This is a genomic window from Flavobacterium pisciphilum (genome assembly GCF_020905345.1).
Classification (GTDB): Bacteria; Bacteroidota; Bacteroidia; order Flavobacteriales; family Flavobacteriaceae; genus Flavobacterium; species Flavobacterium pisciphilum.
On record NZ_JAJJMO010000001.1, the window covers coordinates 4210020 to 4267690 of the forward strand.

Sequence of the window (57671 nt, forward strand, 5' to 3'; positions counted from 1 at the left end):
TTAATTAAAGCTTTGTTTTTAGGTAAACTTCTGTAAGCTCTTAATAATAAGAATCCACCATCTTTAGTGTTTCCTTCTTTTATTAATTTTTTAGCTTCTGCTAAGAAACCATTTGCCAATTGACGTTGTAAACTTACTAAGTTTTCAATTTTTGGTTTCAATTCATTAAATTCATGACGGTCACCTTGAGGAACTGGACCAGAAATGATAAGTGGTGTTCTTGCATCATCAATTAATACAGAATCGACCTCATCGACGATTGCATAATTGTGTTTTCTTTGTACCAAGTCATTTGGCGAATGCGCCATATTATCTCTTAGATAGTCAAATCCGAACTCATTATTTGTTCCGTAAGTAATATCAGCATCATATGCTTTCTTTCTTCCTTCTGAACTTGGTTGGTGATTATCAATACAATCAACAGTTAAACCATGGAACTCAAATAAAGGAGCTTTCCATGTACTATCACGTTTTGCTAAGTAATCATTCACCGTTACTAAGTGTACTCCGTTTCCAGTTAAGGCATTTAGATAAAGAGGTAAAGTTGCTACCAAGGTTTTACCCTCACCAGTTTGCATCTCTGCAACTTTTCCTTCGTGTAATACCATACCACCAATTAATTGAACATCGTAATGAACCATGTCCCATGTAATTTCTTTACCAGCAGCATTCCATTTATTAGCCCAAAGTGCTTTTTCTCCTTCTATTGTAATATAGCTTTTTGTAGCTGAAAATTCGCGGTCTTTTGCAGTAGCAGTAACTTCAATTTGAGAGTTATCTTTAAAACGACGAGCTGTTTCTTTTACAACAGAAAACGCTTCTGGAAGGATTTCCAGTAATGTTTTTTCTGAAATTTCGTAAGCTTCTTTTTCTAAAGTATCTATAGCTTCGTAAATGTCTTCTCTTTTGTCAATGTCTTCAATGCTTTCTACTTCTGCCTTAAGAGAAGCAATTTTTGCATCTTTTTCGGCTCTTGCGTCCTTTATTTTTTGCTTAAAAAATGCTGTCCTAGCCCTTAGTTCGTCATGAGACAAAGCGGTTAGGCTAGTTTCGAAAGTTTTAATTTTGTTTAAATAAGGTTGTAAAGCTTTGACATCTTTTTGTGATTTATCACCTACAAAGACTTTAATAATACTGTTAATGAAACTCATGATCTGTTGGTATTTCTATAATTTATCTAAATGTGTAAATTTAAACAAAAAAAAAGCCTCTTTTTTGAGACTTTTTCTTTGGGGTTACTTTTTAATATTCATCCTCATTCCAAAGATAATCTTCGTCTGTTGGATAATCCGGCCATATTTCTTCCATTGATTCATATATCTCACCCTCGTCTTCAATTGACTGTAGGTTTTCTACTACTTCTAATGGAGCACCTGCTCTAATAGCGTAGTCTATAAGTTCGTCTTTGTTAGCAGGCCACGGTGCATCACTTAAATATGATGCTAATTCTAATGTCCAATACATGTTTTGTCAATTTAGTTTGTGCAAAAATAATTTTTTTACTGAGAAAGACAAGTAAAAAACGATTTATTTTAGTAAAATTTAAGAACGTTCCTTTTAGTATTCAATTTTCTGTTACAGTTTACATTGCAAATACTAAAAACTGTAGCAGATTACTTTCTCGGAATCCATTTAACTTCCTCCGCTTTTAAGTCAGAAGACAACTTTCGTGCCAAGACAAAAAGGTAGTCAGAAAGTCGGTTTAAGTACTGTATTGCTATTTCTGGAACGGTCTCATTATGACTTAGATGCACTGCCAAGCGTTCGGCACGACGGCAAACACAGCGGGCAATGTGACAATATGACACAGTTTGATGACCTCCTGGTAATACAAAGTGGGTCATTTGCGGTAGCGTTTCTTCCATGGCATCAATTTCATTTTCAAGTAATTCGATGTCAGTTGGTACAATGCCTAGATTTTTAAGACGTAATTCTCCGTTTTTTAAGACTTCTTTCTCTACAGGAGTAGCTAGAATAGCTCCTACAGTAAATAATCGGTCTTGAATTTCGATCAAAATGTTCTTGTAGTGTAGATTCATTTCTTGATCTCGTATGAGTCCGATGTACGAATTTAGTTCGTCAACTGTTCCATAACTATCAATACGGATATGGTCTTTGGGAACGCGAGTACCGCCAAAAAGCGCAGTAGTTCCTTTGTCTCCTGTTTTGGTATATACTTTCATTTTTTTAAGATGCTAAGGTTTTGAGATATTAAGAATCTAAGTTTCTAGAATAAAGTGCAGACGTTTTTACGACTTGTAACCTTAAATTAGAAACCTGAAACTTTTTAAAATAGTTAATCTAAAATTCTTTTGTAGTTTTTGTGTCGCTTTCAATAAGTCCATCACGCAAACGAATAACACGATGCGCATAGGCAGCAATATCCTCTTCGTGTGTTACTAGAATTACAGTATTTCCATTGGCATGAATGTCACCAAATAACTTCATGATTTCGACAGAGGTCTTACTATCTAAATTTCCAGTTGGTTCATCGGCAAGAATTATCGATGGTTTGTTTACTAATGCTCTTGCAATTGCAACACGTTGGCGTTGTCCTCCTGAAAGTTGATTGGGCTGGTGATCCATTCTATCCTCAAGATTCACTTGCTTTAGTACTTCGGTAGCACGAACAATTCGCTCTGATTTAGAATGTCCCGCATAAATCATCGGTAAGGCTACGTTATCTAAGGCTGTGGTTCTAGGTAAAAGATTAAATGTTTGGAAAACAAAGCCTATTTCTTTATTTCTAATTCCTGCTAATTCATCGTCTTTCATCTGGCTTACATCTTTTCCATTTAAGATGTACGTTCCGGAAGTAGGGGTGTCTAAACATCCTAATAAATTCATTAATGTTGATTTTCCTGAACCTGATGGTCCCATTAAAGCAACATACTCTCCTTTATTTATTTCTAAATCAATTCCTTTTAAGACATAAACAATTTCGTTTCCAAGCACAAAATTTCGTTTAATATTAGTTATTTTAATTAATGGATTTGCCATTGGAGTTTATGATTGTTGATTTACAATTTTTAGATTTTAAAAGTACAAAACACTTTTGAATTAATCATAAGTAGTTAAAAATACATTTTTGTTACAATAATATATAGTATGCTGAGCAATAGGATTGTTTTTTGGAAGTCTACAGGAATATATTAATGTGTTTTATATAATTATATTTTAAATTTACATAATTGTCATATTTTTTAATTTTAAATGATTTTAATTTGTAAAAAAGCTTAATATTTTGCTAAATATTTATTTTTATTTAAAAATAGCCTTATATTTGAATTATAACATTAACAAATCGGAATTATGAAAAATACACAATTATTATTCGGACTAGCATTTGTTGCCATGGGATTTATCTCATGTAAAGATGAAAAAGCAGCAAAAGCTGAAAAAACTATTGATTCTTATGTAGTATATGTAGACTCAGTAAAAAATGTAACTGCAGAAAATGCGAAAACCAATTGGGAAGCAATTGAAAATGGATATGCAACACGAATGGGAAAAGCTGAAATGGCTTTGACTGATATTAAAGAGAATGCTAAAGTGAAAGAAAGATTTGAAGCAAGCAAAGCTAAATATGAAGTTTTTAAAGCTGAAATGACCGCTCTTAATACACCAAGTAAAATACAAAAAATGCGTGATGCTTTATTTGGAGAAGGAAAAATAGGGGAGGATATGAATTTTGATTGGGTAAACGCCAAAAATATTCATAGTGTTTATCAACAATTTGTGCGTACAGTTGAAAATAATAAAGAGAGCTATTCTCGTGAAGATTGGGATAAGATTAAAATGATGTACGAGGCACTCGATAGTCGTAAGAATACAGTAGAAAAAGAGGGGCTTACGCCTGAAGATAATAGAAAAATTGCTGGGTTGAAAATGAAATTTGCACCAATGTATACATTGAATAGAATGGGAGCAAAATCAGAAGAAACTGCAGAAGCTAAAAAGTAAGTTAATTGAGTATTTATATTAGGATTAGGTTAAATTTGAATTTTGAGCAAAAATGACAGTCAGTAATGGCTGTCATTTTTTTATGTCCTAATTGTAAAATGCTCTTTTTCTTGTTCGCGACGAAAGAATACGAATCCCCATTGAAAGGTGTCAATAGTGACTTTTACTTCTGGATGATTTTGTATTATCTCCCAAGCTTCTTCCATTTCAGATGACCAATGAATATCATCAAAAATCCAAACGGTATCGTTAGTAATTGTTGGAAGTAAAAGTTCAAAATAATCTAAAGTTGCTTTTTTAGAATGATTTCCATCAAAGTAGATGAAATCAAACTTTTGAGTGGCAGTTTTTAGCTCTCTCTGAAGCTCTTTGAAATAACTTCCAAATTCTGTTACAACCGATTCTACATTATCACAATTAAATTGTTGCAATCCTTTTTTAGCAACTGCGGCTGTTTCAGGACAACCTTCGAGTGTTGTGACTTTTGCTTTAGGATTTCCTAAGGCTAGGGCAGAAGTCGCCAGTCCTAATGATGTTCCGATTTCTAAGATACTATCTGGTTTGAAGTAAGCTGTAATCCGGAATAATAAGCGGGCTCTTTTTGGAGAAATCCCAGCTGTTTTAGCAATTTTAGCGATTTGTCTCGTGTTGCTTTTAAAGACCCTTGATCCTGCACCAAAATCAGTTACTTCGATTGTGTTCTTGTTTTGCAAAAATGACTTTCGATAAGCGCTTAAAATAGCGTATTCAGGCTTTGTTTTTCTGTCATAAAAACATTTCGTTAGTAAATTAAACACAAAGGGCGAATGCACAGCGTGTTCGTTTTTGGAGTTCCAAAGGAATTTTAGATATGATTTTATTTGAAATAACATAGTGACTTTTGCAAAGTAGGCGCGAAGATACAAAAAAGTCGAAAGGCATAAAGTCAAAAGTATTAAAGTAAAAGAGTAAGTATTTATGATTTTTGACTATGAATCTTTAAGACTCTAAAAAGACTATATTTGCGGGCTTTAAATAATACGTGTTTTTATGATGACGCAGGAAGAAATGGAAATTAAGAATACAATAACTTCGGAAGAAATAGACCGCTGTATTGCTGTTTTAGCACAATTAAACACTGATACGGATCAAATATTTGATATTCCTAAAGAGCAAAGAATTGCTTTGATTAAAGAAGCAGGTATGTTTTCTAGACCTGATAGAGGTGAGTTTTCTCGAAGAGTTAAAGACGGAAAAGAAGCTGCTAAACGTAAAAAGGAAAAGAAGGATAAAACAGCCCGTAAAGAAACTGGAATTCGTCATGCCCGTGAGGCAAGTATATTTGTTGCGCCAAAATTATTGGCTTATAACGATCTTGCTCACAAGGAACAATTAGAACTAGAAACACCTAGAAATTGTTACGTATGTAAAATGGGATTTACCAAGATGCATCATTTTTATGATACTATGTGTACTGATTGTGGTGATTTTAATTATGCCAAACGCTTTCAAACGGCTGATGTAAAAGGACAAGTGGCTGTTATAACTGGTTCTCGTTTAAAAATAGGATACCATATTACGTTAATGCTTTTGCGTGGCGGAGCTACAGTTATTGCAACTACTCGTTTCCCAGTTGATTCAGCTTTACGATTTTCTAAAGAAGAAGATTTTATGGAATGGGGACATCGTTTAAAAATTCACGGATTGGATTTAAGACATATTCCTAGTGTGGAGATTTTTTGCAATTTTATTGAGCAAAAGTATGAGCGATTGGATATTCTTATCAATAATGCTGCTCAAACAGTAAGACGACCTGCTGGATTTTATACCCATTTAATGGAAAATGAAGAGCGTGCAATAAGTACTTTACCTAAACAAGCTCAAGAACTATTATTGGATCATACGAATTGTTTGGATGAATTAAAGGTATTGACTTCAGGAGCTTCTTCTAATCAAAATATGCCAGTAACTTGGCATGGACCTGAGCCTGGAATTGGATTGCGTGCTTCGGCTAAATTATCTCAGATTCCTTATTCTTTTGATAATGCACTTGTAGCAAATGAGGTTTTTCCTGAAGGTGAACTCGATGCTGATTTGCAGCAAGTAGATTTAAGAAAAACAAACAGTTGGCGTTTGCGATTGGGACAGATAGAGACTACTGAAATGATTGAAGTTCAGTTGGTAAATTCTGTTGCACCTTTTGTATTGTGCAATCGTCTTTCGGAAGTAATGAAGAAGGATAATACGGGACAAAAACACATTATAAATGTTTCGGCTATGGAAGGTAAGTTTCATCGATTTTTTAAAGAAGATCGGCATCCGCATACCAATATGGCTAAAGCTGCTCTTAATATGCTAACACATACCTCATCAGGAACCTTAGCAAAACATGGTATTTTTATGAATGCTGTAGATACAGGTTGGGTAACCGACGAAGATCCTGCTGAATTAGCTAAAAAGAAACAAGAACTTGAAGATTTTCAGCCACCATTAGACATTGTTGATGGAGCTGCAAGGGTTATGGATCCTTTATTCGACGGAATTAACACTGGTAAACATTGGTGCGGTAAATTCTTAAAAGATTACAACCCGATTCCTTGGTAGTTTTTAGTCTCAGTTTATAGTATTCAATCACAGTTGTTTTTCTTTAGTTGTGAGAAGAAACATAGAATCCCCAACAAAATTAGATTTTGTTGGGGATTTTTTTTAAATAAAATGAGGTAATCTTGAGTAGTGTTGCCTATTTATTGGTTTCCAGTTTCATTTTTAATATTGGATAATCTTTTCCTTCATCATCCTTGTCTGCTCTGGCGTATGTCACAAAGCCAAATTTGGTGTAAAAGTTAGCTGCATTTTGGTTTTGTTCGTTTACATCAACTTTGTTTGCTCCAAGTTCATTGATAGCAAAATTGATTAGTGTTTTACCAAGGCCTTTTCCTATGCGTTCTGGTGCTAAGAATAGCATCTCGATTTTATTGTCTGCAATACCAATAAAGCCATGAAGTGTATCTACTTCAGTTAAACAAAATACTTGAAAAGAGTTAAAGTCGATAGCTGACACAATTTTTTTGTAATAATCAATATCTGAAGGGATAAGAAAATCATGTGTAGCACGAACAGAGCTTTCCCAAACCTGAATCATCTGTTCTTTAAATATATCATTGTAAGGTTGTATTTCAATTTTCATTTTGTGTTTTTTTGAGTTTTAGTTTCCTTTCCGCTAAAAAATAAAAGCCACAGCAGAATTAGATTTTGTTGTGGCTTTTTTATTTAATTAAACGGAACTTTTATAAAAAGTAAAGTTTTGTTGTTTATTCTAATTTACTGAAATTAATTTAATGTCAAAAATAAGCACTGAACCTCCAGGAATAGAGCTATAATCATTGTTACCGTATCCTAAATGGGCAGGGACTAAAAGAATTCCTGTGCCTCCTGTTTTGAAATATGGAATACCCTCTGTCCATCCTTTTATAACTTGATCTAAGCCAAAAGAAATTCCAGCACTGCTTTCGTCAAATACTTTTCCATCAATAAAAGAACCTTTGTAAGCAACGGTTACATTAGAAGATGGGGTTGGTTGTGTTCCTGTTCCAGGTTCGTTAATTACATAGTACAAACCTGAATCAGTTTTATGTGCATTTAGTTTATTTTTAGCTACATAGTCGATGATTTCTTGCTCGTTTTTGGCTACATAGTCAATAGTAGTATCAGTGTTTTCTGTTTTTTTACTTTTAGCGCAAGAGATAAAAAGTGTCAAAGCTAATAGTGCAGGTATAAGGTGTTTCATGAAAAAGTGTTTTTTTTAATGGCAAATATACTGAAATTTGATTATGTTATTTTTGGGCTTATTTGCAAATTATATATTCATAAAATGGTCTTGCTCCCATTGGTAGGATTGTAAATGTTCCTTTATTAGAAAGTATCATTGCAAAATCATTATTGTATTCGGCATTAACATCTGCATTATAAAAAGTGATTTTTCGTGTTTTTAATTTTTTTGATTCTATTTCTACATCTCCAATTTCATAATTTTTAAATTGGAATGGTTTATCTTTAAAATCCCAATAGGTAAATTCTTTTTTGCTAAAATCTAGATAAGATTCATTTTCCGTATCACAGAATTTTTGGTGTTTTGTGATGTAGTTTTCGATATCTTTTTTGGAATCAAAAGGAATGAAATCTATTTTTGGATTGCTATATATGTTGTCTTCGATGTAATCATAAGATAATCCTACGAGTTTTTTATTTTCTTTTGTTATCGAAAAATAGAAATTGTAAATTCGTTTTCCAGTCACATCCATTGCACGTGCTCTGTAATTACATTTTTCTTCTAAAATACTATGGGATTTAAAAACGGTATCTGAAAGATTTACATAATCATTATTAAAATCAGTGAGTTTGAATTTGTTTTCATACTTCTCATAAAAAAAGCCAGTTTTCTCAAATTGAGTATCTCCAAGATATATTGGGAATTTTTCGGAAGAAACGGTAGTATGAATTTTAGATTCAAACCATTCTATATATTCCATTTTATTAGTAAAAATTATTAGAGGATATGGACCATCGTAGACAAATTCGACTAAACCATCTTTTTTGTCAATGAACTTATTTATTTCTTTTTCTTTATTACTATTAAACGCTTTTATGAAATCTTGAAAAAAGAAATTTAATTCTGTTTCTGATATTTTTTCAGGAGCAAGAGTTGATTTTTCAGGTGTACTTGGTTGTATTGTATTTAGTATATCTTTTTTAGGTTGTTCAGTTTTAATTGAGAAAAATAGGGTAACAATTAGTACCAATACAAAAGCTATAATTAGGCTTAACTTTAAAATCTTATTCTTTGACTCCATTTTTTTTGCTTTACAGAATAGTTATTTTCTTTTTGCTAAAGTAGGAATTTACTATTGTAAATAATTGAGGGGATTTTTTATTTTTCAAGATAGTTTCTTGTTAATTTAAAATGTTTTTCACAAAAAAACACCTCTAACATTTTAGCATTAGCTAAGATATTAGAGGTGTAAATTGATTATAGTATTTGTTTTATTCTATGCTAAAAAAACTAAAAACTACCCTTCAATCTTTGCGCTTAGTTCAAACCAGCGTTCTTCCTTTTGGTCTATTTTATTAATGATGTTTTGCAACTCATTGGCTTTTTTCTCAATATCAGCATCGGCCACTTTTCCGTCAGAGAATAATTGCTCAATTTTAGTTTTGTCGATTTCTAAATCTTTGATTTCTCTTTCTAGTTTCTGATACTCTTTTTGCTCATTGAAAGTTAGGTTTCCAGTTGGATTGTTTTGTTTCCAGTCTTTCTTTTCTGCTTTGTTCTCTTCTTTTTGAGCTACATCGGCACTGTCTTCATAAGCTCTAAAATCAGAGTAGTTTCCAGGGAAGTCTTCAACAACTCCTTGTCCTCTAAAAATGAATAAGTGATCTACAATTTTATCCATAAAGTAACGGTCGTGTGAAACTACTAATAAGCATCCTGGGTAATCCAAAAGGAAGCTCTCTAATACGTTTAATGTTACGATATCCAAATCGTTTGTAGGCTCATCCAGAATAAGGAAGTTTGGATTCTGAATCAAAACAGTACATAAATACAAACGTTTTAATTCTCCACCGCTTAATCTGTCAACAAAGTCATATTGTTTTTTTGCATCAAAAAGGAAACGCTCTAATAATTGTGAAGCCGAAATAATTTTTCCTTTCATCAACGGAATGTATTCTCCGTATTCTTTTATAACATCGATTACACGTTGTCCTGGTTTTGGATTGATTCCGCTTTGAGTGTAATATCCAATTTTGATTGTTTCACCGACGATAACTTTTCCAGAATCTAGCGGAAGTGTCCCTGTCAATAAATTAAGGAAAGTTGATTTTCCAGTTCCGTTTTTACCAATAATTCCAATACGTTCTCCGCGTTGGAAATCGAAACTGAAATTATCTAAAATAACGTGGTCTTTGAATTTTTTAGAAATTTTGTGAAGCTCGATAATCTTACTTCCCATACGTTCCATATTAATTTCTAGCTCGACTTTATTTTCGCGACGACGACTTTGTGCTTTTTCTTTAATTACATAAAAGTCATCCTGACGAGATTTAGATTTTGTTGTTCTCGCTTTGGGCTGGCGACGCATCCATTCTAATTCTTTTACAAATAAGTTTTGGGCTTTATCTACACTAGAATTTTCAGAAGCAATTCGTTCTTCTTTTTTCTCTAAATAGTAAGAGTAATTTCCTTTGTATTGGTATAATTTCCCATTGTCTAATTCTATGATTTCATTACAAACACGCTCTAAGAAGAAACGGTCGTGTGTTACCATAAACAATGTGATATTTTCTTTGGCAAAATAACTTTCTAACCATTCGATCATTTCAAGATCTAAGTGATTGGTAGGCTCATCCAGAATCAATAAGTCAGGACGATTAATAAGTATAATTGCTAATGATAAACGTTTTTTCTGACCTCCTGAAAGACTTTTTACTTTTAGTTTAAAGTTTTCTAGTTTTAATTTAAAAAGGATTTGCTTGTATTGTGTTTCGAAATCCCAAGCATTGTGTTGGTCCATTCCGTCAAATGCCTTTTGATACGCTTCTTCATCTTCTGGATTTTCTAATGCTTTTTCATAGGCTTCAATAACTTTTAGCGTTTCATTATCTGAAGCGAAAATGCTTTCTTCGATAGTTAGTTCGTCTTGTAAGTTGTTGTTTTGCGAAAGAAAAGCCATTCTGATTCCTTTTCTTAAAACTACCTGACCTGTATCTGGTTCTTCCAAACCATTGATAATACTCATAATAGTTGTTTTTCCAGAGCCATTTTTGGCAATGAAAGCAATTTTTTGGTCCTTATTGATTCCAAAAGAGATGTTGTCAAATAAGGTTCTTTCACCAAATGACTTGGATATGTTTTCTACAGATAAATAATTCATTGTATTAATGTGCTTAAAATCAAGCTTTTACGTTTTTAAAAAACAAAGAGGTCTCTAATTAGGTCTCTAATTTTAAGTAGTTAAAAAATAGAGATGGCGCAAAGATAGCTTTTTGTTACAAACAAAAAAAAGATAGCTTTACAACTATCTTTTAGACTGAATTTTTAGCAATTCACTTATTTTATATCTTTTTCTGTTACTGAAGGGGCTATACACTTTAATCTTCCTGTCTGTTTCATATTTTCCAATAGTGGTTTGACTTCTTATACCTAAAATCACCATTGCTTCTTTAGTGTTTGCATATTGTTCTATACTTGTATTTCCTTTCAGTTTCCCAAGAATGAAAATAATTGGTATTCTTTTCCTTTCTTTTAAGAGTTGGTACTATGTTAATATGTCCATATTCACTTAGTTGATGCACACATTTGGAGAACTTCTTCTGAGAATAAATTATAGTAATCTTCATGATTTTGTAACAAGGATTTCAAGTAGGATTGACAAAACCCTTATCCATTCTGAATTGAAGTAGTGCAAAATATATAGCAATATACACGACTTTTATGCAGTAGTCTTTCTCTATTACTTTAAAGAAATCATATTGTATCATACATTACCAAGTTTATCAATTTATCTGCATACTATTTCGCTTGGAATGGTTTACCTGTTAACTCACATTATTTTTTTGTATCTGTTTTGCGGTTTCCATTGTTTTATCACCAATGTTGTAGCGAGCGTCATTTTCCGGGAATGTCATCATAGAGATTTACCTATTTAAAACTGAGGTTTGCATTAATATAAAAGCGATGTTCATTTCCGTTTTTAATTAGAGTTAAGGATTGTCTATTCCTAATATTGCAAATTATCCTTTAATTTATCAACTTCCATTTTATTTAATCCTTTTAATAGTAGTTATTGTAAAGCTTTTTCAAGATTGTAGCGTTAGCCTGAATGGAATTCTTTGATATAGTTGGAAAGGCATTAGATTATATAGAAGCATTTAACGATACCATTAATTTTAGCCAGTATTCTCCATATTACGTAAAACACTATCAGGATGACTTGGAACGAAATGATAGTAGAGGGAAGGAAGTCATTAAAGATTACAGATTTTATGACGAAAAAGAATGGTGTTATGTTCCTGATATTACAACTGTGGTTCGAGATCATAATTTAACACTATAGCAGTATGTCCAGTGGAGTGAGCAAACAAAAGAGAAAAAGATACTTAAGGATGTATCTCTTTCTTTTGAGTGGTATGATATAAATGTTGTCGTCGTTGCTAATGTCCAGGAGAAGATACGCTTAGAAGCTATTCTTGAAGTGCTACCTGAAAATATAATGTTTACTGAGGAAAAGGCTGAGCTTATGAAGAAAGTACAGCTGTTTGATATTTGAATTGAGGGTTCAAAAGACTATGGATTTTCTTATTTCATTAAATTCTCGGCATCATTAAGGCGTAATGCAACATTATCCCAATTGATAATATTGAAAAGTGCATCAACAAAATCTGTACGTTTGTTTTTGTATTTTAAATAATACGCATGTTCCCATACATCAATTACTAAAATAGGAATTGCTCCCCATTGTGTTAGTTTTTCGTGATTTTCACATTGCAAAACCACCAGACTATCACTGTAAGGTTGGTAAGCTAAAACTCCCCATCCATTACCATCTACATTTTTTGAAGTAGCGGCTATCAAAACCTTTAATCTATCAAAACTTCCAAAACTTTTTTCGATGCGCTTTAAAAGATTCCCAGTTGGCAAATTACTTTTATTGGTTAGATTGGTCCAAAAAATAGAATGCAGGATATGTGAAGAAAAATGGTATGATAACTTTTTTGTCCAAAAATCAACTGTTTCAAGATTATTTTCATCCAATGCCTTTTTGATCATCTGTAAATCTTTATTTGCACCTTTTACTGCACCACCATGATGGAAAGTATAATGTAGGTGAAGAGTTTCAGCATCCATATAAGGTTCAAGGAAATTCTCATTATAAGGAAGAGTTTGCTGAATATAATTTCCGTTAGCATCCACTAGTTTATCAATTGAGTTATCTTTTAAATTTTTTGAAAATGCATTCTCAGTGGGAAGTATCAAAGCAGCGGCACCTAGGAGAGTGCCTGATTTTAAAAAGTCTTTTCTGTTCATAATATTACTAGTTTTATGATTATACCCAAAATTGCAGCCATTGCAATAATATGGGGTTCCTGAATTTTCTTTATATAAAGTAAGGCAAAAACTGTCAGAATTGCTATTATTGTTGTGGGAAGATCTATTATACTTCTGGAGGCAATGACCACCACCGATCCCACTAAAGCTCCAATAACGGCAGCTGTAATGCCTTCGACAAATGCTTTGACAGGTCTATTTTGTGCAATTTTTTTAAAAGATGGTGCCATGGCAATTGTAAAGAGATAGCAGGGTAAAAATGTTGCTAAAGCGGCTACTAAAGCTCCCATAAACCCATTAACCAAATACCCAATAAACCCTACTGTTATCACAACAGGGCCTGGCGTAATCATGGCTACTGCAACTGAATCCAAAAATTGTTGTTCTGTTAACCATTGATTTTCTACCACTACGCCAGAATGTAAGAACGGAACAATTGCTAGTCCGCTACCAAAAACAAAAGTTCCAGCTTTGGTAAAGAAAATTGCAATTTTCATGAGTGTGGTACTTTCGTAATTCCAAAATGCAAATTGAAATAAAACTATCGAATTTACCGTTTTATCGTTCCACCATTTAGGGGGTGCTTTGACAATCATATACAAAAGACCTGCCGCTATAAATAACAATACCTGTTCCTGTTCAGTCCAATAGGTAACAATTACAGCCAGTATAAAAAACAGCCATAAGATCCATTTTGATTTGAAGGATTCCAGATTGAATTTTCCAACAGATTTTAATGTGAGCTTGTAGGAACTCAGCGCTATAATTCCGATAACAGCAGCACCCACACCGTAAAAAACGGCTTGTATCCAGTTTAAGCCGCCATATAATTTGTAGATCATTCCCAATAACACTACCATTACAAAGGATGGTAGTACAAAGGCAAAACCTACTAAGGTAGCACCAAGAATTCTGTAATGTACAAATCCTAGATATATTCCCAATTGAGCTGCCAGCGGGCCTGGTGCCAATTGAGCCAGTGCCAAACCTTCTTTGTATTCTTCTTCAGAAATCCACTTGCGATTTTCCACTAAATCTTTATGCATATAACCCACTAGGGCTACAGGACCACCAAAGCCTATTGTTCCTAATTTTAAAAAATAAACAACTAATTCTTTTAAGGTATATTTTTGTTCTTCGTTCATCACTAGAGTATTATTTTAAAATGCAATACCAAATTGAACACCAATAGTATATGTTATTGGATGGTTGTTTCCAAATCGTACAGGCAGAGGAACTGCAACAAAATAACTACTGTTTGCATTTTTTATGACAGTTTTATTTATCACAGAAGTTATTCCATACCTACCAGAACTCTCAAAGGCCATTCTTCCAGCAAAAGTGTAGCCGTTTCCCAAAGCTACCAGAACTCCGGGATGAAAAACTATATTAGTTACTTTGTCACTATTACCTTGTACTTTAATGTTAGAGACGACTTCAAAAGAAAATCCTATTTTAGAACTTTTCCAGATGTTTATTCCTGTTGGAAAACCAACGGCATAATAATCTCTGAAATTCACATTAGTTTGTTCATTACTAATGGTTACTATGGGATGGTAAATTCCAAAATAGCCTGTTATTTTTGGATAGGTTGTTTGCGAACATATTTGTATGGTCGATGCCAATAAAGTAAAAAGAATAAGATGTCTAAATGAAAGCATATAAATTGTTTCTGTTAAAAAGAAACAAAATTATAGATCATCAGTAGGTATAAATAGAATACTATTTACCTTTTGTATCTAGATTACTTTTTCTTGTATTTTTTCTATAAGAAGAAGGATTTTTCCCCGTACTTTGCTTGAATATTCTTGTAAAATGACTTTGATCTGAAAAACCAGTCATATATGCAATTTCTGTAAGTGAGTAGTTGGAATTCTGAATAAGCGAGATTGCCTTTTCAATTCTCAATTTCCGAACGTAATCCCCGAAATTTAGATCTTCAAAGTACTTAGAGAATTCTCTTGATAAATAAGATGGATTAAGTTCCAAATCATTAGAAATTTTTTTTAGATCAAAAGTAAATTGAGTATCGATTTGATCCTGTATAATTCCCTTCAAATCTTTAACCCAAACTGGTGTTTTTTTATCATTTGTTTTTTTATCCTTCAAAAATTTATTGTAAACATCATGCAACAAGTTTTCAAAAGGACTGTTTTGTAAATGGCTTTGCTTGTGTAAATGTGTAGCCCAGCTGTACAAGGCATCATAAATTACCATCCCTGTTTCCAAAAGTTTGTGATCGTCGGCAATGTTATAGGAAAGCCCCGCTGAAATAGCCCATAGTCCTGCTGATTCTTTTGCAATATCATGACGGTCTGTGTCAGCTCCACGGATAATACCTGCCATAATTAAAATGGCAGGGTCATCAATTTTATATTTTTTTACGATGTAATCAAAAGTGCTTTGTTCATTATAATGCGTAAATTCTACCTCAGGAATATCAAACGGAATGGCATCGAGTTCTTTTGATTTATCAAGAACCTCACTAAAAGGGACATAAATAAATTCAGCTTGCTTGTCTACAAAAGTCTTTATCAGCCATGGACAGGCCAATCGATCAATTTTTGGTCTTTCTCTTGTAATCCATTTCATAACATATCTTAATTTTTTGAATATAAAACAATTATAAATTTAGGCTAATTTACATTTTTTATTCTTCTATGTTTTTCATTTTCATTAATAAAGAATAAGCCCCTTTTGTTACGATAGCTGCGTCTTCTAAATCATTTGAAGTTATCTCGGTAAAACCATTTTCTGAATTACCTGTTGTTACTTCTCTCATTTCAAACTGTTTATCTGCTTTGGCTATAAAAATAAAATCTTTATTTTCAAAGTTTACTATAGCATCAGATGGTAAAACATTAGATTGTTGATTCTTGAGTTCAACTACAGCATTCATGTACATACCTGGTAGAAGTGTTTTGTCATAATTTGTAAAATGACAATGCATTTCAGTACTTCTATTTTGAGAAAAATCTTTACCAATTAATATAATCTTACAGGCATATTTTTTATCTGGATCAGTATTGGTGTAGGCTACTAATGATTGTCCTATTACCAGTTTATTAATGTCTTTTTCAAAAACAGTCAATGCCAGATGGATGTCTGAGGGATTCACTATTTCAAATAGAATATCACTTGGGTTTACATACTTCCCTGTATTTACATTTACTTTGGAGACGTAACCGCTTATTGGAGAATAGATATTAACACTTTTGGATATGTTTTTAGCCGATATATTATTGGGGTTTATACCTGCAAATTTTAGTTTCTCTCCATAGGAATTAACCATTACTAAAAGTGAGTTATATTCAGTTTGCGCTTGCTGATATACTTTATCACTGCTGGCTTTACTTTGATTGAGTTCTTTTTGTCTTTCAAATTCGGCCTTGGCATAGCCAATTTTTGATTTGGCTAAGAGATAATCTTCCTGGAGTTGTATGTATTGCTGATCTTCCACCACACATAAAACCTGACCTTTGGTTACAAACATACCCTCTAAGAGTTTTGTACTTTTCAGATACCCTCCCATAGGTACGCTTATGGATACTAAGTTTTGAGGTGGCACATCTATTTTACCATTTAGTTTTAAGGTTGATGAAACCTGTTTTTGCTCTATTTTTCCTGTTTGGATGCCCGCGTTTTTTATCTGGGCATCTGTAAGGATAGTGGTGTTTTTAATTGAAGGAACATCACTTTGGGGTTCTTCTTTTTTCTTTGTACAAGAAGCCAAAAATAATAGCGCTATCATAATAAGTACGCTGTTTTTAACCAGCATTATTATAGTTTTCTTTTGTAGTTGTTTCTCCGATTTTTCGAAACTTATATTTTGAATGAGTGATTTCATAATTGAATTGTTTATTTAATATTTTCTGGAACTGGCAGTTTGAAACTGGCTTTAAATCTTAACCCGAAGGAGTTTTATAGAGTTAATAAAAACTAATGTATCGGGAAGTAAATGGATAGCGGCCGCCTCAACGGGTCCGATTACTTTAAGCAGAACTAAAGTTATTCCAATGACGTGAACAACTCCAACCCCTACAAAAATATTTTCACGGATAGTACGATAAGCTCTTTTACTAATTGCACGTGCTTTGGCAATTTTTTCCAATTTATCCTGCATCAGTACAATATCGGCAGCTTCCATTGCTGCTTCTGTCCCCATTGCACCCATTGCTATACCTACATTTGCCTGAACCAAGGCGGGAGCATCATTAATTCCATCTCCTACCATAGCCACTTTAGCACCCTCTTTCTGTAATTCTTTTATGATGTTAATCTTGTCTTCTGGCAATAAATCAGCCCTGTAATCAGTAATACCTATTTGATTGGAAACATATTGGGCAGTTTGCGGATTATCGCCGGTAAGCATAACAATGTTTTTAATACCGCTAGATCTTAGACCAGTAATCATTTCTTTAGCACCCTCGCGTATGGCATCAGAGATATAGAATATCCCAGCGAGTTTATTGCCGATGGAAAGATAGATGAGAGTATCGGTTAAATTTTCTGAGGTTATAGCCAATGGGATTTTGCTCTCTTCCATGAAAGGTTTGTTCCCTAACAACACAAGTTGGTTCTCTACCTTGGCTGAAACACCTCGTCCTTTGATGACTTGAAAGTTTTCAGGTTCTCCATACGTAAGATTTAGTTTGTCTGCATGGCTTAAGATGGCTTTTGCCAAAGGATGGCTGGAGCGCCTGTCAACTGCAGCTGCAAATTGAATAAGCTGGTTTTCATTGTAAGAGGTATCAATCACTTCTATTTTGTTGACTATTGGACTTCCTATGGTCAATGTTCCAGTCTTGTCAAAAACAATCGTGGTCACTTTGGCAAGCTCTTCCAAAAACAAACCACCTTTTACTAAAATTCCTTCTCTGGCTGCACGTGCAATTGCTGCAATAGTAACTAATGGTGTCGCCAGACCCAGTTCGGCAGGAGAAGTAAAGATTAGCAGCGCAATTACAAGCTTGACATCACGAGTAAAAAAATAAACCGTTCCAACAAAGATAAATACAATAGGAATAAGCCACGATGCCACTTTATCTGTGAATTTTTCAATAGGCGCCTGCTTATTTTGGGCATCTTCGACCAAAGCAATAATTCGCGAAAAAACCGTGTCCATCCCAGCTTTAGTCATTTGAATATCAAGAGCACCGAGCTCGAGTATTGTACCAGCAAAAACATCTTCTCCCTCTTTTTTTTCCTGAGGAAAACTTTCTCCTGTTATCGGAGCTTGATTAACAGAACCTGATCCTGTAATTACTTTTCCATCTACCGGTATTTTTTCACCGGCTTTTACTAAAATGACATCCCCAATTTTGAGGTCTGCTATACCGACTATCAGTTCTGAGTTGTTTTTTTTAATTAGAGCCGTTTTAGGAACAGAACCGATAAGTTCTTTGATCGAGGATCTGGCTTTTTGTGTACTTGCACTTGCAATGTATTCGGCAATAAGAATGATCATCAACACTACAGCGCCTGCCAGGTATTCTTTTCCTAGAATAGAAATAACAACAGCAATTGTTATAAACAGTTCTGTACCTATTTTTTTCTCTTTGATTAAATCCAGTACTGCTGTTTTAACTAAGGAGAAAAGTCCAAAAGCCATTGCAATAATTAAAACTAGTAGCGGGATACTGTTGAGATAAAACAGTAAACTAGCTATCCCTACAATAACGATCCGTACAATTTCCCAAAGGAACTTTCGGGAGAAGAAAGTTTGTGTATAATTCATAATTCAATGTTTTAATTCGTTAATGAATTGATTTCAATAATACTGCTATTGAGCCTTTTAACAGCTTCAATATAGTTGCCTTGAATTTCAGTATTTTGATTGATAAGCATCACCCATTCTAAATAGTTGATATCTCCATTGATGAATTTTTTATTAGCAGCATCGGTTACTAAATCTACATTTTTTAATGCTTTGTTTTCATAATAGAGGATAGTTTCTTTATACTTTTTATATTGCAGAATTAATTCCTGATAACGATTTTGCAGCTTTAGTTTTTCTAAATGCAAATTGTTTTCCGTAATTTGTGTGGTTGTTTCTAATGCTTTTTGTCTGTTTCGAATTGAAGAATTAAATAAAGGAATCGCTACACCAAACTGACCGTAAAAACCATCATAGCTATCCTGAAAAGCAGTATTGGTTTTGAATGTCTGCCAATATACACCGCCAATAAGTTCTGGAAGTTTTTTTGATTTTTCTAATGAGATTTCTGCTTTATTGACACTTACTTCCTGCTCCCTTATCTTAATGATTGGTTGGTTATCAAGGGCGTTTTTGTCTAAATTTTCTTGTAAGTCCATTTTGAATCTATCACATGTTGGTATAAAATCAGTATCTTCATTTAACAAATACTTAAATTGTATCTGAAGCATTTTAAAATCATTTTGCAGCTCTTGTAGCTGAATCTGTATTTGTCCGGATTGATTCTCAGCGGTTGATTTTTCTAAAATGTTACTTTCCCCTTTGTTAAAACGCAGGGTTGATTTTCTCAAGAATTCAGAATAGATACTATCGCTTTTAAGTAAGAGTTTTTCTTTTTCTTTGAGATACACCATTTCATAGAATACAACCGTAACTTCCTTAGTTATTTCTTTTTTTAACAGTGCCTCATTCCACTGTCCGGTTTTTGCTTGTTCGATCAAAAGCTGCTTTTGCCTCCTGTAGATTGTCGGGAATTTAATGCTCTGTGAAACACCAATTTTGACATCGTTCATGTTCGTGTTAAATTGTCCATATTCTCCCACGATACCCGTATTGGAAATATCATATCCTGTCTTGGTCATTTTTTGAAGATAATCGGAATTAAGTTTAGCGTTTTTTGCTTTTACGTTGTTCTGCAATGCCTTTTCAAGAGCCTTCTCAATGGATATATTTTGTTGGGCGTTACCGGAAATAGTTATGAAAAAACAAAATGAGGCAATTATACATATCCTTTTCATTTTTACTTTGTTTTGGTTAGATCCCGTAGTTGTACGAGAATTATCGAATGTTTTGTTTTCTTGAGAATAGTGAATTCATAATCATTAAATGTAATTTTATCCTTGACATCTGGTATTCTTCCGAACTTACTATTTAGAACACCTGCTAAGGTTTCATTTTCTCCATCGTTTTTTATAGGATGTGGCAGATCATCGTTAATATCATTTAAGTGTGTTGAAGCGAGTACTTCATAAATGTTAATCTCTTTCTTTATAACATTTGCCACTTCATCATCTGTTTCATCCTGAATTTCTCCTACTAATTCTTCAATTATATCTTCAAGGGTCACAATGCCCTGGGTACCGCCATATTCGTTTACAACAACGGCTAACTGAATGTGCTTTAATTGAAACTCTTTCAAAAGAGAACCTATTTTTCGGGAGGAGGGAACAAAAAGAACAGGACGCATCATTTCTTTGATAACAATAGGTTGGTTCTTTTTTGCTTTAAGTAGTAGGTCTTTTAAATAGACTACACCAATGATGTTATCTATATTTGTTTCATAACAGGGTATACGGGAAAATCCTTGATCAATTACTCTGTCGAGTTCTGAATCATCAAAATTATCTATGTCAACAGAAATTACATTTGTTCTGGACACTATAATTTGTTTTACGGTACGCTCGGAAAAGTCAAAAGCATTGTTGATAATATCATAGTCCATTTCTTCAATTACACCGTCTTCTTTCCCTTGTTTAACTAAATATTTTAGCTCGTCACTGCTGTGGGCTTCAGAGCCATGTGAAGCATCAATACCAAAGATTTTAAGAATTGCATTTGCAATTCCGTTGAGCAGCCATATAAAAGGTTTAAATAGGATATAAAAAAACTGCAATGGATATGCAATAAAGAGTGTTGTTTTTTCAGATTTTTGAATGGCAATGGACTTTGGAGCTAATTCTCCAAAAACGATATGCAAAACTGTAATTACGGCAAATGCTAGTGGTATTGCAATTTTATGCGCATATTCAGGTTTGAGTTCTAATCCGATGAGATCCACAAATTTTAGAATCAATTTTGAAACAACAGGTTCACCGACCCATCCCAATCCAAGGCTTGCTAAGGTTATCCCAAGCTGAGTGGCTGCAAGATAACCGTTTAGATTGTGCAATATATGCTTGGACAGGATAGCGCTTTTGTTGCCTAGTTTTGCTTGTAATTCTACTTGAGACAATCGAACCTTTACAATTGCAAATTCAGCTGCAACAAAAAATCCATTGAGGAATACAAGAAATAATGTGATAAAAATGTCTATCATGATTTTATTTGAATTTGGTTGGTTTTAATTTAATTCCTTTCTCGAACATAATGTACAGGATAGGAAGTACAAATAAGGTCAGAAAGGTTGCAATTAATAATCCTCCAATAACCACTGTAGCCAGAGGTTTCTGCACTTCAGCTCCGGAGCCGTTACTTAAGGCCATTGGCAGAAAACCTAATGAAGCAACTAATGCGGTCATCAGTACTGGTCTTAATCGTATTTTGGTTCCTTGTAATACTATTTTATTTAAGTCCGTTTCTCCTGATTTTCGAATACTATTGAACTCTGCAATCAAGACTAAACCATTTAAAACAGCAACACCAAACAATGCTATAAAACCAACACCTGCACTAATACTAAATGGCATTCCTCTAAGGGCTAAAAAGAAAATCCCTCCAATGGCAGAAAGTGGGATAGCAGAATAAATCAGTAAACCTTGTTTTACAGATTTAAAAGCAAAGTATAGCAAAAGAAAAATTAATATCAGCGATATTGGTACAGCAATCATTAAACGGTTTTTTGCTTCATTTAAATTTTCGAATGTACCCCCATAAGTAGGGTAATAGCCTGCAGGGAATTTAATTTGCGTATTGACTTTATTTTGCAATTCAGTAACAATGCTTTGCACATCACGTCCACGGACATTGAAACCAACGACAATTCTTCGTTTGGCATCTTCTCGTTGTATTTGGTTTGGACCTTCTGTAATTTCCACTTTTGCCAGTTGGGATAAAGGTATTTGCGTACCGTTTGAGGTTGGAATGAGTAAATTCTGAACATCTGTCAAATCCTGGCGTTTTTCGCCTTCTAGGCGAACAACAAGGTCAAATCGTTTTTCTCCTTCGTACACCACTCCTGTGCTTTGTCCTGCAAATGCGGTATTTACAATTCGATTAATATCTTCAATATTTAAATTATACTGTGCAATTGCGGCACGATCGTAATCGATAACTACCTGTGGCATCCCTGTAACAGTCTCTACATACAAATCAGATGTGCCCTTTACGGTATTGACAATTTTACCTAATCTATTAGCATATAAAGCCAAAGTATCCAAGTCTTCTCCAAAGATTTTACATACAACATCTTGTCTGGCACCAGTCATCAGTTCATTGAAACGCATTTGTACTGGGTACTGGAAACCATAAGAAACACCAGGTACTGCTTCAAGTTCTTTTGCCATTTTTCCAGAAAGTTCTTCAAAAGTTGAGGCGGAGGTCCATTCACTTTTGTCTTTAAGAATCACCATCATATCACTTGCGTCAATAGGCATTGGGTCGGTTGGCACTTCACTGCTACCGGTTTTACCTACGATTTTCTCTACTTCGGGGAATTTCTCCAATAATATTTTTGCTCCCTGTGAGATTGCCGTCATAGAAGTCTCTAGATTACTTCCGGGCAAAACTCTTGTTTCGACAGCAAAATCTCCTTCTTCTAGTGAAGGCATAAATTCACCTCCCATAAATGAAAGTGTTACAAGAGCTAACACAAATAAAGAAAGTGTTATTCCAATAATAGTCCTCGGAATTGTCAATGCCTTGCTTAAGAGGGGTTGATAGAAATTCTCCAGTTTCTCCATCATTCTATCAGAGAAGTTTTTTTTATGGCTTATATTTTTGCTCAAAAACAAAGCTGTCATCATCGGTACGTATGTAAGGGACAAGATAAAAGCACCGAACAAGGCAAATGCTATGGTTTGTGCCATTGGCAAGAACATTTTGCCTTCTATACCTCGCAGAGTAAAAATTGGAATGTAGACAATCAAAATAATTAATTCTCCAAAAACTGATACATTACGCATTTTAATGGATGTCTTTAGTACGGTTTCATCCATATCTTCCTGTGATATTTTGGTTGCTTTACGACTATGCAGGCTAAAGAGACATGCTTCTACAATAATAACGGCACCATCTACAATTAACCCAAAATCCAGTGCACCAAGGCTCATTAAATTACCGCTAACCCCAAAGATGTTCATTAAAATTACGGCTATAAGCATAGCCATAGGGATAACCGAGGCTACTATTAATCCCGCTCTAAGATTACCTAAAAAGAAGATCAGTACAAAAAGGACAATCAGTGCACCCTCGAGTAAGTTCTTTTCTACCGTTGAGATGGAATTATTTACCATTTTGGTGCGATCCAGGAAAGGCTCTACCACAACTCCTTCAGGTAATGTCTTTTGGATTTGTTCGATACGTTCTTTGATATTTTTTATAACAATATTGCTATTAGCACCTTTGAGCATCATTACCACTGCACCTGAAACTTCTCCTTTACCATTGTAGGTCATGGCTCCGTATCGAATGGCACTTCCTATGCGGACATCTGCTACATCACGAATGAAGAGCGGACTTCCGTTTGCGGTGTTCTTAATTGAAATGTCATTTATATTGTCTATGGAACTAATCAGACCTTCGCTACGGATATACAAGACTTTGGGACCTCTTTCAATATAAGCTCCTCCAGTATTCTGATTGTTTTTTTCTAAGGCAGTAAATACATCACTTATGGTAATGTTATAGGATTGTAATTTGTTAGGATCAATTGCAATTTCAAATTGTTTTAGCTTTCCTCCGAAGCTACTTACTTCAGCTACTCCTTCAACTCCTACGAGCTGACGACGGACAATCCAGTCCTGGATTGTTCTTAATTCTGTTATATCATATTTTTTTTCATAACCTGGTTTAGTTTTAACCACATATTGGTAAATTTCGCCCAAACCAGTTGTAACTGGTGCCAAAGAAGGCTCTCCAATACCTTTTGGTATTTGATCCTTTACAGCACTTAATTTTTCGGTTACCTGTTGTCTGGCCCAATACACATCAGTTGCGTCATCAAAAACAATGGTAACTACAGATAGTCCAAAGCGGGAGAAACTGCGTATTTCCTTTAACCCAGGAATATTGCTGTTGGCCTGTTCGATTGGGAAGGTAATGAGCCGCTCAATATCAGTCGCTCCCAGTGATGGGGCTGAAGTAATCACCTGAACCTGGTTATCGGTTATATCTGGTACAGCATCAATGGGCAGTTTTGTAAATTGATAGCTGCCATAGCCGATAAGAACGAGGATAAAGAGGCCTATGATAAGCTTATTTTTTATCGAAAATTCTATGATTTTATTTAGCATATTTTTTTAAGATTAACAGGCACTCAATTGTTATATTGAATATTCTCCTTTTAGCTTTATAGTAACTTTGATATCCTTGGTATCGTTATTTTTAAAGTACCAACCATGTTTTCCTTCAAAGGGTGCATAAAATGTACCCACCATATTATTAGCGTATGCTAAAGTGTAACTCTCGAAATAGACATCAGTAACTGCCTTTTTTTGGTTTACTTCCCCATGGAAATCTAAGTATACTGTTCCTTTATCGGTTGTCCATTCATATTTCATCATTCCGCCTTTGAGCATATAGGTCTTGTATTCAATCCCTTTTCCTGCAGGAACAAGTACCTCTACAGTATCTTCTCTTTGGTCATATTGTTTTATGGCTACAGGATTATCGGCTTCAATGGGTCTTTTTACTTCTGGTCCTGAACCGGCTTTTTCCATTTTAATCAGAGGGAATGATTGCTGGGGTATATTTGCAATATCCTGATTAGTATCTTGGGGAATGTAAAGCTTATTGAAACCAAATAATTTCCCTGTCCCTACTGGATCAATCCCGTATTCAGCTGGAAGAACAGCAGTAACTAAAATAACTATTGCGAGTATAAATGCAAAAGCAACTGCTTTAATAATCTCTTTTTTTTCTATTATTTGATGATTTATTTCTGACATTGTTTAATTTTTTAAGATGTAAAATAACCTGTTAATTGAAAGCCTAATAAGACAAAGCCGGCTGCGATAAGCATCGTATTTGTTAATGTTGAAAACCGAACAAAACTTGAATACCTGCGCCATATTGTAATGAGAATCAGCACAAAAGTCAAAGCAATAAACTGACCGATTTCGACCCCTATATTGAATCCAAGCAAATTGGTAAACAATCCTTCTTTATCGAATTTAAAATCCTGTAATTTACTGGCAAGTCCGAAGCCATGGAATAATCCAAAAATCAGCACGGCAGCTTTTGTGTTGGGTTGTTTACCGAAGAATCTTTGGAAGCCACCTAAATTATCGAAGCCTTTGTAGATAATGGAAAGTGCAATGATGGCATCGATAAGAAAAGCATTGATTGCAATATTACACATTACACCCAATAGAAGAGTTATACTGTGTCCGATTGTAAAAAAGCTTACATAAAGCAGCACTTCTTTTGGGCGGTACAAGAAAAAAATAACACCAATTAGAAAAAGTAGGTGGTCATAGCCCGTGAGCATGTGTTTGGCACCAATATACAAGAATGGACCAAAGGCTATACCATCATTTCCTGTTAGGAATGTTTGTGTATTTTCGTCAACGCCATGAGCAAAAAGCGCATTGGCTCCTACAAAAAGCAGGATGATAAATAGTATGATTTTTTTTGAGTTCATAGGTTCATTTTTAAAGTTTCCCGTGCAGCAATTGCGCACAGGAAACCAAGTAAATCTTTAGTGAGTATGCCCGTGAGCTGCGTCTTTTTTTTCTTGTTCTACTTTGCTAATACTATCTTTGCTTGTAGTTTGCTGATTCGTATTTTGGGTATCCTGATTTTGATCATTTGCTTTTTGATTGCAAGAAGACACTATAAATAGAGTAAGGACTGCAATGGCTAAAATATTTTTCATGACTGTAGTTTATTTAATTAAATTATTAATGTTGGTGACCGTGGTTTATATCCTGCTGAGAAACCTGTGTGTTTTTAAACTTAGCAGTTATGGTTTTCCCTTTGACAACTGCAGTAAGGGTACAATAGGTATAGATATTTGCCTTTGGTATATTTACAAATAAAGAATTGTTTATGTCAGATGAAATAGAGTTATTCGCTTTGGTTTTGTTGAAAAATTCAAAGGTTACCTCTCCTGTTACTCCTTTATTAGAAATTATTTTTCCTTTGGAATTTAGGATATAAAAGCTGCAACTGGAGTCTCTTTCAATCATTTCAACTGAGTATTCTCCTGCGTTTTGCAGCAGACCGTTGTGCGGACCTTTGGAAGTGTTTTTGTTTTGCTGCGCGGTAGTAGTTGTAGCCCCTACTATTAGTAGCATAAGGGCAACAACAATTGACTTTATTGTTTGCATGTTGGATTTTTACGTTAAGACTATAGTTGTATCACTCACAAGGCACACCAAAAAACTTTATAAAGAGTAGTAATCGATTTTAACTTAATCAAAGATAAAATCGGTTAAAGTTTTGGTAGTAAAATGTAAATGGATTATAGATACTAAGTATCCTTGGCTATGGAAATAGCAAAGTTTATTTTAAAATCAAACATTAGACTATTTTATTGATAGTACTAGGTTAGGATTTAAAATAGAACAGATTAACTCAATTTAGGAGGGAGCCAGATAGAGGCAAAAACATTAGAAATGTAAAATTCCTTATAGAAAGGCACACTTCTTTTCGTAGCGATAATGTTTGGCTTGTCTAAAGAAAACGTAGTTTGGTTTTCAAAGGCAAGTGTAGTATTGATTACATTAGGATTTATAGTCTTGAAGGGCAGATTTTGGTGATTTTCTTTTCCTTTATTGGAATGTTTTTTAGTATTGTAGTAGTGAAAATCAATAAAATTAGTAAATGATGAAACAAGATTATCATGATTATCATGATTATCACTGTGCTCTTTGAAATGCTCTACTAGGTTTGTTAATTTCAATAATTGCCCCATTTCTGTGTTGGCACACAGGAATACAAGTAGTAATGATATGGCAATTGTTTTTCTTAACACGTAACAAATATATAAATAAAGTTTGTTACTTTATTTATTGATTGAAATTTTTATACATTAATAGTTGTTTTTTATTCAAGATAAGCTCAAGGAGTGCTTTTTTCAATACAATATTTTTTTTCAGATTATTTTTTATCGAATTTTCTAATTTATTAGTAATTATGTCAGTAGTAAGGAATTAACCAGTGTACAAATTGGATTGTAAATAGTGAGTAATAGATATCTAATGGATTTTCTGTTGGAGCCAGAAATTAGCAAGCACATGTTTTTTAAACCCTAAGGATTTAGGGTATAATAGGGGTTTAGACCCGAACTGTAAAGCTAAAATCTACAGTGTACTGTGCTTTCACTATTTATTAGTTTAATGTGCTACTATTACCACAAAAGTTAGGTGCTAAATTTTAAAGGCATATTATTATTGTATTTTCCTATCGACTAGTAGACTTAGTTAATTTCAAGATAACTTTTGTAAACAAACAAAAAAAGATAGCTTTACAACTATCTTTTAGACTGAATTTTTAGCAATTCACTTACTTTATATCTTTTTCTGTTACTGAAGGGTCTATACACTTTAATTTTTCCGTCTGTTTCATATTTTCCAATAGTGGTTTGACTTCTTATACCTAAAATCACCATTGCTTCTTTAGTGTTTACATATTGTTCCATACTTTTATTTTTTAAATGCGGTCGACTTTATTGTCTTTGATATGAAAATAAATTGTACTTCTTTGGTTTCTGTTGCGAGTTGATACATATTTAATGTAGCCGTATTCACTTAATTCGTGTATACATCTGAGGTATGTTTTAGGTGAAGAAACCATTGCTATCTTCATAATTTCATAGCTATATACTTTAATAGGATTGATAAAACTCTTATCAACCCTAAATTGAAGCAATGCAGCATAGATACCAATATGAGTGATACTGATACGATGATCTTTTTCTATTGCCTTAAAGAAATCAGATAAAGGTTGTAGTGTTTCCATTATTTCCTATATTATTAGCTTATGTGCATCCCATTTCGTTTAGAAGGATTCATCTGTTGGCTCTCATTAGTTTTTTGTATTTGTTTTACTGTTTTCATTGTTTTATTACCCAAAGCCGTTGAGAGTGTAATTTTTCTTGAGTGCTCATCATAAATGTTCACCGATTTAAACTGGGGATTAGCTTCAATATAAAACCGGTATTCATTTCCGTTTTTAATTAAAGTTATGGGCTGCCTATTTCCTTTTTTTAAAGCATCCTTTAGTTTATCGGCTTCGGTTTTATTGGTTAATTCCTTCAAAGGAAGTTGCTGCACTGCCTTTTCAAGATCATAACCATACCCCGAATAAAATTCTTTAATACGATGATTTCCAACAGCATCCTTGTCATTGAGATCGAGCTGAATCCATGATCTTTCTGTTTGAATTGCTCGTCCCGCTAATAAATTATATGCCTGTGTTGTATCAACAGAATTTCTTTCCTGCACTTTAAAGTATTGACTTCTGTTTTCTTCAGGCTTTGATTCGTTTTGCAGAGTAGTTTTATATCCATCAAATTGATACTGTCCACTCTGGTCTTTAGAAAAAGACAACTCATGATTTAGACGTTCTTTTTCGTTGACGTAATAGGAAACGGGAATAATGAACCGCTCATGACCTTGTTTGATTTGCTGCTCAATTTTGATTGATAAATCTCCAAAACCAATACGCTGCACCTGATCGTGCAGCGATTGATTATTCTTTTCCTCTTCTTTTGCATCCTTACGAACTGCAATTTGATCTATAAGTGGTGCAACAATCAGCTTACGAACAAGACGTATTAATAGATTAGGATAAAGCTGTTTTAGTATTTTGCTCTTTTCCTGCTTGAGCATCTGTAAAGCAAAACGTTCCTCTATGTTTTTAGTACCCTTATATTTTGTTCCAATGCGTTCGTAATGATGGAGTTTCTCTTTAAGCAATGACCTATTGTTGGAAAGACTGAAATTAAACAGTTTACTAAAACGCTCTTCCCTGGAGTGCCACTGTTTTAATTCCATCTCTACTCTGTTAACGGGAAGTTGTTCATTCATGATTCATGATTACATGGATTGGCTTTTCCTTTTGCTCTTAGCTTCCTTTGGTACTTCTGGTCCATCATCATCGGTAGTTTGGTTTTGCTTTTTACTACCTTGTTTTTCGGAAGTTTGCTGGGTTTCGGATTGTTTTTCTTCTTTGGAATGACGATTGTCAATACGTTGCATTGTAGCATCATACACATTGATAGTTTTGAATTGTGGATTAGCTTCAATGTACTGCTTAACTTCATTACCATCTTTTAAGAAAGTAGCAGATTGCAGGTTTCCTTTTTTCATAGAATCCATTAAATCTTCTTTATACTTTGGATTTTCTAATTCTTTAATGGGATGCTTGGTGAGTGTTGCTTCCAAATCATAACCATAATTTTGATGGTATTGATTTAGTTTAAAATTTCCATTAGTCTCAGTTTGTTTAAAGTCAATTTGAAGCCAGGAATTGTATAGTTCACCTTCTTTATTTGTCAAATCCTTATTTACGGATCTTCCTTCCATAAGATTAAAAGCTTCTTTCATGGTGATGTTGCTGCCTTTATTAATATAGAAGGTTTGCTCCAACGCTTCTTTGGAATTCTCTTTATGCAATTCTACTTTATAAGAATTAAAAAAATACATATCACTTTGATCGGATTTTTTAAAATTCAACGTAGCTATAGCTGTATCATTGCCATATTTAGCATGATGGGTCAAAGTAAAATTAGGTTCTTCCTTCTGTAATTTTTCTTTTAATTCAGACTCAAGTGCATCACCGAAACCGGTGTACTTAACCTGCTCTTTTAAGTATTCAAAATTTTTCTCGTTCATGATTTCATTCTTTAAATGATTAAATGTTTTATAGTTTGGGAAGTACAGTAACCTGTACCAGTTTTGTATTCTTTACATGTAGTTCTACGTGCCTGCCGCCATTTTTCTCCATAAGCTGTATGGATAAGAATTTTTTCTCTGGAATGGTGAATTTTGGAAGTGCAAATACAAAGGTGTTTTCTGCTTCACCTTCAATTTTAACTACATTGTTCAAGATATAGATTGGAGTGATTTCGATTTCCTGTGAAGCTGTTCGTTTTATTTTTTTAGTATCGCGAATAAAAAAACGAAGTTGGTCAATATCATAATTGATTTTAGAGTTGTTTGTTACTTTTATCCTGTAATACATCACTTCGTCACGAATAAAAATTCCGTTGAGACTAAAATCAATGTCATACTGGCTTTCTTTTTCACCTCGCAGTTTTTTCTTGTCGTAAAAAGCTAATTTGGAATATTCCTGAACATCCTCATCATTTATGTTTTCATCAGAAAAATAAATTTCCTGTCCTTCGGATTTAGTTTTATTCAAACTGAGATTCAATTGTGGTGATTCCTCATCATAATTCAATACGAAAGAATACAATTTTGCGTCAGCAGTCACTACCGTAAGATTGGTCTGAAGAAATCCTTTTTGAGCTGCTTTGATTTGAAGAATGTTTTCCAGACCTTTTGCCTTTTGTACCAGTATATCGGAACTTCCTTTGTCCACGCTTTTAATAGCAAAAGGGAATACAATATTGGTCGTTTTTGAGTACGCGATCAGTAAAGAATCGGGCTCAATTTTAGAAAGGTTGTTTTTACTTGTTTGTTGTGCAAATACACCGATGGTCATTAATAATAAATACCCCATCACTAACACATTAAATTTTTTCATAGCAATATTTTTAGTTTTTAATTGGAATCTTTTTGTTTTTCATCACGAAGCAGTACTTGATAGCCTGCTTTTACAATCACTTTAATCATCTTTACTTTTTTACTCAACAGACTTTTAGCCGCTTCAATTCCAGCTCCAGCTGCTTGGGATCCCCAAGAGTCGTCTAATGAGGCAACGCCCAGAGTTTGCATAGAACGGTCAGCAGATGCTTTGGAAACATCACGATTAATAGCTCCCGGAATATAAATACCAATAAGTCCATCCATATCGTACACCGACAAATCCACTGGGAATAAGGAGTTGTTGTATCTAATACTATTTATCTTGATGGTTAGTCGTTCTCCTTTTAAGGAAGCTACGCCAAACAAGAAATTATCCTTTGGTATTTTAATACCGCTTATAAAAATGTCATTCATGAGTCGAAACTTAACTGTAGCTCCATTTACAATAGTTTGTGTTTCATGGATGACAGCTTCCACCGCATTTTGCGAGTAGTCATTAACTGCGGGTTCATCTATGGAGTAAAACCTATTGTGTCTGGACTGGTTAGTATTATCCGATTTGTTTTGTAAAGAGGAAACAGGGTCTTCTTGCTCTCTGATGGAAATAGAGAATACTTGCCCTCGCTGAGCCTCGGAAGCTTTTCTTAATTTTTCCTGTAATCTGTCGGGATGTTGGATATCTAATATATTTTCCAACATTCCACCGAGTTGTTGCAATTCTGGATCTGGAGTATCCTGCCCAGTATTCATGGACTGCATCATTTGTTCGAGTCTGTCTACATCATTAGAATGCATGGAAGACTCATTTGATTTTGTATACCTATTAACATCCCTGTTTTGTGTAGGAACAGCTACAGGCGCATTGATTGCTTTTTGTAATGCTTCTAGTTTTTGATGCATTTTTATTTCGTTTGGATCCTGATAAGCTGATGTATTTAATCCAGTTTGTCCTTTTTTAGAATTCACATTACTACTATCTTCAGTCGAGTCAATCTGGAAAGACTGACTTAAATAGTTAGGATCTTTCTTGATGAGTTCATTTAACTTTGCCGAATCAAGGGCTGCCATATCGTAGTAATTCATCTTATCTAAGGGAAGTCCTTCTTTGAGATTTGCATTGGGCAGTTTACTATTAAACCCTTTTTCTTGTGGTGTTGCTAAGTTGGCCGCTTCCATTTTTCCACCGCCTAATGCCCAAAATATCGCCGTTATAAATGGGAGGACTAATAGAGGTAATACCAAGAGCATCTTACGATGCTTTAACTCCTTTAATGATTTTGTTTTTTGTTCCATGATATCAATTTTTAAAATGTGAGTAATAATAATTTTCTAGTATTGATAGGCTGTCCATAAGTCCCTGGCGGTATTGTACAATACTATCATGCGTTTTTTTTCCTGTCGGACTGCGCCCCAGACTATCCATATACCTTCGAAAATGAATAATTTTTTCAAATTCCTTTTTACTAATAATTGTTTTGAGCTCGATGTCTTTTTCTTTTAAGGAAACCGAATTAGTTGGTTTAGTAATTGGAATTACAGTTATATTTTTAGTTGTATTTCCGGAAAAGCTACTCGCAATCAAATAAATACTACAACCTCCTGTTAATACTATAAAACTGAACAGTATCACAATCCAGTTGAGTCGTGAGAAATGAGCTGTTTTACGCTCCAGCCATTGTGCACATTTATGTTGCAATCGAAGATTTGCCTGCTCAAATTTTTGCCAAAGACTGTTTTTAATACTTTCATTAGCATCGTTTTTCCTAAAATAAAATCTCATAATCAGTAGTTTATTATTTTCTGTTTTCAGTGCCTAAATCCCGATTCTCAATGGTATTCCATCGCTCGATTAAAAAACCATGGGGATTGTTGTCACTTCGCGATACATTGCGAAGATTGCCTTCCGTTATAAGGTTCCGATGGGCAATGCTGGTGGTACGGATGATATTTTGAGTAGCATAACATCGGAACCCATACGGATAGGTATTGATGTCAATGGTTATACTGTCAATTTTTATCGTCTGGCTGACATTCCCTGATATGATACCGGAGTAATAGCCGTTTTCTTTTAAATCATCGTAGATCCTTTTGGCACTGTCATCAGCTAGATAAAGTGCCTTGGTAACATTACTTTTGATTACTTTATCATCGGGATCAAGAGTAAAGAAGAATTGGTGAAACGTCTTTACATGGTCTCGTGCCTCAATAGGTATGTTGTCTTTTCGGTCCGAAGTATAGGCTTCTAATGCTTTTCCATTAGCCAGTATGTAAACCTTGTTCTGCATTTGAGATACTAGGGAAAAACTTTTGTAAAGGGAGAAACAACTAATTAAAATGCAACCAACAATTACCAGTATTGTAAAGCCACGAACATGGCGAAAGGCAGTGTCAATATTTTTCATTTTACTAAACATGCTATTTTTATTTAGAGGTTAGGAATTGCCTTTTAATTTATTACCCATATAGTTATCCTTATCTTTAAAGTAAGGAGATGAGCCAGCAGAACCAGACATGCTTTGGTACATTCTCCCAGCTGCATTACCCATCGCATCTGCTGCCATACCAGCTCCTTGGGAGGTAGTGTTGATAACGGAAGTTGTGGAATTGCTGAAGATACTAGTGACTTTTTGCCCTAAAGCACCACCACCGCCAGCATGAACAATATAGTTGGCAACAGAAGGGACAGTGAAATACCCTACGATTCCAATTATCATAAATACCAGATACGCAACATCGGTTCTGCTAAAGAAAGTATCACCGTGTTCACCTACTTGCGAGATGTCTAGTTTTAGCATATTCTCTTGAATCTTTCCGATGATACTTCCAAATATATTGGCTACTGGGAGCCATAAGTAAATATTGATGTAACGGGCCAGCCAGACGGTGAGCGTATGTTGAAAACCATCAAAAACGGATATGCCAAAAACGAGTGGCCCCAAGATAGACAGTACTACCAATTGAAAAGTTCGAAGTGTATCGATGCAAAGTGAAGCCGCTTCAAATAAAACTCGTAGTACTTCGCTCATCCATTCTTTTACTGAATTTCTAAAATTATATGAGGCTTTACTCATTGCAAATTGGATATCATTACCAATACTGGCAAATTTCCCCTCTCCCTCTGGATTGGCATCATCATGAGTATATTTATACCATTTGTCGCGATCACCACTTCCATCGGAGCCAACATACATCTGCCAGGGATTAGTGCTCTTAAGGGCTTCTTCTTTTTCTTTAAGTAGTCGTTCAATAGCTTTGTTCGATCCTTCCACCATTGCAGCGGTTGCGGTAACAGTAGGTTTCATCACGCCATTAATCATGTATAGTACTGAAGGAAAAATCATGATGCAAAATCCAATAACAAATGGGCGAAAGAGAGGGTAGAAGTCTATAGGTTCTGCGCTGGCAATATGTCTCCAAACTCGAGAGGCGATATACCAAATAGCTGCAAAACCGGCAAGACCTTGTCCAACTCCCAGTAGATTATTACATAAAGGCATCATCTCATCGTATAACTGTTCCAATACACTATGCAGACTGTTCATCTCGTCTGCAACTCCTTGCGCTTGGCTTATAAAGGGTAATAAAATCCCCAGAAGAACAAATAATGTCTTCTTGTTTATCTTTATCATAAGAGTGAATATTTAGTTATTTAATGAACATGTTGCGAATCGCATTTACATCATTGCGCTCCTTGGCTCGTTGCAAAGCCAGTACTGAAGTATTGTTGTTGAAGTTTCTTAGGAACATAAGCTTGTCTTGCATATCTGCATATATCTTGTCAATGGAAGCTAACCTCTCATCATCAGACATCCGCATTTTATTTGCGGTAACTACCGAAGTAAGTTCATCAAGATTTCTAAGGCTCTGTTTAAACAGATTATCATATACTCTTTCGAGATAAGCGATTTCATCAGCATTGAAATTTTTACTATCCCGAAAACGACCAAAGGCAGATTTGTATTCTTTAACCAATTGCACCTGATAAGTGACAATATCTCCGATTCGCCTGTAATTTCTGACCGTGGGACTAACTTGCATGAGCGCATCAAGGAACGTTTCATGTAGACTGAAATTTCCTTTGGATAAATCTTTCACCGTATTATACCCACCGCTAAGCATTTCATAGCCTTTTTTCATATCCTTTAGAATCTGTTTGAACTGGCTCAGTTTCTCAATGTTCAGAATCAATTGCTGGATTTCTTGTTTTTGGGCCGTTAGCTTGGAAGGGAGTAGTAAAACAATAAATGCAATCCCTATAATCAGTATTTTTTTCATGATATATCAGTTTATGCCGCGCAAGGCACGGCTGATTTTTGCTTCTTTCAACTCCTTGGTTTTTGATAAAGCCATCAGTTTAGTTTGATTACCAAAACCCTCAGAGAAAGTGTAGTTATCGAGCATGTTTTGGTAGATAGTATCAATGCGTTTCATTCGCTCGTCGTCTTTCAACTCTAACTGTCCGTCCGAAATAAGTATCAATAGTTCATCCATATTGGTATCACAATTTTCAATCAACCTTTCAAATACCCTTTGGATATAATCAACTTCATCGCCGTGGAATAAATCATCCTGTTGGATTTGCCTGTACAAGCTCTTGTAGCTTTTTATGATTTTTAACTGAAGAGCTATAATTTCAGTTACCCTTGCATACTTTTTAATTTTTGGATTGACCTGCTTGAGCGATGTGAGATAATCACCATGAAGATTAAATTCTCCACGCTTAAAATCTGATATTGCACCCAGTCCTTTTTTGGCTACCGAATAGCCTTTTTGAGCATATCCGATATACGTTTGAAGTGCCGCTATTTGCTGTAAAAGCATCCTTTGTTGTTTGGCCTGTGCATGAATATTTCCCTTAAAGAATCCTAATAAGAGAAACATAAAAAATATCTTTTTCATGATTTTTTGATTTATTACGGAATTCCGTAAAATTTCTTAACCGAATTGACATCATGCTGTGTTTTGACCCTTTGAAGACTCAGCATTATATTCTGTCTGTTGAAGAGTGTCAGGTCATTATAATTAGTCTCGATTTGATCCGCAGCAGCATTTATAATTTCCAATCTCTTGGCATCACTCATCTGTGTGGTAAATGAATCCAATACCAAGAAAATCTGGTCGATATTTTTTAGACTTTCATTTAATATCCCAGAATAAACCCTTTGCATATAATCCAATTCGCTTGCATTAAAATGAGCATCTTTTTGAAACAAGTTCCATGCTCTTTCATATTCGTCGACTAATCGAATTTGTTTTTGACTAATATCTTTGATACGCTGGTAATAGGTAATAATGGATTTGACTTTTGCGAGCTCTTCATAATACTCTTTGTAGAGGTCTTTTTGTTTCTGGGTCCAATCGGAAATCTCATCCAGTTTTAGTTTGGATAAAATATTTTCTATTTTCTTCTGCGCATTCTGAAGCCAGATGGTTTTGTTTTGCAGTTTTTGTATCCTAAGGTCAATAGCCTTAATTACCTTTTTCGCAACTGCTTTTACCATTTCTAAAATTGGTATTGCCGCGACTCTTTCTGCTGGTCGGGTAGGAGTGCTTATCAGTAAAAAGCACAAGAGGCAGATTGTAATTTTCTTTTTTGCTTTCATAATTAGTATTGTTTAGTTTCCATTTCTCAAATCAATAGCAAGTGCAGCAATACCTTTTCGGATGTCACCATCAAACTTTTTGGCATACGCTTGTACTTTTACTTTTTCGGTTTCTTCGGTGGTATAGGCGAGATATTCTTCCAGCGATACTTCAGTGCGGTAGACTTTCGATTGCATGCCCCCAAGTGAGATAAACACTTCTTTGTATTTTTTATAAGGGGCATTGGCTTTGTTTACTGAGAGTACCAGTGCTTTCTCTTTTTCGGTAAGTCCAAGTAATTCTTGTATTTGCTCGAACTTATTTTGGTACTTGCTCTGATCCAGTAATATCTTGCAATCACTATTATTAATAATCGCTTGCTTGACTACCGGAGAAGAGATAATATCCTCTACTTCCTGAGTGACTATAATGGCTTCACCAAAGAATTTACGAACGGTCTTAAACAAATACTTAATGTATTCCGCCATACCTTCTTTGGCTATAGCCTTCCATGCTTCTTCAATAAGTATCATTTTTCGAATGCCTTTTAGTTTACGCATCTTGCTTATGAATACTTCCATGATGATGATAGTCACTACTGGAAAGAGTATTGGATGGTCTTTGATATTATCGAGTTCAAAAACAATAAAACGTTCTTTCAATAGATCCAGATTCTCGGTAGCATTGAGCAGGTAATCAAATTCACCTCCTTTGTAATACGGACGTAAGACATACAGGAAATTGTTCACATCAAAATCCTTTTCTTTTACTTTATCACCCTCCAATATGGTTACAAAATCATCTTTTAGAAATTCGTAAAAGCTGTCAAAACAGGGAAATAAAACGGAATTACCATCTAACTTTTCGTAGTACAATTGAAGTGCATTGGATAATGCTACATACTCACTTCGATTGAAAGTTTCATTGTCTTTTTTCCAAAGAGCTAGTAATAATGTTTTAATGCTTTCTTTTTTTTCAGTATCCAGTATATCACCATCACTGATATAAAATGGGTTGAATCGAATTGGATTCTTTTCATCATAAGTAAAATAATATCCACCCACCATATCACATAATCCTTTGTAACTGTGCCCCACATCAACCAATACAACATGAGTTCCTTGTTCGTAGTAACTTCTCACCATATGGTTGGTGAAAAAGGATTTACCACTTCCTGATGGCCCCAGTATAAATTTGTTCCGATTGGTACAAATCCCCATTTTTACAGGTTCATCACTAATATCTACATGAACAGGCTTTCCTGTCAAACGATCTCCCAAACGAATTCCAATTGGACTAAGAGAAGAGCGATAACCAGTTTCTAAATTCAAAAAGCAGACAGCTTGTTCTATGAAGGTATCGAAGGTGTCGTTCATTGGGAAATCTGCGGAATTCCCAGGAATACCTGCCCAAAAAATCTGAGCTGCTCCCACAGTTTCTTGTTTAGCAGCTGCATCCATCTGAGCCAGTGCTGAAAAAACTTTATTCTTCAGGTCTTTGAGTTCTTCTTTGTTATCTGTCCAAATCAATACATTAAAATGGGCTTTTGCAGGAAGGCGTTGCTGACCGATAGCTTCATTAAGAAAATCATTAGTGGCATCACGCGCAATAAGGTTCTCTCTGCTGTAGGCTGATAAGGATTGTAAACGCAGTCTTTTACTCTCTAGTTTCTGCAGGGTTTTCTGGAAATCCTCTATAAAAATGTACTGGTTGTAAATGTGGTTGCAGGATAATAATTGACCAAGTGTGGAAGCAAATCCGATGCTGAACTTGGTCTTATCGGTAGAATAGCGGTCGTAGTTAATTCTAGAACCACATAGAGCAGGCAGGTCGGCAGCATCACCTAAAGAATAAATTTGGCAATGCTTGTCTCCAACCTGCAAACCATCATCGAAAGCAATATCCTTAAATACAAATGAATTTTCCTTTTCAGAAAGGAAACAATACTTTTCTATAATCCCAATCTTTCTACTGTGGCTTCGAAGGTCATCATTTCCCAGACGAGTTAGTTTCACAAAACCACTGTCTTCCAATATGCGTCTGAATTGTCCAGTGCTATCAATAAAATCCTGACGTAATTGCGTTTTTAATGTTTCTTCCGGAACAATGGAAGTTCTCAGTAAATTCGAGAATAAGGAACTGGAGGTTTTCCTACCTGCTGGTTTTTTGGTCAGGAAAATATAACACGAATGATCCAGAAATGGACGTTCATTAAAAAAACGCTCACTGCTTCGGGTTAAAAAACTTGAGTCTTCACTTGTGAAATCGGGCTCAAACTTACTGTCTATAAACCAGTCTTGTTTGTGGAACACACTAAACTTAGGAAGCAACTTTATGGCTTTAAGCCATGCTTGATGGAACGCTTCGTATTCCTGATCAGACAAAGTAAATATCTCAGGCAGTTCTGCCTTGAATACCACCGTTACATCTCCTTGTTTGGACAGGATACAATCGTGCTCTACATCCATAATCGGTAAAATATCATCTATCATCTTTTCCATCTTCATCTATCATTTACCTGTTAATTCAAACCATCATCTAGAGTCTTTTTCCTCTTTTTGGGGGAGTCATGTCATTATCAAAAGTTTGTTTGTTGGAATGTTTTTTTACATCTAGCGGGCTTGTATAAGTAGACGCTTTCAAATTTTTCTCGATTGGATAGTCCCTGATATAGGCTGAGTCTTCATGGCCATTGCGTCTTGCAAGTCCAACAGGATCCAGATATAAAAGATTAGGCAATTCTACTCGGATAACATCCTTTGAGGATTCATTGCCTACTAGCTTTTGAAGTTTGGTGTCATATAGAAAATGATAAGCAAAGTCTCCATCAAAAGAACCAATCTCAAAGTCTTTGAATTCCAATTTCACAAAAGCATCCTCCGCTAATCTCAGTTCTTTTAAGTTGAGATCTATGATAAAATCCTGTCCTGCGATATCAATATGAGGAAGGATTCCAGCTACCCGTTCCATGAAACCTTCATAATTGGGATTTAGAAACTCTAAGTCTGTTTTGTTTTTTAGACTTTCTATAGTAACTCCATACTTCTTTGCCATGCCTTCGGAATCTAAAATGAGCAAAGGCGGTATGTTGATATTGATAGTATCTTCAACTGAATCGAGTTGGCATGGAAAATTTTTATACTCAGAATGGTAACACATAGAGTAGTGGGTTCCGTGATCTTTCATATCACTGAAAGGAATCGTATTGGTAAGATTTGTTGTTTCGATTAATGCCTGACTATTGATGTCTACATAAAAGCTTGTTCCTTCAATCTCATGAGTGGGTAATCTTTCCAGAGGAATAGTATTACTTGGATTCGCTGTTTCCACTATAGCCTGAGCGTTACTATCAATGTGAAACTTGCAACCGGTAGTTATTGAAATTTCATTTTTCATTTGGTGTGTTTTTAGAAAAGTTCATGAATATTTTTCTACTCTGGGATTTCACTGCTTTAGGAATTTGTCGTTTTGCTAGCGCTTTCATCATACCAAATTCTCCGTATTGATGGCTCATTTTGTATATTTTTAAAACCCATAATGTTCCCGAAACACCAATTATTCCAATGCAGATAAATGAAGGTAAACCTGCTATATACATAATCGCAAACAGTATCATTAAAGCAATTACTCCCCCACCCAAATACCAGATATATTGTGCCTTCAGTCCCTTAAACTCGATGCTTTGGTTGATTCCTTTGTTGATTTGATAGACACTATTTGACATGGTGTTTGTTTTAAAATTTCATCTTGTTACTTCGTCTGATTTCAGAAAAAGAGTTTTGCTGCCAGGTATCACTTTCTCTTTCTGAGACTGCAAAATGTTGGGATTCTTCACTACTCTTTATCGGTAATTGAATTACTGGTACTGTATTAGTTGCTGTAGTTTCATCACTAATATTAACCTCTTGTGGATTTGCTTCTTTCAATTGGTTCACCTGAATTTTCAAGGCTATTTCTCTTTCCAAACTCGATAGGTCACTTTTCATTTGCTGCAACTCGTGTTCTTTACTAAAAGACTTTACAATTAATTTTTGCAATTCCGGCAGCTGATTTTCAATCTCACTTAAAGTTTTTTGGTATTTCTCCTTCAGATGTTCCACCCGGTCAATAGCATTTAGAAAATGACGGGCTGCTAGTTTTGGATTGTCCACATTCGGAGTTCCTCCATTGAATGTGTATTTAATACCATCCTCCAAACGTTGCGCATAAAAGCTGTTGGAATAGCGATACTGATACAAACCATCATTTTGATAGGCTTCACGTTCTCTTTTTATATAAAGCCCAAAATCATATAACTTCCCAATCTGCTTGGCCTCATTTTCTCCTTCAGGAGGTTTCCAGTGTTTATAGAGTTCGATAATTTGTTTACCGATATTCTCAGAATCGGATGCTTTACAATCATATAACTGTATGGGATTCGCTTTAGAGCCATCAGGTTCATATTTCAGATTCTTTTTGTACAAGCTATCATCAACAGTTAGCTTATCCAATGTTTTGGTAATGACCATCTTTTCCTCCAGTAAGTATTCCACCTGATATTTAGTTCTTGAAATTTCTTTGTAATGTGCTTTTTTAAGGCTTTCCATCACGGCAACTTTTTTCTCCAGTTTTGATTTTTCCAGTAAAGAAGTATCTCCTGAGAGAACTGCGATATATTCCGAAAAATTCATTCCGCTTTGCTCATCCATTGCGCCCTCATCAATAGATCTTACATTCAGTTCACAATTTTTCATCTGACTGATAAAAGTCTGTTTGTTCTTCAACAGATTGAACTTGTAATTATCCAATGATTGCTCAGTGGCGTAGATGAAATTCTTTACCTTATTATCATAATACTGTTTGGCAACTTCGTTACCTTGTCTGCCACCTCGGCCATTGCGCTGTCCCAGATCTGACGGTCTCCATGGAATATCCAAATGATGCATGGCAACAACACGTTTTTGTACATTCAGTCCAGTGCCTGCTTTTTCGGTGCTACCTAACAGAATGCGTATTTCACCAGTATTCATTTTGTAAAATAGTTGTGCTTTCTTTTTATCCGTCCAATCGTGGATATAGGTGATTTCATGGGCAGGAATATTAAAATCTGCTACCAGTTTATCTTTAAGGGCATCGTACATATTGAAGGCATCTGGTTTAGGAGTCCCGATATCTGAAAAGACAATCTGTGTCCCTTTGTGTATAACCGAAGCATGGTACATTTCAGCCACATTTCGGGCGCATGTATTGACTTTATTATCGGGATGATCTGCGTACCCTTCATCTATGAGTCTCATATCAGCAGCCATTTTTTTAGCGTAATTAGTGGCTATCAACATTCTTCCGCGATCTTCCTCTCTGGTGAGAGGTGCTCTTCCGATAAGTGTCGCATTACCGGTTTTCGCAAACTGCATGAGTTTGATAATAAACTCACTTTGCTGGGGCGTAGGGCTAATATTGACAAGTTGTTCCTCAATTTCAGGTTTGTCCAGATCAATATGTTTTGCGGTTTTATAATCGGTAATTTCATTATAGAATAATGCTAGTTCCGGAACTTTAATAAAATGACGAAAACGCTCTTTGGCAATAATTTCATTGGTGACCGAAAATTCAAAATCGGTCGTCTTTCTGGCAAAAACAGATGCCCAGCCGTCAAAATTTTCAATACGCTGGCGTTCCATTTCTTTTGGACGCAGGTATTTGAAAAGCAAATACATTTCGGTTAGGCTATTGGAAATAGGGGTGCCAGAAAGAAAGGTCACACACAGATCTGAATCAAATTTCTCTTGAAGGGTGCGTACAGCAAATAACATATTAAGTGCCTTTTGGCTTCCTTGCATATTTCCAATTCCGGCAACACGATCATGACGGGTAGTAAAGGTTAGATTCTTGAATTTATGTGACTCATCTACAAACAAATGATCGATACCCATTTCTCTAAAGTTAATTCCACTGTCTTTTTTATCTTCTATGTCACTCAGTACCTTTTTTAGCTTACCATCGAGATTATTTTTTCGTATCTCAAGACCTTTTAATATTTTTTTAGAGATATCACCTCCCAAATCTTTTGCCGTATCAAGATCCCTTTCTACATTGTCAAGCTCATTTTGTAAAATCTCTTTTTGGATTTCGGCAGATTGTGGAATTTTGCCAAATTGATCGTGCGTTAAAATGATGCAATCCCAATTGTTGTTTTTGATTTCATGGAAAAGTCTCATTCTTTTAGCAGGAGTAAAATCATTTTCGCCGGGAGCTAGTATTCGAGCATTCGGATAGGCCTTGCGATAGGTCGTTGCAATTTGGTCAACATTGGCATGCAGTGCCAGTATTGCAGGTTTGTGGATAATTCCCAATCGTTTCATTTCATTGGCAGCCACAATCATGGTTAGTGTTTTGCCGAGTCCAACTTCATGATCGATTAAAGCGCCACGGTTCTGAATGATACGCCAGGCAGCATTTTTTTGAGAACTGTATAAATCTTCGATTTCAAGAGCCTTTTTATCCAAACCCGGAAAACTCAAATGACTTCCGTCATACTCACGTAATACATAACAGTTGAACGTATTGTTATAGAGACTTTCCAATTCATTCTTTTCACTCACGGGTAATTCCTGCAACCATTCAATAAATCCATTACGGATGTTCTCGATTTTTTGATGTGCTAATTGAATGGCTTCATTGTCGGGCAACCGTATAGGTTTGCCTGCCGGTCCATCTACTTCATAAGTAAAAAACGGAGCCGTGTTTTCAAGTGCATGTTCTAATATGGTATAACCATAAGTGGTTCTTCCACTTTTTGGAGTTACAGCAAATTCCCTGTCGATTTTGGTATTATGTCCTGCGCTCACTTTAAAGGTATCCAGCGAAGGGAAATAACTAATTTCAGTTGTCTGATCGAATAGCTGCCCTGCAAAATTTTCATAGTAATGCATCGGTATCCATCGTTCGCCAAGATTAAAATCTAGTAATTCAAAAGGGATACGCTCAGGCTGTACCTTTTCCAGTGCCTGCATTCCTTTATAATACTGTGTATTTTCAGGATACTGTTGTACTGCCTGTTTAGCCTGCTGCCATTTTTCCACAACATTACCACTTAGATACAAATCTGAGGTTTCCCAATCTTGGTGTATCGGGTTGAGATAAATATGATGGTTTAAACTTTCTATTGCCTCGTTTTCTTCAAGCCCGGTTGCAGCAGTTATAAATCCTAAATCGACAACTCCTTTTTCATTCAGACTGCGGGCTAATGCTTCAATTGGATCATCTGTGTAATAACGTTCCTGTTGTTTTACTACAGATTCACTTAGGATATCGGACTTCACATATCGTTCCCCTTCTTTGCGTTCCAGTGAAGACAGTACAGTAAATCCAAAAGCGGAATCCTGCATGATTAGCCTGCGATTCTCAGCGCTGTTCAAAATACCATAGTGAGAAACAAACTTTGTATAGTGCTTATCCAGATTTTCCCGGATTTCCTTACTTGCAGCTTGACCTGACTGTTCATTTTCAAATAGCTCTAAATAATTATCCCGAATAGTGATATAGGAATCGTAAAATTTTAGATTGCTTTGTAATACTAAAGGTTGGAAAAAAGCTTGTTTGTGCTCGCTGTTGATGTCACTTATAATTCCTATAGCTTCTCCAAGCCTAACCAATGTTCCTTCTTTATAGAAAGGTTTGAATGAAGCAACTTCTTCATAAAGTCTTTTTTCAAGGTTAAAAGCAGGTTCAAGTGTTCTATCTCCTTCATATACATAGGCGTGGTCATATTGCTGAAGAGTATTGGACAGCGCCAACAGTTCGTGAGGCAATAATCCGCCATTCATCCAATTGGCTGAAAAACCATCAATTTCTTTTACATTAGAATATAATTTATAGAAGTACCGATTGGACTTGTTTTGTTTGGCGGTAATAAGTACCGCATTTTCATGTGATGGATTATCTTGTGTGCGGATTGTACTGAGTATTCTTGCCGTTTTTTTATCTACTACAGTTTCATCGAGCGGATTGATATAATCCATCGCACGGTTAATATTCTCTGCTGGTACTGTATCGAACAATCCAAGCTGAACGGAGATACCACTTGCTATACTTTCTGGCATAGGTAAGTAGGTGAATTTTTTTCCGGATATTTCAGGTTGCTGAACAATACCTGATTTTTGAGACAACACAAAACGCTCTAAACTGAAATTATTTTTTAGCCCACTAGTAATATTTTGTGCCAGAGGATTTGCAATAGAATTAATGTCACCACTTTGTCTGACACTTTGATGCGCCTGTCCATATTGATTTTTACCGGCGAACAATTCATCTCCAATTATGAGTTCTGGTCGATTGTGCTGGTATTTATTGGCATTGTATTTTCCAAACTCATTTTCCAGTTCAACAGTCTGTAGCAGCTCTTTTTCATTGTAAGACAATGTTTCTTTGTGTTCATTTTTCTGAACAATAAGTAAATGATTTGGCGCATCTGTATTACCAGTTTCTTTCATCAGGTTATCAGGCATGACAGCCACACTCATAAAATCTGCATTTTGGAAAAGATACTCCCGTACACTCTGATTCGAAGGACTATTTAAAAAACCGTCTGTTGTGATGTAAGCCATAAGACCACCATTAGCGAGCTTATCCAGTCCTTTTGCAAAGAAATAATTATGAATTTTTCCTGAAATTGCTTTATCAGGATAGGCTGCATCATAAACTGAAAAATTACCAAAGGGAATATTGCTCACTACAAGATCATAACTGCCATTATCATTTGTGGGTGCTTCCTCAAATCCTATGATATGAGTGGTACTTTTTGTTGTCAGCGTACTGTTTAATACCGAAAGAAGCAAACCGCTCAATCTGTCTTTTTCGACAGCAGTAATTTGTTCCAAATTTGGAAAAGTCTTGTCTGCTTCAGTGATAAAAATACCTGAACCTGCTGATGGTTCGTATAATCTTTTGGGACTAATACCTTGTTCTTGCAAAACAGTGTACAGGGTTTTGGGTACAATCTCTGGAGTGTAAAATGCCGTTAGTACACTGTTGCGTAGCGAAGAAACAATCCCATTATAATCCTTTTCAGAATTGTGTTCCTGTAATAATTCGTGCAGACGAATCATCTCTGAATGTAGTTTCAAATCTTCGTTAGTAGCTCCCGATTTAATCCAATCTTCGGCAGTACCATTAGGGTATAATACAGCTTTGATACCTCCAAAGCCAGCGTATGCCTTAAGTGTCGCAATAGCTTCTTCCGATAAAATATCACCTTGCTGCCATTGCATTGCAATGATAATTGCCTCGATATTGGTACTTAGTTTTTGGGATAGATTGTACACCATAATTACTTCTTTTCATACTACATAGTGCTATAAATAGGGCAACTCAGATAGTCAGCAATCTGACCAATAAGGGCATTCCTCAAAGTAGGATCTTCTTCATTTTCTCTTGTAAAACCGATAGTTTCAAAAACTGGTTTGCAACTATCTATAAGGTTGATTACCTCATAAGTGAGAATGCCTGATTCCTGAAAAGTGGTATACGTTTTCTCAAACTCATCAGAAAGTAGGGTACGGATATATACAAATCGGGAAGGTTTTAAATCGTCCGTCAGTACATTGAGACAAATTTCTTCGATGATATATTGAGGTGTAACCTCAGAGAACAGATCTTCCAATATGGACTTTACACTATTTATTTTTTGATTGAAATAATCTGATACGCCATATTCTTCTTGTAGGGTAAACATCAAATCGGGATTGTTATGAATAATGTAGAACCATAACTTTTCTTTGAGTAGATTTTCCATGGCAACTGGTTTTAAATCCCAAAAAAGGACTTGATTACGGTAGCCACTACTACCAGAAAGACACAACTACCAAACCAGGCGGCGGCAACTTTTCCAGTATCAGGATCACCTGCATTCCATTTTTGATAGACCTTAACAGCTCCAATTAGTCCTAGTATGGCTCCAACGGCATACATCAGTTCAGTACCTGCATCAAAATAGCTTCTCACTTGTTGGTTAGCTTCATTGATTCCGGCAAGTCCATCCTGGGCATAAGTCTCGTAACTTATCACAAAAAGGATTTGAGCCAGGAGAATACCAATACGATTCATTTTTTTGGATATAAACTTTTTAAAATTCCAGTTCCATTTTCTCATCACATATTATTTAAAGTTTAAAAATTCAGGTAAAAAACGGAGGTGTTGCCGCTGTCGCAGTGCCACTTTCCTGTTACATATGCCATACTGCGCCGGGACGGACAGGGGCATTTCCTCCGTTATATTGTTTTAGATTTTTTAGTTCCATAACCCTTCTGCTTCCGCTTGGGTTACAGATACAGCGTCAAGTGTTTTGCACTCTGTCACAATCAGTTCACTCACAGAAGAGCGAAAAGCAGAATCTTTTACGGATGGATATTCTCTTAGGAGGAGTTGCAGATAATAGGTAAATTCTTTTTTGACTAATTTTTTCTTTGCGGCATCAGTGATAAAACTTTTTAATCGTGCCACCAGCGCATCAACATCCTGAAAGGTGGTGTCAAATTCTCCAAACGTAGGTTGGCTTAAAGTAGGTGCAGGTGTCTCCTGATCGTTTTCTTCGGATTGAAAGTCTCCGTAATTTGGATCTCCTAATCTGCGGAATTGAAGTTTCCGTTTTCCTGAGATCACTTCTTTGAGATCATCAAAATAAAATCGAAATCCAACAAATAAATACCAACTTGTCAATAGCAGGATAACCACAACTATGTAATTACCCCATGAAATGTTTGTAAACATACGCTCCTCATTTTATCGTTCTACATTAGTTTTTCACAATCCCCATAGATGGAATAATTCCAAATGAGGATCTTCATCATTACAGGGCAAAGAAACAATAGACAACAAACTGCTACAAGTACAACTTTTTGTTGCACCCCAGTTGTACCCCGTTGCACCCCCAGTAAAATCAAGGAGAAAAAAAATAAAAAAAATGTAAAAAAATAAAAAAGCCTTCCGATTGGAAGGCTAATTAGCAGATAAAAGGAATTATTTTAGGATAGTTTTTAGTTTGAAAATCCCACTAAATTTTCAAATGGCTACGAAACTGTGTTACTAACAGTTTAAATTTGTATTATGTATATTTCTTTATTCCAAACTTGTATTTCATAATTATTGTACGTCTTCGCGTCTAACCATAAATTGTCGTTTACTCTTTTTAAATCTTTCGTAAGTCTTTCTTTTACATTTTCAAGAAAGTGTTCGGTATAATGTAAGCGTTGGCAATATAATTTACCTTTTCCTTTTGAATAATCCAGATTATTTTTCTTAAAGTCTATATAATCTGTATAAATTCCCATTACATTAGGTGCACCTATAAATAGATTTTTCAAATCGTCAAACATTGATTTAACATCTAAAATATTAATTTTCTTGTTTGATGTTATACTTGGTTTAACTGTTTTGCCTACATTGTCTAATTTTTCAGAATATCTGTATGTCTCTGCATTTCTTTCTAAAATTTTATTCAGTATTTCCAAAATTTTAAAATATTTATTGAACTCGTCTTTATCTTCTTTAGAGGCTTTAACTTGTTTGTGAAATCTGAAAAAAATATTTTGAATTCAGTTGATAAAGCTACTAAGTCGTGGCTTTTTAAAAGATGTGTCCAATTCTCAAATTTAGTAAGTTGCTTTGACGTAACGTATTGTTCAAAAAACTTAATATTTTCTTTCAGTGCCAATTCAATAGCGTGTGCAATTGTAAATAGAAAAGGTTGTGCAATTTCGTCAAAACGTCTCTTGGTCCTTGAATATTCTTCAAAGAAAAAGTCAACCATTCTTTCGTATTGCCCCCAAATTTGAACATTGTCATAAGTCTGTCCAATGTATGTTACAAATCGGTCTCTTTCGTTATTGTTCATTTTATCGTATGTATCTTAAAATTGTCCATAAAATTCTGTTTCTACGGGGAGCTATTAGACTAAATTAAGCCTATGTCGGATTTCTCAAATCATCCCAAATACAAAACCAACTCCTATTAAGCCAATTGCCCAAATCCGTTGCAGTGGCTGCTGGGCAATCGCTTTTTTATTATTCCATTTTTTGGAATACGGTTTCTATTTTTTCTCTTAAATTTCTAATATGCTTATCAGAATTTTTAATTGATGGCTTTTCTTTTATTAAATTTAATTTTTGTGTAATTGTTCCAAGTTCATTTTCTTCAAATTCATACATTGAATTCCAATCTCCGGAATATTGCATTTCAAGATAGTTTAAATCTTCTCTTTCACTTATTAATATAGACTTAACTTCGTCAAAATCTTTTATAGTTTTAGAAAACAACTCTTTAATTTCTGTTGGTAATAATATTTTTTCTCTTGCTAATTCATTTGCACATTCTAAATAATTTTTTATCCACTCGTTTATACGATTCTTGAATTTTGTGTGTCCAATTGGATTTGGTTGATTGTTAAACAAAAGATTGTTTACAAGTTGAAAATTTGCTAACTGATGATATATTTTTCTTAAAGCGGTAATTTGTAATTCATTATATCTTGAAAATCTTATCTCGGATTTTTTCAATTCATTTTTAAAATTCTCAACTTTTTTTGTTACGATTAAAGTTTGAATTACTTGAAGTAAAGCAATGACAAATGTAAAAGCGATTAAAATTAAAAGATGATAATTTTTGTAGTCTGTAAAGTGTTTTTCTAATACCTGTTTTATTAAGTCTTCCATTTTTTTATTTTTTATTGAGTTAAAAGTTCATCAATAAAAGTAAGATAAGTTCAATTCAGAAACACAATTAAAATGATTAAAAAAACACCCAAAAAATATATTTTCCCTTTAATGTATAGACGTTGTGTTGTCGTTGGTAGCCTTTTTCATAGTAGTGTGTAAGTAGTACGATTATATATAGAGACCATAAGAATAAATTGTAAAGTATAATTAAAAAAACTTTTATTCTCTGTGGTCCAAATATTAAAGTTATAATTGAAGATGAACTAAAATGGCCACATATTTTTTTATATGAGTAATTGTATGTATTATAACTTAATATTCCTAAAAAGAAATATGTTTTAAACCAATCTTGCATTTCAAAGTTAAAAATGGAAATAAAGCGTACTACTGGATATAAAAAAGGTTCTTATAACTTTAAAAAAATCTAAAGTTTTTAGAATAAATTCGCTCCATTTTATCAATCCTGGAACTAAACTCTTTTCCAAAATTAATAAATCCAAACGCAGTCATTAAAGCATTAAAAGGAAACAGTATTTTATTTATTTTTTCTCTCATTAATTTTTTCTATTCTTCGTTTTTTTGCAAATTGTCGCCCAACTTTACTATAGTAGGGTTAAGATTAAATTAAGCTCATTATTTGGATTTGCAAAATAAATCCCAAATACAAAAACAAGTTTCCAGTAAGCCGATTGCCAAAATCCGTTGTAGCTGTTATGTGAGGTTTTATTTTGGCCTCCATGGTTCTTTACTCCACACTAAATTTCCATTTGCATCACAACTCTCTATCTCATATGTAAAATAAGATTTAAAATCTGCCTTTTCAAAGTCAAAATCCAAACAGAGTGTTTGAATAGCTGTTTCAAATTTAATTTTATCATTTAGATTTTCCTCAAATAAAACATAATTATCTCCTGTGTACTTCATTGCTACACTTGGGTAAATTAAGCCGTCAAATTTTTTGTCAGAATGTTGTGGAGCAATTAAACCATTTGCATGTTTCAATCTACTTACATAGGAAGCACTCAATTTATAATCATGGTGTGTTCTTATATCAATTTTTGAGAATTCATCACAAAAAAATTCCATAATTAAATCATTAACATCTAATGTTGTTGAGTCAATAATGTTATTTTCTCTAACGTGATTTTTATTTCCTTCTTTATATTTTTTAATATCTTCTCTGACATTAACGACAGAATTACTGTAATAAACTGGCGCTAAGTTTAAGTCTTTAGTCGTTTCCCAAACACTTATGGTAGTTAAACCAATTTCTTTTTTAGGATTGATTGATTTTTTCAGGCTCTGTAACACTTCAGCACATGCTAATTTTACATTTGATGAACAGTAGAAGATTGGTTCATGAGGTTTGTTTGCTCTACCATATTCGACTATGTTTTCCGGTTTGTTTATCCCTAACTCTGAAACATTATAAAAAATTTGGTTTTCATTATTTTTTCTAGCTCTAAATAATTTTGTTCCTTTAGGAATATGCCCGATTCCAAATGGTATCATATGGAAAACATCATCAATCATATTGTTAATGTCATCAATTTCATATTGACTTAAATCAAGAGATTGCAGTTTATTGATGAATGCTACCGCAGTTTCTTGATCTGGAAATCTGCTTTCAAAATCTACTATATTTAAATCTTTCATTATTTGATATGGTTGTGTTTTAAAATCTCGAATAACGTTCTGGTAATCAGTGATTTTAGAATTAGATTAAGCCTTGTTTTCGGATTTGCCAAATCATCCCAAATGCAAATCCATTTTTCCATTAACCCAATCGCCAAAATCCGTTGTAGTAGCTGTTGTGCCTTCTCTTTTTTATTTATAATATTGGTTTTCTCATTGATGTTTTTCCAAATGATTCTTTTCCAGTTCTATGGCAATAATTTTCTTTATAATCATAATTTGAAAAACTTTTCCAACTTTGGTATGAATAATCACAAAAAGGCATTTTAGGATTAAAAGTTATTTTTTGACCAGTTCTAATACAAAATCCATTAGTTGGTTTTTCAATTTCTCTTCTTGTTGGAATTTCTATTTCCTCAGAAGCCAAATGTAATTCAGATTTATAATCTAAAATTGTTTTGATTGCATTTCGATTGTTATTTCCAAATCCGGAATAAAATTTATCTGTTGTGTCAAGTAAAATGTCTGATTTTACATAATTTTTCCCCAATATTAAACTTAATAATTTCTTTTGATATACAGGTCTTTTTACAAATACGGCTTCATTTTCTTCTGCAATTTTCCAACAAGTTTCCCAAGCATCTTTTTCAGTTTTGTTTGTTATTTTGTTTACGATATTAAGTTCTGAATAGATACCAAATTCAATATTGTTTTTAAATGAGTAATCATAAAGATTAACTGATGTAATTACACCTTTTTTTTCATTTCCATAATATTTTGCGTGTAAATTTGGAACATAAATGATACTAATATTTAGGAATTTTTTAAAATATTCAAAATCATTTTTACTTAGACTTCGGCTTATATTATTTTCATTTTTTCCAAAAACAATTAAAATGTGTATTTTAGGATTGTTTAAATGATTGTCAAATAATTTTTTAAAATAATCATCTAGTTTTATAAATGGAGAAACAATTAAAAGTGTTTCTTTTGTTTCCCAGATAATTTTAGATATGGTTTCTTCGAGTTCCAAACCCGTAATAAATTTACTCATTTTTTAATCTAATTTTTTCTGTTTTGTTTTGCGTTTCTGTTACTCGAAAGTGAAGCACAACTCGTTAATATCAGCTATAAAATGGCATCAAACAACTTTTTTACTTGTCTTTGTGAAATAAGTTTCTTTTATTCAAGCGAATATAAGAAATCTTTTTACTACAATTTATTAACTTTTGAATTAAAATAAAATGATTTCTACGTTTTATCTTGTTGAATTTTCTTTAGATCATATCATAGAATGGTTCACAAAGAGATTATTAAAGATTAATAAATGGTAGACCCAAACATATTCAATTTGATACATTTCTGAGCCATGAAAGTATAAAAGTTTGTAATAGAATTTATGGTTGCCTAAGTAACTTTTGTATATTCTAATAAGATAAAAATTCAATTTCCGATTTTTTATCCATAAGCTGCCAGCCATCATCTGTTCGTATAAAATAGACTTCATGAGTGAGTGTATCTTTCAATCCATTTTTAATGACAGCAGCAAAAATATTCTTTTTTCGAATCGTAGTGTATTCTACAATTGCCTTATTACCAGAACTCATAATCCGAATTCCCTTAATTGCTCCAAATTCTTCATCTGCTACTTTTACGCGTTGAATTTTAGATATTTTATCAGCAAGGGGTGTAGGCAGTAAGTATGGTTTTGCCGCAGAGGTAAAACTCACGAAAGAAATTGTATCACCAAATTTCTTATTTTGAAGCACTTTTACAAATCCTTTTTCGACAAGACCAGATTTAAAAATGGTGTACGCGTGTGCGGGATCATTGCAGTAAATATCATGGTCTACAATTGTAGGATAATGATTTTTTTCTAGAATAAGGGCAGTAGCCAATTTCTCATCTAGTTTTTTAGGTTGACAGCCTGTGATTATCAAAATTAACAAGGTCCAAATGCAGGATAGCTTTTTCATGTTTTTAAATTTTAAATTAGTACTATTTAGTTAATATTCTTTAATCTGTTTAATCATACGTTCCAATGTTTCAATCGCTATTTCTTTGTCTCTTTCTTCGGCAACGTATGCCTTGCCACGCATCGCATTATAAGAAAGATTTACTTTATTTGGAGTGGATAAAAAAGGAACGATTGTTTTAAATAAATGATTCATTGATTTTGAAATAAGAATTTTTAGTTCATCGGATGCTCTAAGTATCAGAGCTGTCTGATCTGTTGAAAGTTTGCATAGTACTTTACTAGAAGTAGAGTCTACAACAGAGGACTCAGTTATCTTCTTTTCAGTAATTGGAAAGGGCTTGTTTAAATAGTTTGCAAATCTTGATTCAACAAAAGTTATTAATTCATCTAAACAGGATATTAAAGTTGATGTAACCTCTTTTAAATGTTCGCGGTGTTGATCATTGCGGTTACTTATTTCTGTGATTCTATCTAAAAGAAATAGCAGTGATGAATAATAATTTCCAACTAATATTTTAATCTGTTTCTCATTGGTAAGCGAAAAAACTTGTACCGTAAACTGTGATTGAATTAAGAATGTTTGCTCGGTCGCTTTTTTAATAATCGCTTTGGATTGAATGGGAGTAATCATAGTAAGGTCTGTTTTACGAGGATTAAGGGTTGAGGTCACCGTTAAATCCATCCATTCTAAAAGATAGGTTTGAGTCATTTTTTTTACTTTTTACTTAGTAAATATTTCTCTCGACTTGCAATCGACAGTACTCTAAATCAATGCTTATAGAACATTCTTAACCCAGTCAAATTATGTTTATGTATTATTCAATGAGGATTTAATCGTGACCGATATTCGGAAGGGGACAGGGAAGTATGTCTTTTGAAAAAATTACTGAAAGCTGAAGAATCGGTGAATTGCAGTTCTTCACTAATATTGGAAATACTTATATCTGTATTTTGAAGTAAATTTTCAGCCTCTAAAACAGTAGCTTGATCAATAAATTGTTTAGCTGTTTTCTGAGTTAATTCCTTAATTATTTTTGTAAGATTACTAGGTGTCATAGATAATACATCCGCATAATATTTTACATTGTGTTGTTCTCTGCAATTCATTTCTAAAATTTTAAAAAATTGTATTAGTAGTTTTTCTTTTATGGTGAAATTTTCGTTTAATTGTTGAAGATAACTGCTATGTTTTTCTGCTAATACATAAAGGAATAAATTAAAACTAAGCAGCAATATTTCTTCTTTAAAAATTTGTTTACTGGATTTTCTTTTTTTTTGATATAATTGTTCAAACAAAAATACTAGGTGCTGGAGTTCTTTATCTTTGATATAAATTTTCGAAGGAAGTTTCCTAGTGTAAAAATCAAAATACCCTATATGTAGTCTTCGGATGTTATTCTCAAAAATAAAATCTGGTGTACACGATATTAGGCATATTTGCAATTGTTTACTCATTGTCAAAATTTCACATGAACTTTGTATCGGAATTATTAGTAATTCATTTTCGAAGACTGTAACGTCTTTGTTATCTATTTTTATAGATAAAGAACCTGAATTTACACTCAGTACAGAAAAATGGTCTGCGTTAAGAAGCTCATTAAAAACGGTTATAGGTGCTAAATTTTTGTATATGTAGACCTGCAAACCGGGATGATGATATTTTGAGTTTTTTCTTACCACAACAATGCTCTTTTATAAAATTAGGATTGCAACGAGTTAAATAAATTTTATTTTATATAGGTTTAAGTTGATATCAGGTTACTCCGATAGTAATCTGGACATCAATGAAACAGTGACAAAAAGTAAATTGGACATGCCACTCACAAAAAGTAAGTAAGCCAGAATGCGTGGGCTATCACTTTTTATCTCACCATTTGTGAGGTAGCCAATTATTTCATCATAGGAAAGTAGGTCTATGATGAAATAAAGACTAACAAGATTGAAAAGAATTAGAAACACAGTAAAAGTGTATATTATTTCCTTTTCGATGGAATAAAGACGATACAACATCAGTAAGTTGCTAGAGTACGTATCATAATTCCTGTAACAAGGGAGCGTCTAATCGCAGTAGATGAATTATCCATAGCACCACTAAGTCCCCCAACACGGTGTCCCTTAGAGGGAGGCCAATCTTTATCTTTGCGTGCCAGATTGTAATAGATGGAATATCGTATTATGGAAGAAGTCGTGAGGATAATTCTTTTATCCTCGTTACTAAATCCGGAATTAGCTATCACGGATGATTCATAATAAATAATGTTTTGATAAATTTCCTCATAGGGATGATTTTCCCATAAAAGGACATTATTCATAAAACTGGAAAGGCTATCTTTTGCAGCACTTGTCATTGTAGAATTTGTAATAGTCTGATCTAGTTCAAACTGAGGATTATTTACAATTTCTTGTATTATGTCAAGATTAATTGGCAGATTTGTTTGCATGTTTAATAGCATTAAATCATTGTTTGCAGCTGCAATGACTTCAATTTGTTGGCTAATTTGCGCAATTGTAGTATGCTGATAATTGCCGGACAAATAAACATCAAGAATGTTATTATGTATTTGACCTGCAAAGTCATACGTGTTTTCCGGATTTTCAGGGGTCAGGTTTTCCATCAAACTTGTTGATTTTTCTAATTTTTTCATGCTTATCTTACGAGCGATGCTTTCTGTGTTGTCAACAGTATCATTTGTACAGGAAATAATTAATAATGTTAAAATTACTAATGATATTGAAATGTTTTTCATGATTGAAATGTGTAAAATGTGATAGACTACTTTTGTAGTCAGTTCATTTCACCCGGGTAAGCAGAACTTGAATTTAGCACGATGCCAAATGTTTTTGCTTTTGAATTCGAGACAAATCTAAAGGGCTTTTTTTTATCCCGCAAAACATTGTATATGGATTTTCATACTTTACGGTATGGATTTTATGAAAATCCGTATGCCTTTTTTAGAGTAAAATAGCTAGTTATCAATTGTTTGTATTATATTTGAGATAATTTCTGGCAAAATATCCCTAGATTCTTTTTAAGCCGAATACTTGGCTCTAAAATGGTTTTGCAGAGGAAATAATGTCTCATTTTAATTCACATTATGATTAGAAAGTATCTTTTTTTACTCTCTTTTTGTTGGGGAGGTCAAATCAGCGCACAGGAACTCCATTTTAAAATTCCTGACACACTTCGATACAAGAATTATGATTATCTCTTTGAGCGAATAGAAGAATCCGTAAAAGATAGTGTTAAACAATCCCTCTATCTTCAATCTTTTTTGGTAAAATCAAAAGCAGAAAAGAATTTTGAAGAGATGGTAAATGGCTATAAAAACTATCTCTACCACTCCCCAGAAAATTTGAAACTGGTATATGCAGACAGTATGATCTACACTGCAAAAAAATCAAAGGACAATGCTTTGATAGGTTCGGCCTATCTTACAAAAGGAATTGTATACTATGCTTGGAAAAAACACAATTATGCATTAGATAATTATCTTATTGCCAATAGTTATATTTCTAAAACTAATGACAAGTATTTAATCTATAAGGTCAAATACAATATTGCTAACATAAAATACTTTCTTGGGTCTTATAATGAGGCAATTGCTTTGTTTAAGGAATGCATCAATTATTTTAAGAAAAATAATGATAGTGGTTATTTGAATTCACTTCATTCTCTTGGGTTGTGTTATAATCGTATTGGAAACTACAGCTTATGTACAGAAACAAATGAGAAGGGATTATTGGAAGGAGAAAGATTGGCTAATAATGAAATGAAAGAGTATTTTATTCTTTCCGAAGGAGTTAATCAGTATTTCAGAGGTAATTATGCTTTGGCTATTAAGAAAATAAACTATTCATTAGCCGTTATTCAAAAAAACAAAGGTTTTGCAAATGAGTCTGTTGCGTATTTTTATATTGGGAAAAGCTATTGGGATCTTAAGAAACCCGAACTAGCGATACCCTATTTTCAAAAAGTGGATTCTATTTTTGATGATAAAGGATACATCCGTCCGGATCTTCGCAATAACTATGAATTACTACTCAGCTACTTTAAATCCAAAGACGATCTTGTGCTACAACTTTATTATATTGAAAAACTACTTAAAGTGGATAGCATATTGCACAATAGATATAGATATGTATCAGGAAGAATTCACAAAGATTATGACACTAAAGAATTATTGGTACAGAAAAACAGTATTAAAAAGTTACTCAATAAAAGAGAACGGGATGGTTTTATTCTTAAAGGGATAGTAGTCCTTTTATTTTTATCTGTTGCCTTTCTCATTTATAAACATATTAAAAACAGGAAAATCTATCGACAAAGATTTGATGATTTAATGAAAAAAAGTGATGCTACTATTAAAGTTGATTCCAAGAATATAACCAATAGAATAGAAGACATGAATCAAGAAACGGTTACATCGGTCTTAAAGCAATTGGAGAAGTTTGAAACAGACAAAATATTTTTGGAGGAAGATTGGACTTTAGCAAAGCTTGCTGTTGCTTTTAACTCAAACACAAGGTATATTTCACAAATAATAGCTACTTACAGAGATAAAAAGTTTGCAAATTATATCAATGACCTAAAAGTGGATTATTTGATTGGCTTATTAAAAGAGAATAAAAAAATTCAGAATTATAATAACAATGCACTATCAGAAGAATGCGGTTTTAGCACTACAGAGCGTTTTGCAAAAGCTTTTTTTTCCAGAACTGGGATACCTGCATCATATTTTATGGAGGAACTTCGAAAAGAGCAATTGTAATTTTTATTGAGGTTTATTTTTGTTTACATATTTTAAAAAAAAATCCATCTCAAAGATACTATCGAGATGGATTTAACTTGATTATCTAAAATTATTATTGTTTCTATACTTATACGTAAACTCTGTCGATTTCTTATCTCCTGGCAAATTGTATTTCATTACTA

The 57671-nt window shown here is 34.1% G+C and carries 56 protein-coding genes (2 of these 56 cut by a window edge); 4 read left to right on the top strand and 52 right to left on the bottom strand.

All coding sequences use genetic code 11. From position 1 onward, the window contains the following. The 4 genes from secA to LNQ49_RS17960 all read right to left on the bottom strand — a co-directional run. Positions 1–1151, bottom strand: the beginning of a protein-coding gene (gene secA, locus LNQ49_RS17945; protein WP_229990384.1) for a preprotein translocase subunit SecA. It extends 2191 nt beyond the left edge of the window; 1151 of the gene's 3342 nt are visible here — the first part of the coding sequence; it begins with the start codon at positions 1149–1151; its stop codon lies off the left edge, out of view. Between the two features lie 91 nt (positions 1152–1242). After that, complete coding sequence (locus LNQ49_RS17950; protein WP_007138072.1) at positions 1243–1464, bottom strand: DUF2795 domain-containing protein; 222 nt, start codon at positions 1462–1464, stop codon at positions 1243–1245. 149 nt (positions 1465–1613) lie between these two features. After that, complete coding sequence (locus LNQ49_RS17955) at positions 1614–2183, bottom strand: cob(I)yrinic acid a,c-diamide adenosyltransferase (RefSeq protein WP_229990385.1); 570 nt, start codon at positions 2181–2183, stop codon at positions 1614–1616. A 118-nt stretch (positions 2184–2301) separates the two neighbouring features. Then, positions 2302–3000, bottom strand: coding sequence for an ABC transporter ATP-binding protein (locus tag LNQ49_RS17960; RefSeq protein ID WP_229990386.1), 699 nt, complete (start codon positions 2998–3000; stop codon positions 2302–2304). 312 nt (positions 3001–3312) lie between these two features. Between LNQ49_RS17960 and LNQ49_RS17965 the strand changes: the two genes are divergently transcribed. Continuing rightward, positions 3313–3963 (top strand): DUF6565 domain-containing protein, encoded by a 651-nt coding sequence (locus LNQ49_RS17965; protein ID WP_229990387.1) that lies wholly within the window; start codon positions 3313–3315, stop codon positions 3961–3963. Positions 3964–4043: 80 nt separating this feature from the next. Here LNQ49_RS17965 and LNQ49_RS17970 read toward each other — a convergent pair whose 3' ends face one another. Beyond that, a complete protein-coding gene (locus LNQ49_RS17970) occupies positions 4044–4835 on the bottom strand; it encodes an O-methyltransferase (RefSeq protein ID WP_229990388.1) in 792 nt (263 codons plus the stop codon). Between the two features lie 160 nt (positions 4836–4995). On the opposite strand from LNQ49_RS17970, the gene LNQ49_RS17975 reads away from it, so the two are divergent. Then, positions 4996–6546 carry an SDR family NAD(P)-dependent oxidoreductase gene (locus LNQ49_RS17975; RefSeq protein ID WP_229991350.1) on the top strand — a complete coding sequence of 517 codons (1551 nt, stop codon included), beginning with the start codon at positions 4996–4998 and terminating at the stop codon, positions 6544–6546. Between the two features lie 136 nt (positions 6547–6682). Here LNQ49_RS17975 and LNQ49_RS17980 read toward each other — a convergent pair whose 3' ends face one another. The 4 genes from LNQ49_RS17980 to LNQ49_RS17995 all read right to left on the bottom strand — a co-directional run bounded on the left by LNQ49_RS17980 (position 6683) and on the right by LNQ49_RS17995 (position 10871). Next, positions 6683–7129, bottom strand: a complete 447-nt coding sequence (locus tag LNQ49_RS17980; RefSeq protein ID WP_229990389.1) for a GNAT family N-acetyltransferase — start codon at positions 7127–7129, stop codon at positions 6683–6685. Between the two features lie 129 nt (positions 7130–7258). Next, positions 7259–7729 carry an FKBP-type peptidyl-prolyl cis-trans isomerase gene (locus LNQ49_RS17985; RefSeq protein WP_229990390.1) on the bottom strand — a complete coding sequence of 157 codons (471 nt, stop codon included), beginning with the start codon at positions 7727–7729 and terminating at the stop codon, positions 7259–7261. A 58-nt stretch (positions 7730–7787) separates the two neighbouring features. Continuing rightward, positions 7788–8792, bottom strand: a complete 1005-nt coding sequence (locus LNQ49_RS17990) for a hypothetical protein (protein WP_229990391.1) — start codon at positions 8790–8792, stop codon at positions 7788–7790. Positions 8793–9008: 216 nt separating this feature from the next. Next, entirely contained in the window at positions 9009–10871 is a 1863-nt protein-coding gene (locus LNQ49_RS17995) for an ABC-F family ATP-binding cassette domain-containing protein (RefSeq protein WP_229990392.1), read from the bottom strand. Positions 10872–11819: 948 nt separating this feature from the next. Here LNQ49_RS17995 and LNQ49_RS18000 point away from each other — a divergent pair. Then, on the top strand, positions 11820–12053 hold the full coding sequence (locus tag LNQ49_RS18000; RefSeq protein WP_229990393.1) for a hypothetical protein: 234 nt from the start codon (positions 11820–11822) through the stop codon (positions 12051–12053). Positions 12054–12295: 242 nt separating this feature from the next. On the opposite strand, the gene LNQ49_RS18005 is transcribed toward LNQ49_RS18000, so the two are convergent. From LNQ49_RS18005 to LNQ49_RS18210, 42 genes are all read right to left on the bottom strand, one after another. Then, positions 12296–13024, bottom strand: coding sequence for a superoxide dismutase (locus LNQ49_RS18005; RefSeq protein WP_229990394.1), 729 nt, complete (start codon positions 13022–13024; stop codon positions 12296–12298). After that, positions 13021–14190 (bottom strand): chromate transporter, encoded by a 1170-nt coding sequence (locus LNQ49_RS18010; protein WP_229990395.1) that lies wholly within the window; start codon positions 14188–14190, stop codon positions 13021–13023. Before LNQ49_RS18010 ends, LNQ49_RS18005 begins: the two co-directional genes overlap by 4 nt. Before the next feature lie 15 nt (positions 14191–14205). Next, entirely contained in the window at positions 14206–14706 is a 501-nt protein-coding gene (locus LNQ49_RS18015; RefSeq protein ID WP_229990396.1) for a hypothetical protein, read from the bottom strand. Between the two features lie 61 nt (positions 14707–14767). Continuing rightward, the gene (locus tag LNQ49_RS18020; RefSeq protein WP_229990397.1) at positions 14768–15637 is read right to left on the bottom strand and encodes a chromate resistance protein ChrB domain-containing protein; all 870 of its coding nucleotides are present in this window, start codon (positions 15635–15637) and stop codon (positions 14768–14770) included. Positions 15638–15695: 58 nt separating this feature from the next. Further along, the gene (locus tag LNQ49_RS18025; protein WP_428978355.1) at positions 15696–16823 is read right to left on the bottom strand and encodes an efflux RND transporter periplasmic adaptor subunit; all 1128 of its coding nucleotides are present in this window, start codon (positions 16821–16823) and stop codon (positions 15696–15698) included. Between the two features lie 120 nt (positions 16824–16943). Next, entirely contained in the window at positions 16944–18782 is a 1839-nt protein-coding gene (locus tag LNQ49_RS18030; protein ID WP_229990399.1) for a heavy metal translocating P-type ATPase, read from the bottom strand. An 11-nt stretch (positions 18783–18793) separates the two neighbouring features. Further along, complete coding sequence (locus tag LNQ49_RS18035) at positions 18794–19999, bottom strand: TolC family protein (RefSeq protein ID WP_229990400.1); 1206 nt, start codon at positions 19997–19999, stop codon at positions 18794–18796. 2 nt (positions 20000–20001) lie between these two features. Further along, positions 20002–21297, bottom strand: a complete 1296-nt coding sequence (locus tag LNQ49_RS18040; protein WP_229990401.1) for a hemolysin family protein — start codon at positions 21295–21297, stop codon at positions 20002–20004. Positions 21298–21301: 4 nt separating this feature from the next. Then, on the bottom strand, positions 21302–24430 hold the full coding sequence (locus tag LNQ49_RS18045) for an efflux RND transporter permease subunit (protein ID WP_229990402.1): 3129 nt from the start codon (positions 24428–24430) through the stop codon (positions 21302–21304). Positions 24431–24460: 30 nt separating this feature from the next. Next, the gene (locus tag LNQ49_RS18050; RefSeq protein ID WP_229990403.1) at positions 24461–25084 is read right to left on the bottom strand and encodes a hypothetical protein; all 624 of its coding nucleotides are present in this window, start codon (positions 25082–25084) and stop codon (positions 24461–24463) included. 11 nt (positions 25085–25095) lie between these two features. Then, positions 25096–25779 (bottom strand): HupE/UreJ family protein, encoded by a 684-nt coding sequence (locus LNQ49_RS18055; protein WP_229990404.1) that lies wholly within the window; start codon positions 25777–25779, stop codon positions 25096–25098. 57 nt (positions 25780–25836) lie between these two features. Then, positions 25837–26013, bottom strand: coding sequence for a hypothetical protein (locus LNQ49_RS18060; RefSeq protein WP_229990405.1), 177 nt, complete (start codon positions 26011–26013; stop codon positions 25837–25839). A gap of 25 nt (positions 26014–26038) precedes the next feature. Then, the gene (locus tag LNQ49_RS18065; protein ID WP_229990406.1) at positions 26039–26467 is read right to left on the bottom strand and encodes a hypothetical protein; all 429 of its coding nucleotides are present in this window, start codon (positions 26465–26467) and stop codon (positions 26039–26041) included. A 242-nt stretch (positions 26468–26709) separates the two neighbouring features. Next, positions 26710–27114 carry a hypothetical protein gene (locus LNQ49_RS18070; protein WP_229990407.1) on the bottom strand — a complete coding sequence of 135 codons (405 nt, stop codon included), beginning with the start codon at positions 27112–27114 and terminating at the stop codon, positions 26710–26712. Positions 27115–27612: 498 nt separating this feature from the next. After that, positions 27613–27780 carry a MerR family transcriptional regulator gene (locus LNQ49_RS18075; protein ID WP_165571409.1) on the bottom strand — a complete coding sequence of 56 codons (168 nt, stop codon included), beginning with the start codon at positions 27778–27780 and terminating at the stop codon, positions 27613–27615. Between the two features lie 11 nt (positions 27781–27791). Continuing rightward, the gene (locus LNQ49_RS18080) at positions 27792–28100 is read right to left on the bottom strand and encodes a hypothetical protein (RefSeq protein WP_229990408.1); all 309 of its coding nucleotides are present in this window, start codon (positions 28098–28100) and stop codon (positions 27792–27794) included. A gap of 14 nt (positions 28101–28114) precedes the next feature. Then, positions 28115–29170, bottom strand: a complete 1056-nt coding sequence (locus tag LNQ49_RS18085) for a hypothetical protein (RefSeq protein WP_229990409.1) — start codon at positions 29168–29170, stop codon at positions 28115–28117. A 9-nt stretch (positions 29171–29179) separates the two neighbouring features. Further along, positions 29180–29977, bottom strand: a complete 798-nt coding sequence (locus LNQ49_RS18090) for a hypothetical protein (protein ID WP_229990410.1) — start codon at positions 29975–29977, stop codon at positions 29180–29182. A 28-nt stretch (positions 29978–30005) separates the two neighbouring features. Then, complete coding sequence (gene traN / locus LNQ49_RS18095) at positions 30006–30851, bottom strand: conjugative transposon protein TraN (RefSeq protein ID WP_229990411.1); 846 nt, start codon at positions 30849–30851, stop codon at positions 30006–30008. Positions 30852–30868: 17 nt separating this feature from the next. After that, entirely contained in the window at positions 30869–32146 is a 1278-nt protein-coding gene (gene traM / locus LNQ49_RS18100) for a conjugative transposon protein TraM (protein WP_229990412.1), read from the bottom strand. A 4-nt stretch (positions 32147–32150) separates the two neighbouring features. After that, positions 32151–32633: a hypothetical protein gene (locus LNQ49_RS18105; RefSeq protein WP_229990413.1), complete on the bottom strand. Its 483-nt coding sequence runs from the start codon at positions 32631–32633 to the stop codon at positions 32151–32153. A 13-nt stretch (positions 32634–32646) separates the two neighbouring features. Beyond that, complete coding sequence (gene traK / locus LNQ49_RS18110) at positions 32647–33255, bottom strand: conjugative transposon protein TraK (protein ID WP_229990414.1); 609 nt, start codon at positions 33253–33255, stop codon at positions 32647–32649. 30 nt (positions 33256–33285) lie between these two features. Beyond that, a complete protein-coding gene (gene traJ / locus LNQ49_RS18115) occupies positions 33286–34482 on the bottom strand; it encodes a conjugative transposon protein TraJ (RefSeq protein ID WP_229990415.1) in 1197 nt (398 codons plus the stop codon). A 16-nt stretch (positions 34483–34498) separates the two neighbouring features. After that, complete coding sequence (locus tag LNQ49_RS18120; protein ID WP_229990416.1) at positions 34499–35128, bottom strand: TerB family tellurite resistance protein; 630 nt, start codon at positions 35126–35128, stop codon at positions 34499–34501. 6 nt (positions 35129–35134) lie between these two features. After that, positions 35135–35752, bottom strand: a complete 618-nt coding sequence (locus LNQ49_RS18125; protein WP_229990417.1) for a hypothetical protein — start codon at positions 35750–35752, stop codon at positions 35135–35137. A 14-nt stretch (positions 35753–35766) separates the two neighbouring features. Beyond that, complete coding sequence (locus LNQ49_RS18130) at positions 35767–36456, bottom strand: conjugal transfer protein TraI (protein ID WP_229990418.1); 690 nt, start codon at positions 36454–36456, stop codon at positions 35767–35769. Positions 36457–36468: 12 nt separating this feature from the next. Further along, positions 36469–38937, bottom strand: a complete 2469-nt coding sequence (locus tag LNQ49_RS18135; RefSeq protein WP_229990419.1) for a TraG family conjugative transposon ATPase — start codon at positions 38935–38937, stop codon at positions 36469–36471. A gap of 37 nt (positions 38938–38974) precedes the next feature. Beyond that, the gene (locus LNQ49_RS18140; protein ID WP_229990420.1) at positions 38975–39832 is read right to left on the bottom strand and encodes a hypothetical protein; all 858 of its coding nucleotides are present in this window, start codon (positions 39830–39832) and stop codon (positions 38975–38977) included. Then, entirely contained in the window at positions 39822–40160 is a 339-nt protein-coding gene (locus tag LNQ49_RS18145; protein WP_229990421.1) for a DUF4133 domain-containing protein, read from the bottom strand. Before LNQ49_RS18145 ends, LNQ49_RS18140 begins: the two co-directional genes overlap by 11 nt. A 10-nt stretch (positions 40161–40170) precedes the next feature. After that, positions 40171–45741 carry a helicase-related protein gene (locus tag LNQ49_RS18150; RefSeq protein WP_229990422.1) on the bottom strand — a complete coding sequence of 1857 codons (5571 nt, stop codon included), beginning with the start codon at positions 45739–45741 and terminating at the stop codon, positions 40171–40173. A 17-nt stretch (positions 45742–45758) separates the two neighbouring features. Continuing rightward, entirely contained in the window at positions 45759–46208 is a 450-nt protein-coding gene (locus tag LNQ49_RS18155) for a DUF1896 family protein (RefSeq protein WP_229990423.1), read from the bottom strand. Between the two features lie 11 nt (positions 46209–46219). After that, positions 46220–46564, bottom strand: coding sequence for a DUF4134 domain-containing protein (locus LNQ49_RS18160; protein ID WP_428978341.1), 345 nt, complete (start codon positions 46562–46564; stop codon positions 46220–46222). A gap of 138 nt (positions 46565–46702) precedes the next feature. Next, on the bottom strand, positions 46703–47182 hold the full coding sequence (locus tag LNQ49_RS18165) for a hypothetical protein (RefSeq protein WP_229990424.1): 480 nt from the start codon (positions 47180–47182) through the stop codon (positions 46703–46705). 323 nt (positions 47183–47505) lie between these two features. Next, the gene (locus LNQ49_RS18170) at positions 47506–47922 is read right to left on the bottom strand and encodes a hypothetical protein (protein ID WP_229990425.1); all 417 of its coding nucleotides are present in this window, start codon (positions 47920–47922) and stop codon (positions 47506–47508) included. Next, a complete protein-coding gene (locus LNQ49_RS18175) occupies positions 47910–48305 on the bottom strand; it encodes a hypothetical protein (RefSeq protein ID WP_229990426.1) in 396 nt (131 codons plus the stop codon). The genes LNQ49_RS18170 and LNQ49_RS18175 overlap by 13 nt, the downstream gene beginning before the upstream one ends. 169 nt (positions 48306–48474) lie before the next feature. After that, a complete protein-coding gene (locus tag LNQ49_RS18180) occupies positions 48475–49122 on the bottom strand; it encodes a hypothetical protein (protein WP_229990427.1) in 648 nt (215 codons plus the stop codon). A 726-nt stretch (positions 49123–49848) separates the two neighbouring features. Next, a complete protein-coding gene (locus tag LNQ49_RS18185; protein WP_229990428.1) occupies positions 49849–50781 on the bottom strand; it encodes an RES domain-containing protein in 933 nt (310 codons plus the stop codon). Between the two features lie 175 nt (positions 50782–50956). Continuing rightward, positions 50957–51814: a phospholipase D family protein gene (locus LNQ49_RS18190; RefSeq protein WP_229990429.1), complete on the bottom strand. Its 858-nt coding sequence runs from the start codon at positions 51812–51814 to the stop codon at positions 50957–50959. 373 nt (positions 51815–52187) lie between these two features. Beyond that, on the bottom strand, positions 52188–52736 hold the full coding sequence (locus LNQ49_RS18195) for a hypothetical protein (protein WP_229990430.1): 549 nt from the start codon (positions 52734–52736) through the stop codon (positions 52188–52190). Positions 52737–52766: 30 nt separating this feature from the next. Then, complete coding sequence (locus LNQ49_RS18200) at positions 52767–53447, bottom strand: hypothetical protein (protein WP_229990431.1); 681 nt, start codon at positions 53445–53447, stop codon at positions 52767–52769. A 110-nt stretch (positions 53448–53557) separates the two neighbouring features. Beyond that, positions 53558–53845, bottom strand: a complete 288-nt coding sequence (locus LNQ49_RS18205) for a helix-turn-helix domain-containing protein (RefSeq protein ID WP_229990432.1) — start codon at positions 53843–53845, stop codon at positions 53558–53560. Positions 53846–54747: 902 nt separating this feature from the next. After that, positions 54748–55485 carry a hypothetical protein gene (locus tag LNQ49_RS18210; RefSeq protein WP_229990433.1) on the bottom strand — a complete coding sequence of 246 codons (738 nt, stop codon included), beginning with the start codon at positions 55483–55485 and terminating at the stop codon, positions 54748–54750. 348 nt (positions 55486–55833) lie between these two features. Between LNQ49_RS18210 and LNQ49_RS18215 the strand changes: the two genes are divergently transcribed. Then, on the top strand, positions 55834–57507 hold the full coding sequence (locus LNQ49_RS18215) for an AraC family transcriptional regulator (RefSeq protein ID WP_229990434.1): 1674 nt from the start codon (positions 55834–55836) through the stop codon (positions 57505–57507). Between the two features lie 81 nt (positions 57508–57588). Here the strand turns inward: LNQ49_RS18215 and LNQ49_RS18220 are convergent, their stop codons facing one another. Continuing rightward, positions 57589–57671, bottom strand: partial view of a hypothetical protein gene (locus tag LNQ49_RS18220; protein WP_229990435.1) — the final stretch only. 4588 nt of this gene lie beyond the right edge of the window; the window shows 83 of its 4671 coding nt (coding positions 4589–4671); its start codon lies beyond the right edge, outside the window; its stop codon occupies positions 57589–57591.

Bases quoted from the DNA above. Each gene is read 5' to 3' on its own strand.
- LNQ49_RS17950 (WP_007138072.1), bottom strand. From the start codon at position 1,464: ATGTATTGGACATTAGAATTAGCATCATATTTAAGTGATGCACCGTGG.
- LNQ49_RS17955 (WP_229990385.1), bottom strand. From the start codon at position 2,183: ATGAAAGTATATACCAAAACAGGAGACAAAGGAACTACTGCGCTTTTT.
- LNQ49_RS17960 (WP_229990386.1), bottom strand. From the start codon at position 3,000: ATGGCAAATCCATTAATTAAAATAACTAATATTAAACGAAATTTTGTG.
- LNQ49_RS17965 (WP_229990387.1), top strand. From the start codon at position 3,313: ATGAAAAATACACAATTATTATTCGGACTAGCATTTGTTGCCATGGGA.
- LNQ49_RS17970 (WP_229990388.1), bottom strand. From the start codon at position 4,835: ATGTTATTTCAAATAAAATCATATCTAAAATTCCTTTGGAACTCCAAA.
- LNQ49_RS17975 (WP_229991350.1), top strand. From the start codon at position 4,996: ATGACGCAGGAAGAAATGGAAATTAAGAATACAATAACTTCGGAAGAA.
- LNQ49_RS17980 (WP_229990389.1), bottom strand. From the start codon at position 7,129: ATGAAAATTGAAATACAACCTTACAATGATATATTTAAAGAACAGATG.
- LNQ49_RS17985 (WP_229990390.1), bottom strand. From the start codon at position 7,729: ATGAAACACCTTATACCTGCACTATTAGCTTTGACACTTTTTATCTCT.
- LNQ49_RS17990 (WP_229990391.1), bottom strand. From the start codon at position 8,792: ATGGAGTCAAAGAATAAGATTTTAAAGTTAAGCCTAATTATAGCTTTT.
- LNQ49_RS17995 (WP_229990392.1), bottom strand. From the start codon at position 10,871: ATGAATTATTTATCTGTAGAAAACATATCCAAGTCATTTGGTGAAAGA.
- LNQ49_RS18000 (WP_229990393.1), top strand. From the start codon at position 11,820: ATGGAATTCTTTGATATAGTTGGAAAGGCATTAGATTATATAGAAGCA.
- LNQ49_RS18005 (WP_229990394.1), bottom strand. From the start codon at position 13,024: ATGAACAGAAAAGACTTTTTAAAATCAGGCACTCTCCTAGGTGCCGCT.
- LNQ49_RS18010 (WP_229990395.1), bottom strand. From the start codon at position 14,190: ATGAACGAAGAACAAAAATATACCTTAAAAGAATTAGTTGTTTATTTT.
- LNQ49_RS18015 (WP_229990396.1), bottom strand. From the start codon at position 14,706: ATGCTTTCATTTAGACATCTTATTCTTTTTACTTTATTGGCATCGACC.
- LNQ49_RS18020 (WP_229990397.1), bottom strand. From the start codon at position 15,637: ATGAAATGGATTACAAGAGAAAGACCAAAAATTGATCGATTGGCCTGT.
- LNQ49_RS18025 (WP_428978355.1), bottom strand. From the start codon at position 16,823: ATGCTGGTTAAAAACAGCGTACTTATTATGATAGCGCTATTATTTTTG.
- LNQ49_RS18030 (WP_229990399.1), bottom strand. From the start codon at position 18,782: ATGAATTATACACAAACTTTCTTCTCCCGAAAGTTCCTTTGGGAAATT.
- LNQ49_RS18035 (WP_229990400.1), bottom strand. From the start codon at position 19,999: ATGAAAAGGATATGTATAATTGCCTCATTTTGTTTTTTCATAACTATT.
- LNQ49_RS18040 (WP_229990401.1), bottom strand. From the start codon at position 21,297: ATGATAGACATTTTTATCACATTATTTCTTGTATTCCTCAATGGATTT.
- LNQ49_RS18045 (WP_229990402.1), bottom strand. From the start codon at position 24,430: ATGCTAAATAAAATCATAGAATTTTCGATAAAAAATAAGCTTATCATA.
- LNQ49_RS18050 (WP_229990403.1), bottom strand. From the start codon at position 25,084: ATGTCAGAAATAAATCATCAAATAATAGAAAAAAAAGAGATTATTAAA.
- LNQ49_RS18055 (WP_229990404.1), bottom strand. From the start codon at position 25,779: ATGAACTCAAAAAAAATCATACTATTTATCATCCTGCTTTTTGTAGGA.
- LNQ49_RS18060 (WP_229990405.1), bottom strand. From the start codon at position 26,013: ATGAAAAATATTTTAGCCATTGCAGTCCTTACTCTATTTATAGTGTCT.
- LNQ49_RS18065 (WP_229990406.1), bottom strand. From the start codon at position 26,467: ATGCAAACAATAAAGTCAATTGTTGTTGCCCTTATGCTACTAATAGTA.
- LNQ49_RS18075 (WP_165571409.1), bottom strand. From the start codon at position 27,780: ATGGAACAATATGTAAACACTAAAGAAGCAATGGTGATTTTAGGTATA.
- LNQ49_RS18080 (WP_229990408.1), bottom strand. From the start codon at position 28,100: ATGGAAACACTACAACCTTTATCTGATTTCTTTAAGGCAATAGAAAAA.
- LNQ49_RS18085 (WP_229990409.1), bottom strand. From the start codon at position 29,170: ATGAATGAACAACTTCCCGTTAACAGAGTAGAGATGGAATTAAAACAG.
- LNQ49_RS18090 (WP_229990410.1), bottom strand. From the start codon at position 29,977: ATGAACGAGAAAAATTTTGAATACTTAAAAGAGCAGGTTAAGTACACC.
- traN (WP_229990411.1), bottom strand. From the start codon at position 30,851: ATGAAAAAATTTAATGTGTTAGTGATGGGGTATTTATTATTAATGACC.
- traM (WP_229990412.1), bottom strand. From the start codon at position 32,146: ATGGAACAAAAAACAAAATCATTAAAGGAGTTAAAGCATCGTAAGATG.
- LNQ49_RS18105 (WP_229990413.1), bottom strand. From the start codon at position 32,633: ATGAGATTTTATTTTAGGAAAAACGATGCTAATGAAAGTATTAAAAAC.
- traK (WP_229990414.1), bottom strand. From the start codon at position 33,255: ATGAAAAATATTGACACTGCCTTTCGCCATGTTCGTGGCTTTACAATA.
- traJ (WP_229990415.1), bottom strand. From the start codon at position 34,482: ATGATAAAGATAAACAAGAAGACATTATTTGTTCTTCTGGGGATTTTA.
- LNQ49_RS18120 (WP_229990416.1), bottom strand. From the start codon at position 35,128: ATGAAAAAAATACTGATTATAGGGATTGCATTTATTGTTTTACTACTC.
- LNQ49_RS18125 (WP_229990417.1), bottom strand. From the start codon at position 35,752: ATGAAAAAGATATTTTTTATGTTTCTCTTATTAGGATTCTTTAAGGGA.
- LNQ49_RS18130 (WP_229990418.1), bottom strand. From the start codon at position 36,456: ATGAAAGCAAAAAAGAAAATTACAATCTGCCTCTTGTGCTTTTTACTG.
- LNQ49_RS18135 (WP_229990419.1), bottom strand. From the start codon at position 38,937: ATGGAAAAGATGATAGATGATATTTTACCGATTATGGATGTAGAGCAC.
- LNQ49_RS18140 (WP_229990420.1), bottom strand. From the start codon at position 39,832: ATGAAAAATGAAATTTCAATAACTACCGGTTGCAAGTTTCACATTGAT.
- LNQ49_RS18145 (WP_229990421.1), bottom strand. From the start codon at position 40,160: ATGTCAAATAGTGTCTATCAAATCAACAAAGGAATCAACCAAAGCATC.
- LNQ49_RS18150 (WP_229990422.1), bottom strand. From the start codon at position 45,741: ATGGTGTACAATCTATCCCAAAAACTAAGTACCAATATCGAGGCAATT.
- LNQ49_RS18155 (WP_229990423.1), bottom strand. From the start codon at position 46,208: ATGGAAAATCTACTCAAAGAAAAGTTATGGTTCTACATTATTCATAAC.
- LNQ49_RS18160 (WP_428978341.1), bottom strand. From the start codon at position 46,564: ATGAGAAAATGGAACTGGAATTTTAAAAAGTTTATATCCAAAAAAATG.
- LNQ49_RS18165 (WP_229990424.1), bottom strand. From the start codon at position 47,182: ATGTTTACAAACATTTCATGGGGTAATTACATAGTTGTGGTTATCCTG.
- LNQ49_RS18175 (WP_229990426.1), bottom strand. From the start codon at position 48,305: ATGAACAATAACGAAAGAGACCGATTTGTAACATACATTGGACAGACT.
- LNQ49_RS18180 (WP_229990427.1), bottom strand. From the start codon at position 49,122: ATGGAAGACTTAATAAAACAGGTATTAGAAAAACACTTTACAGACTAC.
- LNQ49_RS18185 (WP_229990428.1), bottom strand. From the start codon at position 50,781: ATGAAAGATTTAAATATAGTAGATTTTGAAAGCAGATTTCCAGATCAA.
- LNQ49_RS18190 (WP_229990429.1), bottom strand. From the start codon at position 51,814: ATGAGTAAATTTATTACGGGTTTGGAACTCGAAGAAACCATATCTAAA.
- LNQ49_RS18195 (WP_229990430.1), bottom strand. From the start codon at position 52,736: ATGAAAAAGCTATCCTGCATTTGGACCTTGTTAATTTTGATAATCACA.
- LNQ49_RS18200 (WP_229990431.1), bottom strand. From the start codon at position 53,447: ATGACTCAAACCTATCTTTTAGAATGGATGGATTTAACGGTGACCTCA.
- LNQ49_RS18205 (WP_229990432.1), bottom strand. From the start codon at position 53,845: ATGAATTGCAGAGAACAACACAATGTAAAATATTATGCGGATGTATTA.
- LNQ49_RS18210 (WP_229990433.1), bottom strand. From the start codon at position 55,485: ATGAAAAACATTTCAATATCATTAGTAATTTTAACATTATTAATTATT.
- LNQ49_RS18215 (WP_229990434.1), top strand. From the start codon at position 55,834: ATGATTAGAAAGTATCTTTTTTTACTCTCTTTTTGTTGGGGAGGTCAA.